Genomic DNA, 57430 nt, shown 5'->3' on the forward strand with positions numbered 1-57430 from the left:
GCCCGCGTGTGCACATGTGTGCATGCGCTCGTGTGCATGCGCGCGAGAACCGCATTGTAAGAACGGTTTGCATATATAAACACGTCCATGAGCAAAGCCCTGGTCATTGCTGAGAAGCCATCTGTTGCCCAAGACATCGTGCGCGCGCTGACGCCGATCGACGGCAAGTTCGAAAAGCACGATGAATATTTCGAGAGCGAACACTATGTGGTCAGCTCTGCGGTCGGTCATCTGGTCGAAATCAAAGCGCCCGAAGAGTTCGATGTGAAACGCGGCAAGTGGAGCTTCGCGCACCTGCCCGTCATCCCGCCGCATTTCGATCTCAACCCGATCGACAAGAGCAAGGGGCGCTTGAATGCCCTGGTCAAGCTCATCAAGCGCAAGGACGTCACCTCGCTCATCAACGCATGTGACGCTGGGCGTGAGGGGGAGTTGATTTTCCGTCTGATCGTGCAATACGCGCAGGACAGCACCGCAACCACCCGCGCCAAGGGCCTGGGCAAGGGCGTGCAGCGCCTGTGGTTGCAGAGCATGACGCCTCAAGCCATTCGCGATGGCTTTGACGCGCTGCGCAGCGATGAGCAGATGCTGCCGCTGGCCGATGCAGCACGGTGTCGCTCCGAAGCCGACTGGCTGGTGGGCATCAACGGCACGCGGGCCATGACGGCCTTCAACTCGCGCGACGGGGGCTTTTTCCTGACAACGGTGGGGCGAGTCCAAACGCCGACCCTGTCCATCGTGGTGGAACGCGAAGAGAAAATCCGCAAGCACGTGTACCGCGATTACTGGGAAATCCGCGGCACCTTTGGTGTGGCGGCGGGCGCGTATGACGGTAAGTGGTTCAACCCGAATCACAAGAAGAACGAAGCCGATCCCGAGCAGAAGGCCGATCGTGTCTGGTCTGCAGCCGAGGCGCAAGCCATCGCCGATGCCGTTCGCGGGCAGACCGGCACGGTCACCGAAGAGTCCAAGCCCAGCAGCCAGTCCAGCCCCTTGCTGTATGACCTGACCACGCTGCAGCGGGAGGCCAACTCACGCTTTGGTTTCAGTGCCAAGACCACCTTGTCGCTGGCGCAAGCCTTGTATGAAAAGCACAAGGCGCTGACCTACCCTCGGACGGACTCTCGCGCGCTGCCTGAGGATTACGTCGGCGTGGTTCAGCAGACCATGTCGATGATCGCGGACGAGGACCTGCCCGGCCCACTGCGCGAGCTCGCGCAGCATGCCCGCAAGGCGGTCAACGATGGCTACATCCGCCCCAACAAGCGCGTGTTTGACAACGCCAAGGTGTCGGATCACTTTGCCATCATCCCGACCATGCAGGCCCCTCGCAGCCTGACAGAGGCCGAAGCCAAGTTGTACGACATGGTGGTCAAGCGCTTCATCGCGGTGTTCTACCCGGCGGCGGAGTTCCAGGTCACCACCCGCATCACCAAGGTGCCAGTGCAGGGCAAGGAGCACCACTTCCAGACCAATGGCAAGGTGCTGGTCAAGCCGGGCTGGATGGCGGTGTACGGCAAGGAAGCTGCCGAAGAAGGTGATGAGTCCACCCTGGTGGCCGTGCAGGCCGGTGAAGCCGCACACAACGAGGATGTGCTGGTCAATGCCCTGAAGACCAAGCCGCCCGCCCGCTACTCGGAAGCGACACTGCTGTCTGCCATGGAAGGGGCGGGCAAGCTGATCGACGACGAAGAGTTGAAGGCGGCCATGACCGAGAAGGGTTTGGGCACGCCAGCCACCCGCGCGGCGATCATTGAAGGTTTGCTGACCGAGAAGTACATGATCCGTGAAGGACGTGAACTGATCCCGACGGCCAAGGCCTTCCAGCTGATGACGCTGCTGCGTGGTCTGGACGTGGAAGACCTGACCAAGCCCGAGTTGACCGGGAACTGGGAACACAAGCTGGCCGAAATGGAAAAGGGTCGCTTGAGCCGCGAGGCCTTCATGGCCGAGATCGCGGCCATGACCCAGCGTGTGGTTCAAAAGGCCAAAGAATACGACCGTGACACCATCCCGGGTGACTACGCCACCTTGACGACGCCTTGCCCCAACTGCGGTGGGCTGGTCAAGGAAAACTACCGTCGCTTCACTTGCACTGGCAAGCACGGTGGGGATGCGGAAGGTGCTTCGGGTTGCGGCTTCAGCATGACCAAGATCCCAGCCGGTCGCAGCTTCGAGTTGACCGAAGTGGAGCAACTGATGCGGGACCACAAGATTGGCCCCCTGGAAGGCTTCCGGTCGAAGGCGGGTTGGCCGTTCACGGCCGAGTTGCGTCTGGTGCGCGACGACGAAGCCAACAACTGGAAGATGGAGTTCGACTTTGGCGAAGATGCCAAGAAGGACGACGAGGCCGGTGAAGAGGTGGATTTCAGCGGGCAAAGCAGCCTGGGCGCATGCCCGAAGTGCGGCGGCCATGTGTACGAGCACGGCACCAACTATGTGTGCGAGCACGCGGTTGGCAAAGCCCGTTGTGACTTCAAGACGGGCAAAGTCATCTTGCAGCAGCCCGTGACCCCCGAGCAGGTGGGCAAGCTGCTGCACAGCGGCAAGACCGATCTGCTGGAGAACTTTGTGTCCAACAAGACGCGGCGCAAGTTCAAGGCTTTCCTGACCTGGGATGCCAAGACCGGCAAGGTGGGCTTCGAGTTCGAAGCACGCGCCCCGGCGGCCAAGAAGGCCGCGCGCAAGACCGCAGCCAAGAAGGCAGCATGATGACAGCAGGCGAGAGGCCTGCCTGTCTGCTTCATCTTGCGTAAGCGCTTGTAAAAACGACCAGCCTGGCTGGTCGTTTTTGTTGGGAACCTGCGCTTGTCACGGAACTGTCATATCGCATGCGTTATCGTCGCGCCTCGTTGGATGACCTCCTTGGAAGCAGTTGTGCGCATGCAGTTTTTCGTGGATCACAAGCGGGTTGGTGCCACCGTGGTGGCGCTGTTCATGAGCCTTTCGGCGGTGTCTGTGCAGGCCGAAGCCGTCATCAAAGGGGCTGGCGCGAGCTTCCCTTCGCGCATTTACGAACGCTGGACCCAGCGTTTCATGGAGCTGAATCCTGGCACCAGTGCCAGCTACATGCCGACCGGTTCGGGGGATGGCGTCAAACAGATCAAGGCGCGTTCGGTGCAAATGGGGGGCACCGACAATCCGTTGACACCTGCTCAGTTGGCCGAATACAAGCTGGTGCAGATTCCCTTGCTGGTGGGGGGATTGGTGCCGGTCATCAATGTGCCCGGCATCAAGTCCAATCGACTGGTTTTGAGCGGTGCCGTGTTGGCGCAGATGGCCATGGGCGAGATCACCCGCTGGGACGATGAACGCATCACCGCGTTGAATCCGGGCGTGTCGCTGCCGTCGATGCCCATCGTGCGTGTGGTCCGCCAGGAGTCCTCGGGTTCGACCGAGATCTGGACACGCTATCTCGGAGCGTCCTCTCCCGCGTTTGCCAAGGCAATCCCCATGAGCCAAAAGCCCAACTGGCCGGGTAACACCGTGGCGGCCAAGGGCAACGATGGCATGGTGAGTGCGTTGCAAAGCAATACCGGGGCCTTGGCCTATGTGTCGTATGACCGTGTCATCAAAGACAAGTTGGTGGCCGTGCGCTTGCTGAACACCCAGGGCACGGCTGTGGAAGCGTCGGAAGCAGGTTTCCGTGCTGCCATCGTGGCTTCGGATGTCTACCGCAAGGGAGATGACACGGCTTCGTTGCTGAACATGCCGCGTCATGATGCCTGGCCGCTCACCGCGACCAGCTACATGTTGCTGGATGCTCGACCCAAGGATGTGAAGCAGGCAGAACTGGCTGCGCGCTTCGTGTACTGGTGCTTCATGCATGGCGATGAGCTGACCAAGGGAACCGGTTTTGCCCCCCTGCCTGACCGTGTGCAGGCACGTTTGGCGGGGCGTTTGTTGCAGATCCAAGGCCCCTCGGGGGAAATGCCCAAATTCCAGTAAGGCTGCAGCAAACAGCCGCTCGGTGTAAGGTCGAGGCTCCTTCAGGAGTCTCGTACATGGCTTGGACACCGTCGCGACGTTCGACCTTGCATCCCGACAGCGGGATGGTGCATGGCGTGGCCAGCGAGATCACGCCGCCTGAGATCTATGCCCAGCGCCGACAGTGGCTCAAAGAGACCTCGTCCTTGGGGGCGGTCACGCTTTTGGGTGCCTTGGGCGCGGAAGCAGTTTGGGCGCAGGGTGTGGCCCCTCAGCCCGCCAAGCGACCGGGCCAGCTCGCGGCTTTGCCGGGTGCCCGAAGCACCGTGGCGGGGGCCAATGCGACCGACAAGTGGACGTCGTATGACGATGCCACCCACTACAACAATTTCTATGAATTCGGGACCGATAAGTCGGACCCGGCGGCCTATGCCTCATCGTTGAAGACCAGACCGTGGTCCTTGAGCATTGAGGGAGAGGTCGGCAAACCGCTCAGGCTGGGCCTGGACGAGCTGCTCAAGCTGGGCGCCATGGAAGAGCGTATTTATCGCTTGCGCTGCGTGGAAGGTTGGTCGATGGTGATCCCGTGGGTGGGATACGGACTGGCCACCCTGCTGCAGCGTGCGCAGCCGACGAGTCGGGCCAAGTACGTGGATTTCGTGAGTCTGGCAGATCCGCAGCAGATGCCAGGGGTTCGTTCCAGGGTACTGGACTGGCCGTACGTGGAGAGCCTGCGCATCGACGAGGCCATGCACCCATTGACCTTGCTGGCATTTGGCCTGTATGGCGAGGTTTTGCCCAATCAGAATGGCGCCCCCCTGCGCTTGGTGGTGCCGTGGAAGTACGGGTTCAAAAGTGCGAAATCGATTGTCAGCATTCGCCTGAGTGAAAGGCCTGCAACCCCCAGTTGGGTCAAAGCCAACCCTGGTGAGTACGGCTATTACTCGAATGTGAACCCCAAGGTGGATCATCCTCGCTGGAGTCAGGCCACGGAGCGCCGCATTGGCGAAGGCGGGCTGTTCGCGCCCCGTCGTCCCACGCAGATGTTCAATGGCTATGAGGCCCAGGTCGGGGCTTTGTATGCCGGAATGGATTTGAGGAAGTTTTTCTGATGTCGTTGTCGTCTACGCTGAATCAAGGTTTGCTCAAGCCCTGGGTCAAGCCAGTCCTGTGGGTGGTGTGCGCGGTGCCCGCCCTGGTGTTGTTGTTTGCAGCTTCGATGGATGCTTTGGGTGCGAACCCTGCCGAAGCCTTGATCAAGGAGTCGGGGGAGTGGGCCTTGCGGTGGCTGTGGCTCACCTTGCTCATCACCCCCTTGCGTGACATCGCAGGCCTGCCAACGATCTTGCGTTACCGCCGCACCTTGGGCGTGACGGCCTTTGTGTACGCGGTGTTGCACCTGCTGGCCTACGCCTGGTTGGACAAGGGGTGGGTGATGGATGACATCGTCCGGGATGTCATCAAGCGCAACTTCATTTTTGTGGGCATGCTGACGTTCGTGCTGATGCTGCCTTTGGCGCTGACGTCGTTCAACGCAGCGATTCGCGCATTGGGGGGACGACGCTGGCAGATGTTGCACAAGCTGGTGTACTTCGTTGCCTTGTCCGGGCTGTTCCACTTCTACTTGAAGAAGGCCGCGAAGAGTGATGTATCAGAGGTGATGGTGTATGCCGTCATCCTGGCGGCTCTGTTGGGTTGGCGCGTGATGCGCAAGGGCGGCATCGTGGCCATGCTGCGCGTGCGCTGACCACGGGGCCCTTGGTTTAAACAGCCAGGCCGACGGTCAGCGTGGCCACGTAGCCGTCGGTGTTGTTGCCCGTGATGCTCAGCATTTGTGTGCTGTAGCCGTCGCTGAAGACGTTGTCGGTGGCAAAGCTGATTTGATCAAAGTTGGATGCGCTGCTACTGTAGCCGCTGACGTTGTCATAGACCTGATTGCACGTCGCAATGGGGAAAGCCATTTGCGAGGTCAGCATCTTGTTGCTGGCCGATGTGGCCTTGGACAGGCTGGGGTAGACCTCAAAGTGAATGTGGGGCATCCGTCCCAGATAGCATCCGGGGAAGATAGTCTGGAACGACGCGAGCCCCGTGCTGTCGGTGACCTGAACGCCGCGCAGATAGTTCTCGTTGGTGATGCTGCTGGAGTACATCGAGTAACGGCCATCCTGCGTGCAGTGCCAGATGTAGATGGCGTAGCCCTCCAGTGCGGCGCAGCTGTTGTTCACGTTGACCAGTTGGACCTTGACTGTCAGTGGCAGGCCCGTGGCGGTGCCCGAGGCCGTGTCCACACTGGTTCGGATGTCACTGCGGACGAAGTTGCTCAACGTCAGGGCATTGAGCGTTTGATTGCTGGCCACCGAGCCGTCTGCCGGATAGGGACCGGCGGTTTCGGTCGGCAAGGTGGTGCACGAACTCCCGGAACTGCTGGTGGCCGTCAGCGTAGCGGTGCTGCTGAGGTTGGTGTTGCCACCAGCGGCCTCGCCACCGCCGCCGCAGCCCGATAGCATCAGCGTGGCGTAGCCGCCTGCGGCGGTCAGCCAACCAAGTGCCTGGCGGCGTGCCAGCATGGTTTTCAGGTCTGACTCAAGGCCTCGGGCGTGTTCGGGGCAGGGGTCGTTGTGCATGGCGTCTGTCCAGCTGTGGGGATGATGCCATGCTCGCTTTACAGTGTTGCTGGATCGTGTGCGCGTGTGTCGGGCATGCAAATCATGCCCGTGCCCTGTCAGAGCGGTTGTTCGGCGACGACGACGCGGTTGCGCCCGCTGTTCTTGGCCTCGTACAAGGCCGCATCAGCCTGTGCGATCAGATCAAACTGGGTCGTGGTGGAACGGTTGCGCGTGGCCACCCCGATGCTGATGGTCACGCACTTCCAGGGAGGCGAGTCCGTGTGCGGCATGGCCAGTGACTCGATCTCACTGCGCAAAGCTTCCGCCACCTTGTTGGCGCCTTCCACGGAGGTGTCGGGCAAGATCATGGCGAATTCCTCGCCACCATAGCGGGCCACGAGATCTGCGGGGCGTCGTACCAGGTTGCGCATGATCTCGGCCACTTTGATCAGGCAGGTGTCCCCTTGCTGATGGCCGTACAGGTCGTTGTAGCGCTTGAACTGATCGACATCGATCAGCAGCAGCGAAAGGGGGGCATGGCTGCGTTTGCTGCGACGGAACTCGGTGAGCAGGCAGTCATCCAGGTGGCGACGGTTGGCAATGCCCGTCAGGCCATCAATGATGGTCAAAGCACGCAGGGCGAGCGTCTGATCGCGCAATTGTTTTTCGCGCGCCACTTCAAGGGTGACGTCACGGATCTGAATCAGGCAGAAGCGTGCGTCGTCGTCACCATGCAGCGGGATGACTTCAATGGTCTGCCGCATGAGCAGGCCGCTTTGCGCATCCTTGGGGTGGGTGTACAGCGTCAATGGCGCTTTGTTGAGCGTGTGAGACAGCAAGGCCGGAAAGCCCGCCTTCAGTGCTTGCTCAGCGGCGGCGTGCAGCCGCTTGCCGGTGACTTCCGGGAAGACGTCCAGCAAGGTCTGGCCGATTGCAGCGTCGGCCGCGCGCCCGGAATGGGTCACCATCCAGCGGTTCCACATGACGATGCGCTGCTGCGCATCGAGCACGAAGGCGCCGATGTTCATCGCGTTGAAAACTGCGGCACACAAAGGAGTCTGTTCAGCCAAGCGCCTTCTCCAGGTAGGCGTCGAGCTGATCGCGCAGGTCTTGCAAGGCCGCCAGATCCAGCAGGAAGGCCACGTAGCCGCTGATGGCGTGCTTCTCGACAATGAAGTCGATGTGCAGCATCAGGGTGGGGGCGTCAGCGTCGCTACCCGACACGTTGAGCACGTCTTCGCAGGTGCCCACACGGTAAACAGGCAGGGAGCCTTCCAACTGGCTCTCGAACATATCGGCCAGGGTGCCAATGCAGGCGTTCAGGATGATGTTCCCGATCTCGCCCATGGCCTCTTGTTCCATCTCGGTGAGCTCTTGCAGGGGGATGTGATCCCCCACCATCAGGCTCACGAGTTCGAGGCTCTTGTGCTCCGGAAACATCAAGATGGCTTCGGTGTTGAAGCTGCCTCGGTAATTCTGGCTGACGCCGCAAATGCGGTCGTTGGCTTGTTCGCCCAATTGCCGAGCTGCCTCCGCACGTGTGGCGAAGGTGATGGTCGGGACGGTGAGGGCGACCTCTTCGTTGACCATCGTGCTCATGGCGGCCGCCGCATGGCCGACACCAATGTTGAATATCTCGACCAGGGCGTCGTGCTGCAGCTCGCTGAGTTCAATCATCAGATCACCTTCAAGGTGTCGAGCAGGGCGTGCATCTTGGGTTCGGTCATCGGCTTCTCTGCGAAACCGAGGCAGAGGTCAGAGGCCTTCTTGCGTGTGGCTTCCTGAACGTTGGCCGTGACCAGGAAAATGTTGGACAGCGGGTGCGCCGTGCGCAGCACTTCTGCGGCCGCAATGCCGCCCATGCCGGGCATGTTGACGTCCAGCAGGATCAGGAACGGCTCGAACTGATTGGCTTTGTCAATCGCCTCTTCACCCGTTCCGGCCTCTTCAATCTGCCAGTCAGGGTGCTTTTTGGCAATGTACTGGCGCGACATCATCCGCGAGATGCGGCTGTCATCAACCAGGAGAACGATCGGTGTGGTGCCCATGTCAGCAGTACGGTAGAGAGCCGACATTTTGTCACTTTCTGTTGCTGGCCGAATCGGGAAATCAGCTGATGTTGCGGCGCAATACGCTTTTGAGGGCGATGCCGGTGTGGGTTTTGCGTCGAATGATGTCATCCGGTGGACCCTCTGCAGCGACTTTCCCCCCGCCGGTACCCCCTTCGGGGCCCATGTCGATGACCCAGTCGGCCTCGGCGATCACGTCAAGATCGTGTTCGATGACCACCACGCTGTGGCCGCCGTCGACCAGTCGGTGCAGCACGCGGATGAGCTTCTCGACATCGGCGAGGTGCAGGCCCACGGTGGGTTCATCCAGCACGTACAAAGTGTGAGGGGCCTTCTGACCACGGCGGGTGATGTCGTCGCGGACCTTGCTGAGCTCGGTCACCAGTTTGATGCGTTGCGCCTCGCCGCCCGACAGGGTGGGAGAGGGTTGGCCCAGTGTGAGGTAGCCCAACCCGACGTCTTGCAGCAGTTTGAGCGGGTGCGCGATGGAGGGCATCGAGGCGAAGAATTCGACGGCCTCGTCCACCTCCATCTTGAGCACGTCACCGATGTGCTTGCCGCGCCAAGTGGCCGACAGGGTTTCGGGGTTGAAGCGCATGCCGTGGCAGGTGTCGCAATGCACCTTCACATCCGGCAGGAAGGCCATTTCGATGGTGCGGATGCCCTGGCCTTCGCAGGCGTGGCAGCGGCCTTCGCCGGTGTTGAAACTGAAGCGGCCGGCGCCCCAGCCGCGCGCACGGGCTTCCAGCGTGTCGGCAAACAGCTTGCGGATGGTGTCCCAGAAGCCGATGTAGGTGGCCGGGCACGAGCGGGGTGTTTTACCGATGGGGGTTTGGTCCACTTCCAGCACGCGGTCCACTTGCCCCCAGCCTTCCAGACCATCACAGCCGGTCCAGGTTGGCGTGGTTGTGGTGCGTTCCTTGAAGGGGATGCTGACGGCGGCTTGCACGTTGGTGAGCAACACGTCGCGGGCCAGGGTGGATTTGCCCGAGCCGGACACGCCCGTGACGGCAACCAGTCGATGCAGCGGGACCTGAACGTCCACGCTCTGCAGGTTGTGGAGCTTGGCCGCTTTCAGGGCCAGATGGGGGGCGCTCGGGTCCACCGCACGACGACCCACAGCCTGTCCGTCGGCATCCACCCGCAGCGGGTGCTGCATGGGCGCACGCAGGCAGCGGCCGGTGACCGAGTCGGCCGACGCCATGATGTCGGCCACCGAGCCTTGTGCAACGACGGTGCCGCCGCGCACGCCGGCACCAGGGCCAATGTCGATCACGTGTTCCGCTCGGCGGATGGTGTCCTCATCGTGTTCGACCACGACCAGGGTGTTGCCTTCTGATCCCAGCGTGTGCAGGGCATCGAGTAGCAACTGGTTGTCGCGGGGGTGCAGGCCGATGGTGGGCTCATCGAGCACATAGCAGACGCCTTGCAGATTGCTGCCCAGTTGAGCTGCGAGGCGGATGCGCTGGGCTTCCCCGCCCGACAGCGTGGGCGCGGCACGGTCGAGGCTGAGATAGCCCAGGCCGACTTGCTCCATGAAGGCCAGGCGGGACTTGATCTCGCTGACGATGTCGCGGGCGATGGTGGCTTCGCGGCCATCGAGCTTGAGCTTGTCGGTCCACTTGCGGGCATCCTTGACCGACAGGGCCGAGAGTTGCGCAATCGACTGCCCACGCAGTTGCACCGCACGGGCCACCGGGTTGAGGCGGGCACCGTGGCAGGCGCCACATTCGGCCTCGCTCACGTCGTCCACATCGGGTTCGGCAAACGTCTGTTCGCGTCCCTTGTTGTCATCGGCTTGCGAGTCGTCCAGCACCTTGCGCTGTTCGCGGGTCAGGGCCAGGCCTGTGCCCACACAGTCGGGACACCAGCCATGCTTGCTGTTGTAGCTGAACAGACGTGGGTCGAGTTCGGGGAAGCTGGTGCCGCAGCTGGGGCAGGCGCGTTCGGTGGAGAACACCTTCACGCGGCCCATGCGCAACGTGGACTTGCCGTTGGCCAGCGCATCGGCCAGGCCTTCCAGCCCGGTGATGAGGTGAACCACGCCCTTGCCATGCTCCAGCGCGGCGGCCAGCAACTCGCGCAAGCGGGCTTCGTTTTCGGGGGTGACGACCACGTCGCCCACCGGCAGTTCGATGGTGTGTTCGCGGTATCGGTCGATCTTGGGGCCCTTGGCCGTGCCCCAGCCGGCTGTGGGCAGGAACTCGCCATCCACACGCAGGTAGTCGAAGCCTTTGCTGGCCGCCCACTTGGCCAGTTCTGTGTACAGGCCCTTGCGGTTGACCACCAGCGGCGCCATCAGGCCGATGTGCTGGCCTCGGTAATCACGCACCCATTGGGCGGCAATGGCCTCGGGCGTTTGCGGCAGCACGGGGATGGGGTGGCCGTCTTCGTCCACGCAGCAGGTGCAGTGCTGCACGCCCAACTTCACGAACAGCAGGCGCAGGAAGTGGTGCACTTCGGTCGTGGTGCCCACGGTGGACTTGCGGCCGCCTCGGGACAGTCGCTGCTCAATGGCCACGGTGGGCGGAATGCCGTAGACCGCGTCCACTTCGGGCCGACCGGCGGGTTGCACCAGCGAGCGTGCGTAGGCATTGAGCGATTCCAGATAGCGGCGCTGGCCCTCGTTGAACAAGATGTCGAACGCCAGCGTGGACTTGCCCGAGCCTGACACGCCGGTGATGACGTTGAACTTGCCGCGCGGGATGTGCACGCTCAGGCCCTTGAGGTTGTTCTCGTGAGCGTTGACGACCTCGATGGCATCGTGACCGGGCGCTTGTGCCGCAGCTTGTCGGCGTTTGTCTCGACGGGCCTTGATGAGGGCCTGCAGTGAAGGGCCGTCGGCTTCGGTGTCTCGGCCCACGTGGTAGCTGGGCAGGCGCTCGGCCACTTGGCTGGTCGCCACAGCCTCGGGCAGTGCAGGCACCTCCAGTCCCAAGGCCTGCTCGTATTCACGCAGTGCCACGGCCGTGTGGCTGTGCCCCAGACGCAGTTGCTCTGGCGGACCGAAGGCCACCAGTTGACCACCGGCATCACCGCCCTCGGGGCCCAGTTCGATCAGCCAGTCACAGGCGCGGATCACATCCAGGTTGTGCTCGATCAGGATGATGGAGTTGCCCGCATCCAGCAGCTTGGCAAACGCCCGCATCAGCTTGGCGATGTCATCGAAGTGCAGGCCGGTCGTGGGTTCGTCGAACAGAAAGAGCGTGCCCTTGCGTGCGGTGCGTTGGCCGCTCTTGCTGGCCTGGGCGGCGGCCTCGACCAGATGGCCGGCGAGCTTGAGGCGCTGGGCTTCCCCGCCTGACAGGGTCGGCACGGGTTGGCCCAGCTTGACGTAGTCCAAGCCCACATCGGCCAGCGGCTGAAGCGCGCGCACCACGTCCACGTCTTGCGCGAACAGACGCACGGCTTCGGCCACGGTCAGTTCCAGCACGTCGGAGATGCTGAGCTTCTTGTTCAGCCGCTCGATGGTGACTTCGCGCACCTCGGCGCGGAAGCGGGTGCCGTCGCAATCCGGACAGCGCAGGTACACGTCCGAGAGGAACTGCATCTCGACGTGCTCAAACCCTGAGCCACCGCAGGTGGCGCAGCGACCCGTGCCGGCGTTGAAGCTGAATGTGCCCGCGGTGTACTTGCGTTCGCGCGCCATGGGCGTCACGGCAAACAGCGTGCGCACGGCATCGAACGCGCCGACATAGCTGGCGGGGTTGGAGCGCGCGGTTTTGCCAATGGGCGACTGGTCCACAAACTGCACATTGCTGAGCCAGTCGGCGCCCAGCAGCTCATCGTGTTCGCCGGGGGCATCGGTGGCTTGACCAAAGTGGCGCAGCAAAGCCGGGTGCAGGATGTCTTGAATCAGCGTGGACTTGCCTGAACCACTCACGCCGGTCACGCCCACCAGGCGTTGCAGCGGGAATTCGATGTTCAGGTTTTGGAGGTTGTGCTGTCGGGCACCTTGCAGGACCAGACGCGGCGTGTTGTCGGCTACGGCACGACGCAGGCCCAGACCGATGGTGCGACGCGCCCCCAGGTACGCCCCGGTCAGGGTCTCAGCTTGCTTGAGTTCGTCGGGCGAGCCATCGAACACGATGCGCCCCCCTTGGTGGCCCGGGCCGGGACCCATGTCGATGACGCGGTCGGCCGCCAGCATCACGGCGGGGTCGTGTTCCACCACCACGAGCGTGTTGCCGGCATCCACCAGGCGCTGCATGGCCACGTTGATGCGGTCCATGTCGCGCGGGTGCAGGCCGATGGAGGGTTCATCCAGCACGAACAGGGTGTTCACCAGCGAGGTGCCCAGCGCGGTGGTGAGGTTGATGCGCTGTACTTCACCGCCCGACAGGGTGCGGCTCTGGCGGTCCAGCGTGAGGTAGCCCAGGCCGACGTCCACGAGGTATTTCAGGCGTGTGCGGATTTCGTCCAGCAGCAACTGCAGGGCTTCCTGATCGTTGCTGCGCGGCAGGGTGACAAAGCTAAAAAAGCGTTGCAGCTGCGAGATGGGCAGCAGCATGATGTCGTGCAGCGTCAGGCCGGGCAGGCCCTCCAGCACGGCGCGGCTCATGCCCACACCTTTGGGCTGGAAGCGCTTGGCTGCGGCTAGCACCGCATTGGCATCGTCTTGCGAACCTAGGCGCCACAGCAGGGACTCGGTTTGCAGGCGGGCACCTTCACATTGCGGGCAAGGTGTGTAGCTGCGGTACTTGGACAAGAGCACACGGATGTGCATCTTGTAAGCCTTGCTTTCGAGATACTCGAAGAAGCGGCGGATGCCGTACCACTGTTTTTGCCATTGCCCCTTCCAGTCGGGGGCACCTTCGATGACCCAGTGCTTTTGCTCGGGCGTCAGTTGCGACCAGGGCAGATCGCGCGGGATACCGGCTTCACCGGCGTACTTGATCAACTCGGCCTGGCATTCGGCCCAGGCGGGGGTCTGAATGGGCTTGATGGCGCCGCCCCGCAAGGTCTTCTTGGCATCGGGGATGACGAGGCCCCAGTCCACGCCGATGACCCGGCCAAAGCCCCGGCAGTGCGGACACGCGCCGGCTGCCGAGTTGAACGAGAACATGCCCGGGGTGGGCGCGCTGTAGCGGCGGTGGCTATCGGGGCAATGCAAGCCCGCCGAGAAGCGCCACAGCATGGGCTCGCTGTCGTCACCGGATTCGGGCAGGACGTAGACGGTGATGTGGCCACCACCGCGTTTGAAGGCCACTTCCAGGGCCTCCATCACGCGCGGGCGATCCAGGTCCGCACCGCTCGGGTCGCCCCCCAGTCGGAATCGGTCGGCCACCACGTCCAGAACCAGGCGCTCGTCGTCACCCAATTCGGCCGCTGCGTCCTTCTTTTTGCTGGTCTTTTTGGCAGCAGGTTTCTTCTTGGGCGCGTCATCGGCATCGAGCGAGGCGGCCACTTGTGCGCTGGTCAAAGCGGCCGAGGGCAGGTCCTTCGCTTTCACCACACGTTGCGCCTGAATGCGCGAGAAACCGCTGGCGGACAGCCACTCTTCCATTTGCGCAGGGGTGGTGTTGGCCGGCAGTACCGCACCAAAGGTGATCACCACGCGCCTGCCTCCCGGTGTGGCTGCGCAGCGCTGGAGCAGGGCGTCAAAGACCGATTGCGGACTGTCTTCGCGCACCAGCAAGCCAGTGTCCTGATCGAACAGCTGGGCCGCACGGGCAAACAGCAGTTTGAGGTGATCGTTCAGTTCGGTCATCGTCCCCACGGTGGAGCGGGACGTGCGCACCGGGTTGGTCTGGTCGATTGCAATCGCCGGTGGCACCCCTTCCACGCGGTCCACGGCCGGGCGATCCATGCGGTCCAGGAACTGGCGTGCGTAGGCGCTGAAGGTTTCGACGTAGCGGCGCTGTCCTTCGGCGTACAGGGTGTCAAACACCAGCGACGATTTGCCCGAGCCACTGGGGCCGGTCACGACCGTCAACTCACCCGTGCGGATGTCGAGGTCGAGGTTCTTGAGGTTGTGCTGGCGAGCACCGCGAATGCGGATATCAGACATGGATCACCTTGAAGACGTGCGCGGACATTCTAGAGACGCCATAAAGTCACAGGAAGTTGCAGGCTTGTTAAGCGTGTTGCGTTTTTTCGCTGTATACAGACATCAGAACAAGAACGCTGAGGGGGTGCTTTTTGCGTCGCTGGCTGACGAATCTGATTCTCGGGAGAGATGCTCGCCAACAAGCCTATGTGCTGCGCACGATGATGGCTTCGGTGAGTTACCTGATCGGGTGCGTCATTGCCGAGATGGCGCTCACCAGTGGCTTGGCCGGCCCGCAGGAAGCGCGCACCTTTGAGTTTTTCTCCGTTCTGACGGCGGTGCTGTCGTACTGGCTGGTTCGGTCAGGGATGACGCGTTGGCTGGAGGATCCTGGCCTCACCATCGTGCAGATGCTCGTGGGCGAAACCATGGCGGCCATCGCGTACTGCCAGTTTCACGAGTTTCGTGGCGCGATGCTGGCGCTCGATGTGGCCGTGATTTCATTTGGCATCTTCAATCTGAGCCGCTGTCGCCAATGGATGATGAGCCTGTATGCCTTGGTCACGATGGGCGGGGTCATGCTGTGGCAAAGCCTGGATGCGCCGGAACGCTTTCCCCCCACCGTGGAGGCTGTTCACTTCTTGATTCTTTGTACGTTGCAAGTGGTGGTGGCCTTGCTGGGTGCCGAGTTTTCGGAATTGCGTGCCCGTCTGCGTAGCCGCAAGAACGCGCTGGAAGAGGCATTGACCCGCATTCAGGATCTGGCCAACCGGGACAGCCTGACGGGCTTGTACAACCGCCGCTACACGCAAGAGCTGATGGATCATCACATCAGCCTGCAAGGCCGGTCAGGCAGGGCTTTTTCGCTGGCGCTGATCGATCTGGATCATTTCAAGGCGGTCAATGACACGCACGGCCACGCCACGGGTGATCAGGTGCTGCAGATTTTTGCCAGCGAGGCACGCCGCGTGACCCGTGAGTCGGACATCCTCGCCCGCTGGGGGGGCGAAGAGTTCATCATCGTCATGCCGGACACCTTGGCTGAAGGGGCCCGCTTATTGGTGGATCGGTTGCGCAGTTCGTTGAATGAACTGAGAATCGAAACACTCGAGTCCCCCCTGCAAATCAAGTTTTCTGCAGGCATCACGGAACATCGTCCGGGGGAAAGCAGTGATGTGGCCCTGACCCGCGCCGATCGGGCGCTTTACGCGGCCAAGGTGGCGGGGCGTCACCAGACGATTGTTGATTTGGGTTAACGGCAAATGTAAATCGTTCAAGAATGATTTTGTTCTGCCGATGAGGACATCAATTTCTGAATCGGTACTCGTCATGACATCCTGGATCGCCAACCTCCCATTGCGGCACAAGCTGCTTCTCTTGTGCCTTGTGGGCCTGGTTTTGGCAGCGGTGCCCAGCATCGTGCTGGTCAAGGACTTGGTATCGAGCATGCAGGTCATCCGCCAGGAACGCGATGCCATGCCGTCGGTCCATGCCATGCTCAAAATGGTGCGTTACACCCAGGAGCACCGCGGCATGAGCGCGGCCGTACTCAACGGCAATGACACCATGAAGGGCGGGCGGGAACAGCGGCAAAACTTGATTGAGCAGTCTCTGACCGACACGCGCAGCCTGTTGCAAGCGCAATCGCACACCCGTGTGATGGCTGAGTTGGACAGCATTCAGCAGGAGTGGCGCACCCTGGCCAAGGATGTGTCGTCTGCCTCGGTGTCAGCTTCCGACAGCGTGACGCGACACAACAATCTGATCAACCGGATGTTGTTCTTGCTGGATGACGAAGCCGAAGTCAGCGGCTTGTCGCTCGATGCCGATGCTGAAAGCTATTACCTGATCCTGACGGTGATGCGTGATCTGCCTCGCGTGACGGACAAGATGGGGCAGGCCCGCGCGCGAGGTACGGCTTTGGTGCACAAGCGCAGCGTGGATGTGCTGGAAGTCAACGCCTTGCAAAACGCCTTTGGGGCCGTTCGTGTGCATGCCATTGATGCGCGGCGTAATCTGGAAAAAGCCTCGGCGCGTTCTGTGGATGCTGGCGCATCGTTCAAGGCCAGTTGGGAGGATGCCCATGCAGCCATGAGTGCTGCGGAAAAGCTGGTCAACCGGATTTCGGCCGGGCAGTTCGACACGCTGACGGCAGATGGTTATTTCAAAGAAATGACGACCTACATCGACCAGCAGTACGCATTCAGTGATGTGTTGTTGTCCCGACTGGATCACCTGTTCGAAGCACGGTCTGCTGCAGAGCGCAATGCTTTGGTGGGCGTGCTGGCGGCCATGTTGGTGGCGCTGTTGGCAGGAATCGCCTTGGTGGTGGTGATCGCTCGGGCCATCACGGGCCCAATTGGTCGTGCGCTGGAAATGGCCGAGGCCATGGCGCAGGGCGACTTGTCTCATGAGTTGGCAGTCGATCAACGTGATGAGATCGGGGTCATGGTGCATGCCATGGCCGAGTCCATCCAGCACATGCGGCAGACCTTGGCAGGCATCAAGGCGACCAGCGAGTCGGTGGCGACAGCGGCCACACAGATCGCGCAGGGCAATCTGGACTTGAGCAGTCGGACTGAGAATCAGGCGTCGTCACTGCAGCAAACGGCGTCCTCCATGGAGGAGATGTCGGCGACCGTGAACCAGAACGCGCACACGGCCGCAACGGCCAACAGCCTGGCGAATCAGGCGGCGTCGGTGGCGTCAGAGAGCGGTGAGACCTTCAGTCAGGTGGTACACAAGATGGAGGCCATCAAGCAGTCCAGCAACAAGATCGCCGAAATCAACGCGGTGATTGACGGGATTGCCTTCCAGACCAATATCCTGGCCTTGAACGCGGCGGTGGAAGCAGCGCGAGCCGGTGAGCAGGGGCGTGGCTTTGCCGTGGTGGCTTCCGAGGTGCGTGCCTTGGCGCAGCGGTCGGCCAATGCGGCGCGCGAGATCAAGTCACTCATCAGTCACAGCGTGGAGAACGTGGAAGCCGGGTATGCCTTGGCTGAAAGCACGGGCCAGTCGATCGATCGGCTGGTGGCGCAAGTGCAGCGCGTGAGCCAGATGATGTCGGAGATTGCCGCCAGCTCAGATCAGCAAAGTCAGGGCATTTCGCAGGTGAATGCCGCAGTGACACAGTTGGACGAGGTCACGCAGCAGAATGCAGCCTTGGTGGAAGAGTCGTCTGCGGCCGCCACCAGCCTGCGAGAGCAGGCGCAGCGTTTGCAAGAGGCCGTGGGTGTCTTCAAGGTGGATTGATCGACTTGATTTCGTGTCAACATGATCGACATTGATCACTGTTGAAGCGTTTTATGTTGCTCAAGCGTCTCATCTTGCCTTTGTTGATCGTGGTGGCCCTGGTGGTGGGCTGGTTCAGCTTTTTCCTGCATTGGAGCTATTCCACGGGTGAGCGTGCCGGCTGGGTGCAAAAACTCTCGCACAAGGGCTGGATCTGCAAGACCTGGGAAGGGGAGCAGGCCCTGGTGTCGCAGCCAGGGGCGGTGGCCGAGAAGTTTCTGTTTACCGTGCACGATGATGCCGTGGCGGCCGACATCAACCGGCTCATGGGCAAGCGGGTGTCCCTGCACTACGAAGAAAAGGTGGGGCTGCCCACCAGTTGCTTTGGCGACACGCGTTACTTCATCACCAAGGTGGTGCCGGTGGACGAGATCAGTCTGACGCCCGGCGTGGTGGTGCAAACGCCTGCCGCCTCCGCGCCGATGCCCGCCTCGGTCGCTTCGGCGCCCTGATGTCGACGGTCACCGTACCCAGACAAAGGCCCGCAGTTGCGGGCCTTTTTGGTGCGCGTGTGACAACCGGTCAGCGAACCAGCAGCACGGGCACCTTGCAGCTTGCCAGCACTTTGGTGGCCACAGAGCCTGTCACCAGGTTCATCAGGTTGCTGTGCCCGTGCGAACCCATGATGATCAGGTCGAACTTGCCTTTGTCGGCAAACTTGGCGATCACGTCGGGGGCATGGCCGGTCTTGCCCACATAAGCGGTGCGAAGGTCATGCTTGGCGGTGAACTTGCGGATGGGCTTGAAGATGCCTTCAGCCGTGTCTTCGTAATAGCTCTTGAGCTGTTCGGGCGGAAACATCGAGGCCGCGTGTGGCGGGATCAGAGGCACCACGGTCAGCACCGTGAACTCGTGCTGACCGCTCAGCCATTCTTCGTGCGTGGCCAACCAGGCCAGCATGCGCTTGGTGTAGGGGCTGCCATCCACAGGGAGCAAGATCTTCATGGGTGTCCTCTCAAAGGTGCCGATGCATCCATCGGGCTTCAATCCTACAGTCTAGACCCGAACGCAGCGCAGGCCGTCATAGCCATCTGATTCGTGTTTGTGACCGTGTCCTCGGGCATTGCTGACCACGCGGGTGCGACCTCGGTCGTGCGTCACCACGTAATCATGCCGACAGTGCAAGTGCCCATGGAGCCACAGGTCCACGCCCGGCATCAGGTCGTCATCGGCGTTGCAGAAGCTGGCGGTGCCGGGCTGGCGGCCATAGCGGGGGTCGGCGCTGCGCAGGCTGGGGCCAAAGTGGGTGATGACCACGGTGGCATCCCACGGTGCGTCGGGGGTGGGGGGCTGCGATAAGGTGTCTTGCAGCCACTGACGGCACTGCAGGGCTTCGACACGCACGGCTTCCGGATCAAAGGGCAGGCCGTAGCGGGTGGCCCGCATCACGTTGACGAAGTACGAGGCGGCCCGCATGGGCTTGGCCCGGTGGGCTTCGCCAAACAGGTTGAAGTCGCACCAGCGCGTGGTGCCCAGAAAGCGGATGCGCCGACCGTCGGGCGCAGGCAGGACGATGTGGTCCTGCGACAGCAGGGTCAGGCCCAGTTGGCGTGCATGGTCGCGCAGCCCGATGAGGGCCTCGTCCACATCCCGGCGATCGAACTCGTGGTTGCCGGGCACGTAGAGCACCGGCACAGGCCAGTTGGCGAACAGGGACAGCCCTTCCCAGGTGCTGTCCACATCGCCAGCGATGACCAGCAAGTCGGCGTCAGGGGCCGCTTGGGGCTCGAAGTCTTCCGTCTCCAGATGGAGATCGGACAAGATCTGGATGTTCAAGGGCGATCAGTTGGCGCCGTGACAGTTCTTGTACTTCTTGCCGCTGCCGCAATGGCAGGGGTCGTTGCGGCCGAGCTTGGGATGCTCGCGGATCACGGTTTCGACCTTGTGGCTTTCGGCCAGACCGATTTGCGCCAGGTCCACCACGTCGAACACCAGCGCCTCGATGGCTTCATCGAGGTTGTTGAGCGGGTGTTCTTCGTTCAGGGCCTTGGTCATGGCTTGCTGGGTTTCATCCTGCTCTGGCAGGTGACGCCAGATGGAGTCCAGCAGGTCGGGTACGCCCGCCAGGGCGGCTTCTTCCAGTTGGGGGAAGTTGGCCAGCGCCCATTCGAAACCGGCAGCCCAGTAGCCCAGGCCTTCCAGTGCATCCTTGCCTTCGACGGGGTTGCCGTCGTCGTCTTCGATCATGGGGACCAGCGGGTCGAACCAGCCGTCTTCCAGAATGCCGCGCAGGATTTCATCCTTGCGACGGGTGATCAGATGCACCAGGCGCTCGTGCTGTTCCACCGACCAGCCAGGCATGCCAGGCTCGGGCATGCCTTCGGTCCCGAAGATCGGGGGCAGCCAGTCTTCGGGTTGCAACAGCACGGGTTGCACGATGACGCCAGCCAGGTAGCCGTCCAGGATGACCGCGTCAACGGTTTCAAACGGGGCCGGGACGGTGCCCAGCAATTCGTCGATTTCGTTGATCTCGGCGTCGGTCAGGGGCAGCGGTTTTTTCATGGTCAGGCAAACAGGGGCATCGAAAACTGCATTGTGCCGGCAATGTTCCCCCCTGACCAGCCAAAGACGGGCTTTGCCGCTTCAGAATTCGACGTCGAGTTCATCAATGTCAATGGGTTCTGATCTGGCGGCCTTGATCCAGTCTTTCATGTCGGGCATGGCCAGGATGCGATCCACATAGCCTTGGCAGACGGCATCCAGTTTGACGTGGTAGGTGTTGAAGCGGGTGCACACCGGTGCATACATGGCGTCGGCAATGGTGCGTTGCGCACCAAACAGGAACGGGCCACCGTATGTGTCCAGGCATTCGCGCCAGATGGCACAGATGCGGTCGATGTCGGCTTGAGCGCGCGACCAGACTTTGAAGTCGGGGAAATTGCCGCGCAGGTTCATCGGCAGTGACGACCGGAGCGCCGAGAACCCTGAGTGCATTTCGCCACTGATGGCGCGGCAGTGGGCTCGGGCCGCGCGGTCTGCGGGCAGCAGGTGCGCGTCCGGGCACACCTCGTTGAGGTATTCCGCAATGGCCAGCGTGTCCCACACACGGACCCCTTCGTGGCTCAGGCAGGGCACGAGGATGGACGATGACAGCAGCAAGATTTCTGCGCGGGTGGAGGGGTCATCGGGGGGCAGCACATGCTCGGCAAAGGGCAGGCCTGCAAAGCGCACCAACAGCCAGCCACGCAAGGACCACGATGAGTAGTTCTTGCTGGTGATCGTGAGGGTGGTAGGCACCACGGTGCGGATGGCGGGCGCATCGACTTGGACCTTGGTTGTGGTGCGGGCACGAGTCGACTTGCGCGCCGGGGCTTTGGCGAGGGTGGCCATGGTGTCTCCGAGTCAGGGGGTGGGTGTCAGGCCTGTGTGTCACTGAGCAAGCTGCATGCCACGGTGCACGTTGCTTGTGGGGCATGCTGACTTGGCGCGTAACTTGCAGCATGAGACAGGCTGCTACCTCAGGAACGCTCATGCTTTACGCGACCTATCAGGCTCAACACATGGCCATGGACCCTTGGCGTCAACTGGCGCGGGGCATGGCGGACTGGCTGCATCAGGTGGTGCCCGAGGGGCCCGCGCAGTCGTCTGTCAGAGAACTGGTGGCTGGTGGCGCACTGGCACGTAGCATGGCCGCCGCCCACGACGTGTTTGCACGCATGTCGCTGACCCATGCCCGCCCTTCGTTTGGCATTCCGGAGGCCCTGTGTCAGGGGCGCGCCTATGTCATCCACGAAGAGCCTGTGTTACGCACGCCGTTTGGCACCTTGCTGCATTTCCGCAAGGAGGGTGGCCCAGAGTTGCCCAAGGTGCTGCTGGTGGCGCCCATGTCAGGCCACTTCGCCACGCTGCTGCGCGACACTGTCAAGACCTTGCTGCAAGACCATGACGTGTTCATCACCGACTGGCACAACGCGCGGGATGTGCCGTTGAAGCACGGGGTGTTTGGCCTGGATGACTACACCCGGCACCTCATCCAGTTTCTGGACAAGCTTGGGCCGGGCGCGCACTTGATGGCCATTTGTCAGCCTTGTGTGGCGGCGCTGGCGGCGACGTCCTTGATGGCGCAGGATGCTCACCCTGCTCAGCCGCGCAGTTTGACGCTGATGGCCGGCCCCATTGATTGCCGCGTCAACCCGACCGAGGTGAACAAACTGGCCACCGGCAAACCCATGAGCTGGTTCGAAGAGAACATGATCCACACGGTGCCTTGGCCGCAGCGTGGGGCCGGGCGCAAGGTGTACCCGGGCTTTGTTCAGCTGACCGCGTTCATGAGCATGAACCGCGAGCGCCACATCAAGGCCTTCGAGGACATGTACGCCCATTTGGCCGCGGGGGATCATGACAAGGCCGCGACCACGCAGGCGTTTTACGAAGAGTATTTCGCTGTGGCCGACCTGCCGGCAGAGTTCTATCTGGAAACCGTGGGCAAAGTGTTCCAGACCTATGACCTGCCCCGAGGCGTGCTGACCTGCGGAGACACGGTGGTGGACCCCAGCGCCATTCGGCGCACTGCGCTGTTCACGGTCGAAGGTGAGCGAGACGACATTTGCTCAGTGGGACAGACCGTGGCCGCACAAGACCTGTGCACCGCCGTGCGTCCCTATTGGCGCAACCACCACATCCAGACCGGGGTGGGCCACTATGGGGTGTTCAGCGGCCGCCGCTGGCAAAACGAGATCTATCCCCGTGTCAGGGACGTGATCCACCAGACGGCGGCCTGAGCCCGGCAATCAGGTCGTGGCCGCGGCTTGCAGTTGTTGCAGCGCGGTCGGATCCTCGATGGTGCTGAGGTCGCCCGTATCACGGCCTTCACACACGGCCTGGATGGCGCGCCGCAGCAGCTTGCCCGAGCGCGTCTTGGGCAGCACGCCGACAAACTGCACACGCGCCGGTCGGGCCACCGCGCCCAACTGGCTGTCCACCGTTTGCATGATTTCGGCTTCCAGTGCGGCGCAGCCCGCCGCATCGGCCACGCGGGCCGGATCTCGGGCCACCACGAAGGCGCGGGCCACTTGTCCCTTGAGTTGATCGGCCACGCCCACCACCGCCACTTCGGCCACACCGGCATGGCTGCTGATGGCCTCTTCGATTTCGCGGGTGCCCAGTCGGTGTCCGGCGACGTTGATCACGTCGTCGGTGCGGCCCAGGATGAAGTAGTAGCCATCCTTGTCGCGGATGCCCCAGTCGAAGGTGTTGTAGACCAGTTTGTTGTGGAAGGTCGACCAGTAGGTCTGTACGAAACGTTTGTCGTCGCCCCAGACGGTTTGCAGGCAGCCGGGAGGCAGAGGGCCTTCAATGGTGAGCACGCCCTTTTGGTCGGCGCCAGTGAGTTCTTCTCCCGTCTGGTCATCCAGCAGCTTGACCTGGTAGCCGGGCATGGCGATGCCGGGTGAACCCAGTCGTGTTTGGAGCGAGGGATCAACCCCGCGCGCCAGGCTGAGAATGGGCCACCCTGTCTCGGTCTGCCAGTAGTTGTCGACGATCGGCTTGCCAATGGCGTCGCCAATCCAGGCGGCGGTGGGTTCGTCCAGTGGCTCGCCTGCCAGGAAGAGGCTCTTGAGGCTGGACAGGTCGTGGCGCTTGAGGCAGTCGGGGTCCTGCTTTTTGAGGACACGCACGGCGGTGGGCGCCGAGAACATCACGTTGACCTTGTACTTTTCGACCAGCGACCACCAGATGGCCGCATCCGGTCGAATCGGCAGACCTTCGTAAATGATGGTGCTCATGCCCGTGATCAGCGGGCCATAGACGATGTAGCTGTGCCCCACGACCCAGCCGATGTCACTGGCGCAGAAGAAGGTTTCACCGGGCTTGCCGCAGTAAATCTGGTCCATGGACGATGCCAGGGCCACGGCATAACCGCCCGTGTCCCGCTGCACGCCCTTGGGCTTGCCGGTGGTGCCTGAGGTGTAGAGCGTGTAGCTGGGGTGGGTGGCGTCTACCCATTCGCAAGACACCTGGGCGTCGAGGACCGCGGCGCGTGCGCTGGCGTAGTCCACATCGCGAGGGCTTTGCATCTCCGCCGGGGCCAGGCCTCGGTCGACCAGCAGCACGTGCTGCACGGGGTGGCTGCACACGCGCAGGGCTTCGTCCAGCAGGGGCTTGTAGGGAATGACCTTGCCCCCGCGTGAACCGGCGTCGGCGCTCACGATCACGGTGGGGCGGGCATCGTCGATGCGGCTGGCCAGTGCGTGGCTGGCAAAGCCACCAAACACCACCGAGTGGATGGCACCCAAGCGAACCGTGGCCAGCATGGCGATCACGGCTTGCGCGATCATGGGCATGTAAATCAGCACCCGGTCGCCCTTTTTGACGCCGAGGTTCTGCAGGATGGCCGCCATACGCTGCACTTCAACGTGCAATTGCGCGAAGGTGATGATCTCTTCGGTGTTGGTTTCCGTGGAGACCGCGATCAGGGCGGCCTGATCGGGTCGAGCGGCCAGATGCCGGTCGACCGCGTTGTGGCAGAGGTTGGTCTGCCCGCCCACAAACCACTTCGCAAAGGGGGGCTGGTTGTAGTCACAGACCTGGTCGAATGGGCGGTGCCAGTCGATGCGAGCCGCTTGTTCGGCCCAGTAGGTGTCGCGTTCTTGGATGGAACGCTCGTAAAGCGCGCGGTAGCTCATGCTTACTCCTGAAATGCCTCAGCGGGTAGCCGAGGCCTCAGGACCGACATGCTAGGACGGGTCAACACGCATGGGTTTGGGGACAATCCCGCGGTGACGTTAACGTCAGAGCGTTCAGATGAACATCGCGCCGCGGCGCAGCACGAACACGCCGATGACGCAAAGCGCCAGAACCACCACCCAGCGAAACACCTGCTTGGCGCGTTGGCGCCAGACGGCATCCCCGGTGATCTGGTGCATGGCCATGCAGGCCAGCATGGCCACCAGCAAGCCGGTTCCGATCAGGCGAAGCAGGGCCATCTTGGTGGGCTTACCAGGCGGGCGCCAGCTCGGCCATGCCGCGCGGTGCCTTGGCCTCGTCTTCAAACGTCACGATGTCCCAGGCGTCTTGCTGATCCATCAGGGCGCGCAGCAACTGGTTGTTCATGGCGTGGCCCGATTTGTAGGCGGTGTACGCGGCCAACAAGGGGTAGCCCACCACATACAGGTCACCGATGGCGTCCAGGATCTTGTGCTTCACGAACTCGTCGTCGTAGCGCAGACCGTCGCTGTTGAGCACGCGGTAGTCGTCCACCACGATGGCGTTGTCCATGCTGGCACCCAGCCCCAGACCCCGTGAGCGCATCAATTCCACGTCTTTGGTGAACCCAAAGGTGCGGGCGCGGGCGATGTCGCGCTTGTATTGGCCCGAGCTGAAGTCGAACTCCACGCGTTGACCGGTCTGGTCCACGGCAGGATGGTCAAAGTCAATCTCGAACGCCAGTTTGTAGCCGTGGTAAGGCTCCAGCCGTGCCCACTTCAAGTTGCGGCCCTCGCCATCGCGCACTTCAATGGGCTTGAGCACACGCAGGAATTTCTTGGGCGCTTTCTGCAACTCGATGCCCGCGCTTTGCAGCAGGTACACAAACGCGGCTGAGGAGCCATCCAGAATGGGCACCTCTTCGGCCGTGATGTCGATGTACACGTTGTCCAGCCCCAGGCCGGCACACGCTGACATCAGGTGCTCAATGGTGTTGACCTTGGCTGCACCGGGGTCGCCGCCTGGCGAGATGGTGGTGGCCATCCGGCAGTCACACACCGAGGTGGTGTTGACGGGGATGTCCACAGGCTCGGGCAGGTCCACCCGGCGAAACACGATGCCAGTGTTGGGGGGGGCCGGGCGCAGCGTCAGTTCCACGCGCTGACCGCTGTGCAGGCCCACGCCCACAGCACGGGTCAGAGATTTGAGGGTGCGTTGTTGCAGCATGGGGTGAATTATCCCGGTTCTGCCATCGGCTTGCATTCAAGATCCCCTATGACGGCGATTGGCGCAAGCAGCAGGCTCAGTGTGCGTTCAGAGCGTATGGGTTCGGTCGCCGTGCTCAAAGCCGATGGCGTCAAACCACGGGCCTTTGACAAAGCCGATGACCTTGAACAACTCACCCATTTCGTGTTCGGCCAGCAGCATCTGGATGGCGCCACGGGTTTTCAGTTGATCGGCCGTGCTGGCATCGCAGGTGCGGGCCAGGGCTTCGCCCAGTCCGCAGTTGGTCAGGAAGCGGCCTTGCGAGGTGTAGCCCAGCACTTCCCAGCCACCTTCTTGTCCAGCGAGTGCAATGCCGGTGAAGTTGACGTGGGTGGTGATGTCTTTATCGCCGACCAGCACCAGCGGATCCGGGTCGCTTTGGTGCAGGTGATGGCACATCAGGGTGCCGCCGTGGCGTTGGGGCAGGTAGTACTCCGATTCCGGGAAGCCGTAGTCCAGGAAGAAAGCAGCGCCACGTGACATGCGTTGTGCCAGCGTCGCCACAAAGGCTTCGGCCTGTCCGTGGGTTTCGGTGACGGTGCCGGGCACGAATTCGCTGTCAGGGCGATCGGTTGGCGGGCGCACCCCTTCCGGTGCCGGCCGGTCGGCCCACGTGAAGGTCGTGGGCGAATCAGTGCCGTCTGTCGGGGCCAGGGCCACGCCGCGCTCTTGCCACTGCGCGCCATCCCAGGCCATCAGGTGCACTGGCATGGCGTCCAGCACCTCGTTGCCCACGATCACGCCTTGCAGGTCATCGGGCAGGCTGTCGGCCCAGATCACCTTGTGGACCAGTTCGGGGTGCGCTTTGCGCAGGCGCTCATGCTGGCGCTCTCGCAGGGTGCCGGAGAGGTCCACGATGGTGTAGCGGCTGATCTGGTCCCCCAGTTCACCCAGGATTTGTTCGGCCAAGGCGCCGGTGCCGGCTCCAAACTCCCAAATCTGATCGGTGCCAGTGGCCTCCAGGGCCTGGGCCAACTGTTTGGCCAGCACCTCGCCGAACAAGGGGGTCAACTCGGGGGCGGTCACGAAGTCGGAACCGTCCTGTGGCGCGTGGCCCAGCACCCGGCGGCCACCACTGTAGTAACCCAGTCCGGGGGCGTACAGCGCCAGTTCCATGAAGCGTTCAAAGCGCATCCATCCGCCGCGTTCACGAATTTCGTGCGCAATCAGGTCGGCCAGAGGATGAGGGGGCAGGGGGGCGGCCACTACACTGTGGCCCGTTGTCGTCGGGCGGTTCATGCCCGAGATTGTAGGAACGTGGAAGGTTTGTCGCAGAAAGTTCGGACATGACGCAAGAGTCGAACAAGGTTTTGCCCCCGGATGCCGCAGCTCGGCGGGTGCTCATCACCGGCGGGGCGCACCGACTGGGCGCTGTGCTGTGCGAGGTGTTCGCGCAAGCCGGCTGGGAGGTCTGGTGCCATTACCACCGCTCGGCCGAGTCGGCACTCGCCTTGTGCGCGAGGCTGCGTGCGCAAGGCTGGCGGGCGCAAGCGATCCAGGCCGACCTGCACGACCAGGCCGATCGCCAGCGCATGGTGGCCGACATCACGGCGCAGGCGGGTGCCCTGCATGCCTTGGTCAACAACGCGTCCAGCTTCGAGCCTGATGCAGCCGACGACTTCGATGTCGCCTCGACACGTGCGCAGCTGGAGGTCAATCTGGTGGCGCCGCTGGCGCTATCGGCTCTGGTGGCGCAAGCGGCACCAGCGGGCGAGCCCACGGGGTCGCGCTGCGTCATCCACGTGCTCGACCAGAAGGTGTTCAACCTCAATCCCGATTATTTTTCGTACACGGTGACCAAGTTGGCGCTGGAGCGCGCGGTGGCCTTGCAAGCGCAGGCCCTGGCGCCAGCGGTGCGCGTGTGCGGGGTGGCGCCGGGTTTGATGTTCCTCAGCGGCCCGCAAACGCAAGAGAATTTTGACCGTGCAGGCCAGGTCAACCTCATGCGCCGCCCAACCGACCCGGCTCAAGTGGCGCAGACCTGCCTGTTTCTCGCCCAAAATCCCTGCATCACGGGGGTGACCCTGGCGGTGGACAACGGGCAGCACCTCGTGCCGCTGCCCCGAGACGTCATGTTTGTGGTGCAAGACCTCTTGAAAGCTGGCGATGCAAGCTGACCTCATCACCCAACTGTTGCTCACGTGTCGCCGCATTTTTTTGCGCGATCACGTGATCGAGGTGCGCATTGGCGCGCACGATTTCGAGAAGGCGTGCGCCCAGCGCGTGATCTTCAACATCGAGTTGTTCGTGCCCTATCACCTGTCCACCCCCACGGCCGACCAGTTGCACGAAGTGGTGGACTACGACTTTGTGAGGCAGGTGGTGGCCCGTCGCGTCCATGCCGGTCATGTGGAGTTGCAAGAGACTCTGTGTGACGACCTCGTCAGCGAACTGATTCAGCATCCCAGCGTGCGTGCCGTGCGCCTGTCCACCTGCAAACCTGATGTCTACCCCGACTGTGCCGGGGTGGGCGTTGAAGTATTCCGAATGAAAGACCCCCAGCCATGTCTCTGACCAAAGGCACGCAGACCCTCAACCTCACCGGCCTGCGTTTTGACGCCAGCCTGGGGGTGTTGGAGCACGAAAAAACCGCACCCCAGCCCATCCTGGTGGATGCCGAACTCAATATGGGCAGTCAGCCCCTGCTGCCCAAAGACGATGACCTGATGCACGTGCTGGATTACCGCCGCGTGCGTGCCATCATCATCGAGGAGTGCACGGCTCAGCATATCAACCTGCTGGAGACCATGATCGGCAAACTGTGCAACCGGCTGATGGATCTGCCTGGCGTGCAAGGCGTGCGTGTGCGCATTGCCAAACTCGAAATCTTTGACGATTGCGAAGTGGCCATCCACATGGAAACCGGCCAATGGTGAGTTTCTGCTCCGTGGCCTCGGTGATCTGAGGCATATGCACGGGGCAATCTGCCCTGACTGAGGGGGGAAATCTGGCCCTCAACCACCAGATCGGCGAAAATGGAAGGCTATGAGTCAAGCCGCCCCCACTTTCCAAGAGTCCCATCTGAGTGCTGTGTCCCCTGACCAGGAGGTCCGCATGGTTGACGACGCCCTGCTGTTCGCCCAAGCCGCCCTGGTCATGGAGGCCGGTGGGCCTGACGCCGTGGCCGATGCGGCCGAAGAAGCGCGCGCCAAAAAGCACGCCTTCGAGATGAACAAGCTCAGCAAGCGCCTGCACCGCCAAGTGGGCGAGGCCATCACCGACTTCAACATGATCGAAGACGGCGACAAGGTCATGGTGTGCATGTCGGGCGGCAAAGACAGCTACGGCATGCTCGACATCCTGATGAACCTGCAAAAGCGGGCCCCCATCAAGTTCGAGATCGTGGCGGTCAACCTCGATCAGAAGCAGCCGGGTTTCCCTGAGCATGTGCTGCCCGAATACCTGACCAAGGTGGGCGTGCCCTTCCGCATTGAAGAGCAAGACACCTACAGCGTGGTCAAGCGCGTCGTGCCCGAGGGCAAGACCACCTGCTCGCTGTGCTCGCGCCTGCGCCGCGGCATCCTTTACCGCGTGGCCACCGAACTGGGGTGCACCAAGATTGCACTGGGCCACCACCGCGACGACATCCTGCAGACCATGTTCATGAACATGTTCTTTGGGTCGACCCTCAAGGGCATGCCGCCCAAGCTGGTGACCGACAACGGTGAACACGTGGTGATCCGACCCATGGCCTACTGCCGTGAGAAGGATCTGGCCACTTACGCCGAGCACCGTCAGTTCCCCATCATCCCGTGCAACCTGTGCGGTAGCCAGGAAGGCCTGCAGCGTCAGCAGATGCGCGAGATGATCAACGACTGGGATGAGAAATTCCCCGGCCGCGTGGACAACATGTTCACCGCGCTGTCGAACATCATTCCGTCGCACATGATGGACCGCAAGCTCTACCCCTTCACCACCATCAAGGCCACGGGCGTACCCATGAAGGGCGGCGACATCGCGTTTGACGAAGACGAAGGCTGCGGCGATCCATCTGACGGGTTGCCAGCCGAAACCTCGGTGCCCCTGAGCGCCATTCCCATTCGCAAGGCGGTGTGAGATGAAGCGCTGGCTGCTGGCTGGACTGTGGTGTCTGAGTGCGCTGTGGTTGGCCGGTTGTGCCGGCCCGCAGGCGATCACCAGCCAAGTGTCGAGTTACGGTGCCTGGCCTGCAGGGCGCGCACCGGGCACCTATGTGTTCGAGCGATTGCCCTCGCAGCAAAGCCAGCCGCAATGGCAGGACACCTTGGAGGCGGCTGCGCAACCGGCTTTGACTGCAGCCGGGTTCAAGCGGGTCGATGCACCGGAGCAAGCAGCATTCAGCGTGCAACTGGGATCTCAAACCCGTCAGGACCCGCGCCCGCAATACGATCCGTTCTGGGGGCCCTTTGGCCGATTTGGCTGGGGGGGCTTTTGGGGTACGGGCGGTGGCGGCGTGTCCATGAGCATGCAAATGGAGCCCAACTGGGTGCACATGCAGGTGGACGTGTTGATCCGCGATCGTCGCACCGGGGCCGTCCTGTACGAAACCCATGCCACGCATGACCGGCTCGGTTCCGTCAGTGCACAACTGCTGACCCCCTTGTTTGATGCGGCGCTCAAAGACTTTCCGGGCCCTGCCGTGAGTCCGCGTACCATCACCGTCCCGGTCCGTCAGGGCCAGGACTGATCCCCTCTTTTCCAAACAGGCAGTTCATGTCGCTTTCCATCGTCATCATGGCTGCGGGCAAAGGCACCCGCATGAAATCGTCGCGTCCCAAGGTGCTGCACAAGCTGGCCGGGCGCCCTATGCTCGACCATGTGATCGGGACGACAGGCACGTTGCAGGCCGATCGCCAGGTGGTGATCACGGGCCATGGTGCCGACATGGTTGAGTCCGCCATGAAATCTGCGTTTGCCGAGGCGCCGCTGGAGTTCGTGCGTCAGGAGCCCCAGTTGGGGACCGGCCACGCGGTGCAACAAGCGGTGCCCGTGCTGCCGGACGATGGCATCACCCTCATCCTCAATGGCGACACGCCGCTGATCCATGCCAGCACGGCGCAAGCGTTGGTGGATGCCTGCGGCGGTGACAAGCTGGCGCTGCTGACCATCAACCTGACAGACCCCACGGGCTATGGCCGCATCGTCCGCGATGACACGGGCGTGAAGGTGCTGGGCATCGTCGAACACAAAGACGCCACGCCCGAGCAGCGCGCCATCAACGAGGTGTACACCGGCATGATGGCGGCGCCCACGGCGCGCTTGAAGCAATGGCTGGCGCGTCTGGACAACAAGAACGCCCAAGGCGAGTACTACCTGACCGATGTGGTGGCCATGGCCCAGGCAGAAGGTCTGAGCGTGGTGGCCGCGCAGCCCCGTGACGAGGTGGAGGTGCTGGGCGTCAACAGCCCTGCGCAATTGGCAGACTTGGAGCGTCGATTCCAGCGTGTGCAGGCCGAACGCCTGATGGAGCAGGGCGTGCGTCTGGCCGATCCGGCCCGTTTTGACCTGCGTGGCACCCTGAAGTGCGGTCAGGATGTGGACATCGACGTCAACTGCGTGTTCGAAGGTCAGGTCACCTTGGGTGATGAGGTGCAGATTGGCGCCAACTGTGTCATTCGCAATGCGACCATTGCCCGTGGCGCGGTGATCCACCCCTTCACCCACATTGATGGCGACACCCAAGGAGCCAGCGTGGGCGAGGGCGCCTTGATCGGGCCCTTTGCGCGCCTGCGCCCTGGTGCCAAGCTGGGCAAAGGGGTGCACATCGGCAACTTCGTGGAGGTCAAGAACTCCACCCTGGCCGATGGTGCCAAGGCCAACCACCTGGCGTATCTGGGTGACGCCGATGTGGGCGAGCGTGTCAACTACGGCGCCGGCAGCATCACGGCCAATTACGACGGGGCGAACAAGCATCGCACCGTCATTGGCAACGATGTGCACGTGGGTTCCAACTGCGTGCTGATTGCGCCGATCAGCCTGGGCGACGGCGCCACCATCGGTGGTGGCAGCACGATCAGCAAGGATGCGCCAGCCGGGCAACTCACCGTGGCGCGAGCCAAACAAGTCTCCCTGAATGGGTGGCAGCGCCCGCAAAAGGTGAAGCGCTGAGCGGCTAATATGGCCGCATGAACCACTATGAACGCCTGAAAGTTGCACAGGACGCCCCGCCAGAGGTCGTCCGTGCTGCCTATCGGGCGTTGGCAGGCAAGCTGCACCCGGATCGCCAGGCGTCCGGGGCGCCGACGGGCCCGCAAGACGAGTGGCACGAACAAATGGCGGCGCTCAACACCGCCTATGAAACCCTGATCGACCCGCAATTGCGCCGCGAATATGACGCGACGCTCATGCCGTGGCGGGCCTCTGCCAGTGACGCTGCCGCCCCGACTGATGCGGGTGAGGCGTCGAGCGCGCACGCGGGCGCAGCCCGGGTGGATCTGGATTGGATCACGCCAGAGATGGTCGCGACCGAAGCCGCTTGGCCACCCAGCAAGCGCGTGGTCGTTTTTGTGGGCGGCGTGAGTGCACTGCTGACCATGGCCATCGTGTCGCTGATCTGGCACTTGGTGTCGTCGCACCAAATGGAGCAGGCCCTGTCAGATCACTATGCCATGCGACCACCGCCCTTGGCCTCCGGTGCGTCTCAAGGAGACGATGCGGTCATGTCAACACCGTTTCCGCCTCAGCCTGTTGAGCCGGCGCAGCGTGTACGTGTGGCAGATGGCAGCGCACCGCCCGATCGAGAGGTCTCCCCAGGGGGCGCCTCGCGTCGTCCGACGGTGGAGGAGTTGTCCCGGATGTCTGATGAGGAACTGTTGAAGGTGTTGCCTTCTCTGGATGCTCGCGCGGCACCGGCCGAAGCGCCGCCCGCCATGCGCGGCTACGGTCTGGCAGCCACCAGGCATCATCCTCTGGACGGCAAGCCCTTGCCCTTGCGTTCCGACGCCAAACTGGTAGACCCGCTGGCGCCCGATGCCAAGCCTTGAGGCCCGTCAGGCGATCGGGATCTGAGTGCCGAACTTGGCGCGCTTCACAGAGAAGAAGGCGCGCACATTGCGCACCTGGGCGTCTTGCGTGAACAAGCGGTGGGCCAGAGCCTGATAGGCCGGCATGTCCCGCACTTGCACCACCAGCACAAAGTCCGGACCGGGGGACACCCGCCAGCATTGCTGAACTTCGGCATCGGCCACGGCGCGGGCCTCGAAGGCGTCCAGCACCTCTTGTGTCTGAACATCCAGGCTGATCTCAACCAGGGCCGTCAGCCCCCATCCCATGGTTTGCGCCAACCGGTGGGGCGACAGGATGCACACCTGTCGTTCGATGAAGCCTTCGTCGCGCAATCGTTTGATGCGCCGGTGACACGTAGCAGGTGAGATGTGGACCTGATCGGCCAGCGCCTGGTGAGACCATGTTGCGTCTTGCTGCAGCAGGGTCAGCAGTTTCAAGTCGATGGCGTCCAGTTCGGTAGCGTTTTGGATGGTCATGAAAGAATTATTCCTTATTTCATTGAATTTGAAATGAATTGTTTGGTTTGTATGATTGGTGAATAAATCATTCATTTTTGCAATAAATATGAGCGGTTCATTCTTGATGGCTGTTCTAGGATGCTCACCTACCGCTTGATATCTGTGGAGACAGCAGCATGTGTGGCATCGTCGGCGCCGTTGGTTCGCGCAACATCGTTCCCGTTTTGGTCGAAGGCCTGAAGCGCCTGGAATACCGGGGGTACGACTCCTGCGGCGTGGCCGTGCTGCAAGACGGGCAACTGCGTCGCACCCGCAGCACCGAGCGTGTGGCGGAGTTGGATGCCCAGGCGACGACTGAAGGCGTGCAAAGCACGCTGGGCATTGCCCACACACGCTGGGCCACACACGGTGCGCCGGCCGTGCACAACGCGCACCCTCATTTTTCTCATGGCCCGGGTGCCGATGCGGCGCAGACCAAGCCCGGACGCGTGGCCCTGGTGCACAACGGCATCATCGAGAACCACGAAGAACTGCGCCGGGAACTGCAAGCCAAGGGTTATGTGTTTCTGAGCCAGACGGACACCGAGGTCATAGCGCATCTGGTTGATCACTTGTACGACGGCGATCTGTTTGCGGCGGTCAAGGCGGCTACCCAGCGTCTGACGGGGGCCTATGCGATTGCCGTGTTCCATCGAGATGAGCCGCAACGTGTGATCGGCGCCCGCCAAGGCTCGCCCTTGATCATGGGTGTGGGTGGTGCGGACAGCACCGAACGCTTTTTGGCGTCCGACGCCATGGCCTTGGCCGGCGTGACCGACCAGATCGTGTACCTGGAAGAAGGTGACGTGGTGGACCTGCAGCCGGGACGCCACTGGATTGAGCACCGCAGTGCGGATGGCCAACACGTGCGTGTGGAGCCCGAGCAGCGCCCGGTGCGCACGGTGACCGCGCACAGTGGTGCCGTGGAGTTGGGGCCGTATCGCCACTACATGCAAAAAGAAATCTTCGAGCAACCGCGTGCGATCGCGGACACGCTCGAGGGGGTCGAGGCCATCACGCCCACGCTGTTCGGGGAAGGCGCCGAAGCGGTCTTTCAGCAGATTGACCGTGTGCTGATCCTGGCCTGCGGCACCAGCTACTACTCAGGCTCGGCTGCGAAGTACTGGCTGGAATCCATTGCCAAGATCCCCACGCAGGTTGAAATTGCCAGCGAGTACCGCTATCGCGACAGCGTGCCGGACCCTCGCACGCTCGTGGTCACCATCAGTCAGTCGGGTGAAACCGCCGACACCCTGGCCGCACTCAAGCATGCCCGCAGCTTGGGCATGGAGCAGACGCTGACCATCTGCAACGTGTCGACATCGGCCATGGTGCGCGAGTGCAGGTTGTCCTACGTGACCCGTGCTGGCGCTGAAATTGGCGTGGCGTCGACCAAAGCGTTCACCACCCAGTTGGCGGGGCTGTTTCTGCTGACCCTGACCCTGGCCAAATTGCGGGGGCATTTGAGTGCCGAGCAAGAGGCTCAGCATTTGAGCGCCATGCGCCACTTGCCCGTGGCCTTGCAAGCTGTGCTGGCGCTGGAGCCTCAGGTTGTGGCCTGGGCAGAAGCTTTTGCCCGCAAGGAAAACGCCTTGTTCCTGGGACGTGGTCTGCACTACCCGATTGCGCTGGAAGGTGCGCTCAAGCTCAAAGAGATCAGCTATATCCACGCCGAGGCGTATCCCGCAGGCGAGCTCAAGCACGGTCCGCTGGCACTGGTCACGGCCGAGATGCCCGTGGTGACCGTGGCGCCCAACGACGTCCTGCTGGAAAAGCTCAAGAGCAACATGCAGGAAGTGCGCGCACGCGGCGGCGAGTTGTATGTGTGCGCCGATGCGGACACGCAGATCCAGGCCGAGCCAGGCATCCACGTCATCCGCATGCCCGAGCACTATGGTGCCCTGTCAGCCATCCTGCACGTGGTGCCACTGCAATTGCTGGCGTATCACACAGCCTGTGCCAAGGGCACGGACGTTGACAAGCCACGCAATTTGGCCAAGTCGGTCACGGTGGAGTGAGCGGGCGTGGATCATCAACCTGACAACCCGCTGCATGGGGCCACGCTCCAGCACATGGTCGAATGTTTGGCCGACCACTATGGCTGGGCTGAGTTGGGGCACTTGATCCCGATTCGCTGCTTCACGCATGACCCCAGCGTGTCATCAAGCTTGAAGTTCCTGCGGCGCACGCCGTGGGCGCGGGCCAAGGTTGAAGCGCTGTACGTGGAGACGTGGTTGCGCGCACGTGGCCGCTGACGCGCGGTCAGCGCGGTTTCTGGCCGATGGCAATGCCCATCTGTTCCAGCACCCGGGTCGCGTTGTCTTGGCACGCCACATCCTCCGGCTTGGTGTCGATCAGGTGCAGCAGGTTGTGCAGATTGGCTTTGTTTTGAGCCAGGCGAACCTCCATCGATTCGATGTCGGCGATTTTCTTGCGGAGCGCTGCGATCAATTCGTCATGGTGCCAATTGCGTAAATCGTCGGGCAGGATCTGCTTGATTTCGTCCAGACTGAAACCGGTCTGTTGGGCATTGGTGATGATGGCCAGCACGGCCACGGCTTCCAGCGGGTACGCGCGATAGCCGTTTTCTTGACGACTGACTGCATTCAGCAGGCCTTTGGACTCGTAGAACCGGATGGTCGATGTCGTCAGGCCGCTTCGTTTGGCGAGTTCTCCGATTCGCATTGGCGTCTCCATGTTGAGCCGAGGCGCGCGGGGCGCGGGCGTGGCCTCGCCACACTTTAACCTTCAAGTTAGGTTGAGAGTCAACTTGCATGCCGACCGTGCCACCGGGCATTTGACATGCAAGGGACGGCGGTCGGTAGACTGGTGTGGGTCTTGGAAAGGTGAGTGATGACTGGTTCCTCTCGGCGCATTTTGATTGCAGGTGCCACCGGGCACGTCGGCAAACAAATCCTGGCGCAGCTGTTGGCGGATGCATCGGTTTCGCATGTGTATGCCCTGGGGCGCCGGGCGCCATCGATCGAGCACCACAAGCTGACGCCGATCCTGACGGATTTCTCCAAGGTGGCGTCGGTGCCGGCTGTGGACGAGGTGTACTTGGCCTTGGGGACCACCATGCGTCTGGCCGGAAGTGATGCCGCCTTTCGTGCGGTTGATTTTGATGCGGTGTACGTCTCTGCGCAGGCCGCATTGGCTGCTGGTGCCAAAAGGGCGGGCTTGGTCAGCGCCGTGGATGCGGCGACCACCTCCCGCTTCTTTTACAACCGGGTCAAAGGTGAGATCGAAACCGCTCTGCGCGCCTTGCCTTTCGATGCTTTGGTGATTGCGCGGCCCTCGATGTTGTTAGGGACGCGCGGGGACGAGGGGCGTGCTGAAAGCTGGGTCGAGCGACTCTCAGCCAAGCTGCTACCGGGTGTGGCACGCTGGGTGCCGAGCGCCTATCGCCCGATTGGGCCAGAGGCTGTTGCGCGTGCCTTGACGCATTGGGTGCCTCGCGCCCACGGGGTCAGGTGGCTTGCTTCGGGTGAGATGCTCGACATGAAGGCTGGGGGTTGAGGCAGGGTGGCAGTGGGCTTGACATTGAAGTTGACTTGAAACTTATGCTGAGGTCTCCATGATCCAGGAGACCTTTTGATGAGCCCCTTTTCCCCTTTGTCGTTGCCGAATGGCAGCACGCTTCCCAATCGTCTGGCCAAGGCTGCGATGGAAGAAAACATGGCTGATGGCGACCATGCTCCGTCTGATGCCCTGATCCAGTTGTACCGAGCGTGGGCCGCAGGTGGTGCAGGGCTGCTGATCACGGGCAACGTCATGGTGGACCACCGTGCCATGACCAACTCCGGCGGCGTTGTGCTGGATTCTGAACAGTTCGCGCCGCGCTTTCGAGCCTGGGCTCAGGCAGCGTGCGCACAGGGGGCGCAGGTGTGGATGCAGATCAACCACCCTGGGCGACAGATGCCTGCGGCACTGCAGCAAGTGACGCTCGCGCCCTCTGAAGTGGCCATGGACCTGGGGGGCTTTTCGAAGCAATTTGCCCCGCCGAAGGCGATGACGGAGCAAGACATTCAGGATGTCAAAGCACGCTTCATTGGTGCTGCACGACTGGCTGAAAAATTTGGCTTCACGGGCGTGCAAATTCATGCGGCGCATGGCTATTTGCTCAGCCAGTTCCTGTCGCCATTGAGCAATCACCGCACCGATCTGTGGGGAGGCAGCCTGGCCAACCGAGCACGTCTGCTGTTGGAGATTGTGCAGGGGGTGCGTGCCTCGGTCGCCCCGACGTTCGCTGTGTCCGTCAAGCTCAATTCGGCAGATTTCCAACGGGGTGGGTTCAGCGCTGACGATGCCAAGGCGGTGGTGGCCATGCTCAATCCCTTGGGCATCGATCTGATCGAGCTTTCGGGCGGTAGCTACGAGGCGCCAGCCATGCATGGGCAGGCCCGTGACGGTCGCACGTTGGCGCGTGAGGCGTACTTCTTGGAGTTTGCGAAAGACATCGCCGCTGTGTCACAGATGCCTGTCATGGTCACGGGAGGGATTCGTCGCCTTCCGGTTGTGATGCAAGTGCTCGGCAGTGGCGTGGATGTGGTGGGCATGGCCACGGCGCTGGCGATTCAACCGGATTTGCCCAATGCATGGAAGGCCGGGCAAGACGATGCGCCTGCCTTGCGCCCCATCACCTTGAAAAACAAGGTGCTGGCATCGGTGGCTTACATGGCGATGGTGAAGCACCAGTTCCGCCGCCTGAGTCGCAGGATTCCGACCAATCCGGATGTGGCGCCATGGAAAGCACTGCTGGCAGAGCAATTGGACAAGGGCTGGCGCAATTGGCGCTATCGCCGAGCCATGCGTGCACGGACCGCCTGACTTCGGGTAGCATGTGGGACATGTCTTTCCGTTTTTCCCTCATTTCTGCTGCGCGAGCCCCACGAGCTGCACGAGCCCGTGGCTTGCTGCTGTGCGCCTGGATTGAGAGAACGTTGACCTAGACTCGATTCACCAACTGTTTTCTTCCCCGAAAGGCCACAGCTTCCGCTGTGGCCTTTTTTGTTTTTGCTGCGTCACTTTTGAAAGGACCCTGTCATGCAGCCTCAGCCACAACCCGCGCACATGTTTGATCGACTCATGCCCATCGTGCAACGCCCCCACGAGGTGTTTGTGCGTGGCGAGGCGGCGTGGTTGTGGGATGCGGCGGGGCGGCGCTATCTGGATTGGTTGCAAGGCTGGGCGGTGAATGCCTTGGGGCATTGTCCGAAGGAGATTCAGCAAGCGCTGGCGACACAGTCGGGCTTGTTGTTGACGCCGAGTCCGGCATTGCACAACCAGCCGTCGCTGCTGCTTGCAGATCGCTTGTGCCAACTCAGTGGCATGCATCAGGTGTACTTTGGTAGCACGGGTGCCGAGGCCAACGAATGCGCCATCAAGCTGGCGCGCAAGTGGGGGCGACTGCAACGGCATTGTGCGTTTGAAATCATCTCCTTTGACAACGCGTTTCACGGTCGCAATCTCGGCACCATGGCCGCCAGCGGTAAAGCCGGTTGGGATCAGCTGTTTCCGCCCAACCTTCCGGGCTTTGTCAAGGCGGGTCTGAATGACCTGGCATCAGTGCGTGCGCTGATTCATGACCGGACGGTGGCCATCATGCTGGAGCCTGTGCAAGGCGAGGCAGGTGTCCGTCCGGCGACGCCCGCGTTTTTGCAGGCGCTGCGTCAGCTGTGCGATGAGCATGGCCTGTTGTTGATCCTGGATGAGGTGCAAACCGGTTGCGGTCGATTGGGCAGCATGTTTGCGTTTCAGCGCTATGGCGTGACGCCCGACATCGTGACCCTGGGGAAGGGCCTTGGCGGCGGGGTGCCCATTTCTGCAGTGCTGACCCAGCAGCATTGCAGCGTGTTTGAAGCCGGGGATCAGGGCGGTACCTACGCTGGCAATCCATTGATGTGTGCCGCCAGCCTGTCCGTGTTGCAGACGGTCAGCCAGCCTGCATTCCTGTCGCACGTGGATGAGATGGGCCGGTTGCTTGCATCCGGTCTGATGCATCTGTCAGCCCGCCATGGACTGGGCCAAGTGCGCGGAGATGGCTTGCTCTGGGCTTTGGAGTTGGGCGCTGACACAGCGCCAGAAGTGGTGCGGCAATGCCGTCAACAAGGATTGCTGGTGAATGCCGCGCGCCCGCATTGTTTGCGCCTGATGCCCAGACTGAACAGCACGCCCGAAGAAGTGCAGGAAGGCTTGGCGATATTGGGGCGAGTCATGGCGGCGCTGTGATGCGGGAAAATGGCGGGCATGAGCACGCCAGACCTTCCCGATCCTGATCCCATGCCACAACCGCCCGAGGCGCCAGACCTCAATGCCTGCTGCGGCAGCGGTTGTGATCCTTGCATCTTTGACGCGCATGACATGGCCATGGACGAGTACCGGCGCGCCCTGCAGGCCTGGCAGGCGCGTCACCCGGAAGCCAATCCCGAACCCAACAGTCTGCCTAAGGCAGGCTGACGCAATCACTCCAACCTGTACGCCCGCAAGCTGCTCCAGCGTGTCAGCCAGCGGTAGCTGAGCGTGAAGCCAGGCCAGTTGGTGCTGTTGTGGCCATTGGCATCGACATACCAGCTCTTGCAGCCGTTCCACACCGTGTGCTGCAGGCGTTGTTGCACGTCCGCGTTGTAGTGTTGATGCACGGCCGTGTCGGGCTCCAGTGTGGTGCGTTGCTGGGCGTCCATCGCTTTCAAGCAGCGCATCACATGGGCAATCTGGCTCTCGATCATGTAAACAATCGAGTTATGACCCAGGTTGGTGTTGGGCCCGTACAGCATGAACAGGTTCGGGAAGCCCGGCATGGTGAGGCCCAGATAGGCCTGCGCGCCATTGCGCCAGGCTTCGTTCAAATCCAGCCCTTGTCGACCCTTGATCTGCATGGGGGCCAGGAACTTGGTGGCTTCAAAGCCGGTGCCGTAGACCAGCACGTCAGCGGGGTGCACGACGCCATCACGTGTCATGACCCCGTCCGAGGTGATCCGCTGGATGCCCTGGGTGTGCAGATGAACATGAGGCTGCGCCATGGTGGCCAGATATTCGCTGGACAGCAGAATGCGCTTGCAGCCAATCGGATAGTCCGGCGTGAGTTGCTTGCGCAGCGCAGGGTCAGAAACCTGTGCTTTCAGCAAGCGCTGAAAAGGCACGCCTACCGCCAGCTTCATCAAACCCTTGAAGCGCGTGAAGGCCAAAGCCCGGTACTCGTATTGCGTGTAAATCCAGGTGCGGTGCAGGCGCATGGCGCCCGGAACATGGGCAAACAACCAGCGCTCCAACGACGTGTAGGGACGATCGGGGCGCTTCATCATGTATGCCGGTGAGCGCTGATACACGTCCAGGTTTGCAACCTGCTTGGCAATGGCTGGCACAAACTGAATGGCTGAGGCGCCCGTGCCAATCACCGCCACGCGCTTGCCTGTCAGTGACACGGTGTGATCCCACTGGGCAGAGTGGAAACTTGGGCCTGCAAAGCTTTGCAGACCTTCGATGGCAGGCATCGCCGGCTGACTCAGCTGCCCCGTTCCGGTGATGAGGAACTGCGCGCTCAATTCACGCCCGTTCTTCAATTGCACGCGCCACAACTGGTGGGCATCATCAAAGGCAGCTCCCGCGACTTCGCTGTCGAACTGAATGTGCTGGCGCAGCTTGTATTTATCGGCGCAATGACGCAGGTAGTCAAAGATCTCGCGCTGGCTGGCGAACACGCGGGTCCAGTTTGGATTGGGTTCAAACGAGAACGAGTACAGGTGCGAGGGCACATCGCAAGCCGCCCCCGGATAGGCGTTGTCCCGCCAGACGCCGCCCACGTCCGAAGCTCGCTCCAGAATGACAAAGTCCTGAATGCCTGCCTTGCGCAAGGCAATCGCCATGCCCATGCCCGCGAAGCCGGTGCCGATGATGATGAAACGCAGTGGAGAGGGTGACGACATGGAATGAGGTGGCCGGCACACGGATCCCGGCCCAAAGTTGGACGCAAGATGGTGCGGGGGAGCCTCGTTGACGTGAATGACCGTTTGGGTCGTCTGTTTTATGAATTGGGCCAAACGTGGCCCAATTCAGCGTAAACACTCAGGTCTTGGCGGGCGATTCCAGCAAGACGCTGACGGTACGGTTACGCCCTTGGTTCTTGGCCTGATACAAGGCTGCATCGGCTTGTGCAATCAATCCCTTGGCACTGATCGGGCCAGAGTGCTGCATGATGGTAGTGGCCCCAATGCTGATGGTCACCGTACCCGTTGGACTGCTGGCGTGCTGGATGTCCAGCGCAATGATCTCTTGACGGAGGCGCTCAGCCAATGCGATCACCTCATCGGCTGAGGGCAGGCTGGTCACCACGGCAAACTCTTCACCGCCGATGCGTGCCACAAACTCGCCTGCGCGACGCACGTTACGCTGCAAGGCGTTTGCTACCTTTTGCAGGCAGGCATCGCCCGCCGGGTGCCCCAGCTTGTCGTTGTAACTCTTGAAGTTGTCGACATCAATGATGAGCAGCGAGATGGGGGTGGCGTTGCGTCCCGCGCGTGCCAATTCCGACTCAAGCGTTTCGTCAAAGTAGCGGCGGTTGAACAGCCGCGTCAGTTGGTCAGTCGTCGAGAGTTGAGCCAGTTCCTTGTTTACCCGCTCCAACTCGCGTGTCTGGATGTGCTGCAACTTCAGGCTGGCATGCAGACGTCGGTTGAGCGACAGGATGTAAGCCGTGATCACGCCACCCAGCACGATGGCGGCACCGCCGAACCAGAACGCCTGTTGTGCCCAATCCGGCAGATCGGCTTCCTGGTCGATGAAAAAACCGTCGAGCTTGAAATTGGGCGACAGCAAGCCGGTTTCGGCAAACACCGTTCCGATGTCATGCCAACGGGTTTTGCTCATGTAGCCAATGTCCACCACGTCGGACTGAAGCAGGTTGTAGATGGATTGCGCTTCCTGACTCAAGGACGAGCGGTCCATTTTGGGGTGGTATTGACGGATGATCAGGTCAATGACTTCTGACTGGTGTGTGCGAGCGTAGCGCCAGCCCTGGATCAGTGCCTCGCGCATGGCTTTCACGACTTCAGGCTGGGTTTTGGCAAACTGCGCCCGCGTGAACAGCGTGTCGCCGTAGAAGTCGATCTGCAGGTCTCGTGGATTGAAGATCTTGTAGGCAATCCCGTGTCGTGCCGCCTCAAACGGTTCGGTGGAGATGTATGCCGTGGTGGCACTGATCTGATCCGGTCCCTCCTGAGCCAGGCTCTCTACCGTGCCGGTGTGGGGCACAAAGCGGATCTTGCGCAGGTCAACACCGGCCTTTTCCATGTAGGCCGTCAATTCTGCGGAGTGGGTTTCGCCCATCACCGTCTTGCCTTCCAGATCCTTCACCGACCGGAGGTTGGCGTCGTGACGCGCCAAGATCACGAACGGTGAGTGCTGAAAAATGGCTGCAACCGCCACCACTGGGCGTCCGCGATTGAAGTCCAGCAGCAGCGATGAATTGCCAACGCCGAATTCCGCCATACCGGACGTCACCGATTGCACAGGATCGAGATTCGGTCCTCCCTCGATCAGTTCAACATCCAGACCTGCACGGCGGAAGTACCCTTGATCCAGGGCTGCGTAAAAGCCGGCAAATTGAAATTGGTGGTACCACTTCAGTTGCACCCGAACCTTGTGCAGGGTACCCTCGACGGGGGAGGTCGTGGCCGCCGTCGCCAAGCCAGACACCAAGCTCGCCAAGAGCAGGGTGGCAACGGAAAGGGCGCGACGTAGGGACAGCATCCGGGGTGATTGAGAGGGCGATCGCCGCAGTTTATCTTGCCGGTGCGACGCGATGGTGACCGTCGGTCGTTGGAAATGACCGCAATTCCCGTGGCTTTGCCGACCTTATGGCCGAAGCCCCCTCCAAAGTGGGATATCGATCTGCGGGGGCGTCCGTTCCCCCCACTGGTTGAATAGGCCCGAGCGGATTAGACTGGAACGAGTCTATCAACCGGTGTTGCACGACAGATGTGCATGCGTCACTTCATTCAACGGCTGGCAGTCATTGGAATGGCATTGCTGCTGCAATGCTGGATGACGGCATTCGTGTGGGCGCAGGGGGCACCGAAAGTGATTCGCGTCGTGGGCGACGAGAATTACCCTCCATATCTGTTCCTGAATGCCGACGGCAAGGAAGAAGGCTTCCTGGTGGATGTCTGGCGACTCTGGGAAACCAAGACTGGCGTCAAAGTCGAACTCAAGGCCCTCAAATGGGCATTGGCGCAGCAGACCCTGCTGGAAGGACGTGCGGATGTCATCGACAACATCTTTGAAACGCCGGGCCGGGCGCCTTACTACGACTTCTCCAAACCCTATGCCGATTTGCCGGTCGCCATTTATCGGGATGTTTCGATCAGTGGCATTCGCAGCCTCGATGCCTTGCGAGGATTCAAGGTTGGTGTCATGTCTGGAGACGCCTGCATTGAAACCTTGCAGCGTGGCGGGGTGACCTCCCTGACGTACTACGACAGCTACACCAAATTGATCCAGGGTGCGATGGCGCAAGATGTCAAAGTCTTCTGCCTGGATGAATACCCTGCAGATTTTTATCTGTATCAACAGGGGGCGAATCGGCAGTTCGTCAAGGCGTTTGAGCTGGGTGTGGGACAGTTCCACCGTGCCGTACGCAAAGGCAATCTGGAAACGCTGCGTTTGGTCGAGGATGGCATGGCAGCCATCACGGATGATGAAATGGCCGCGCTGCGCGAGAAATGGCTGAGCACCCCCACGGACTACCGCGGGTACGCGCGTCATGCCGTGTGGGTGGTGGCGGCGTTGTCGATGGGCGCCGCGATGTTGGCGCTGTGGGTCATCACCTTGCGACGCACGGTGGCACGCAGAACTGCGGAGATCGCGCAGACCAAGGCCGCCCTGCAAATCAGCGAGGAGCGCTTGCGCGCGGTCGGGGATAACCTGCCGGATGGCTTTGTGTACCGCTATGGTGGCTTGCCCGGCCAGCAGCGCTTTCATTACGTCAGTGCGGGTGTGACTCGTTTGCTGGAGTTGAGTCCGGAGCAGGTCGTGAGCGACGCGGCGCACATCTTTCAAACCATTGACCCGACCGCGATTGATGCTTACATCGCTGCAGAGAAACGCAGTGCTCGCGATATGAGTGATTTTTCGGCGGTGTTGCCTTTGCGTTTGGCCTCAGGTCAACGAAAGTGGGTGCAGGTGCAGTCGCACCCCCACCGAGATGCCTCAGGGGCGGTTTTTTGGGATGGAGTGGCCTTGGATGCCACCGAGCGTGTGGAGGCGCTGGACAAACTGGCCGAGAGCGAGGCGCGGTTCCGGCGCGTTTTTGAAGACACCTATCAACCCATTTTGTTGCTCGAGGCTGGTCGTTATGTCGCGGCCAACCGTGCGGCACTGAATGCCTTGGGGGCAACGCGGACCGACGAGCTCATCGGTAAAAGCCCAACGGATATTTCGCCCGACTATCAACCCGACGGCATGTTGTCCTCGGAGAAGGCCAGCATCATGCTGAACGTTGCGTTCGAGCAAGGGTGCAATGAATTCGAATGGGAGCACACGCGCGTGGACGGCCGTGCTGTTCTGGTGCAGGTGTTGATCACGCCCATTCGCATGGCAGGCCGGGATGTTCTGCATGTGGTCTGGCGTGACATCACGCAGGACAAGCAGGTGCAGCGCGAGTTGGACGAGTACCGCAGTCGCCTGGAGTCGTTGGTCGACGAGCGCACAGCGGCACTGCAAAGTGCCACGCAGGAGCAGCAGGCGGTTTTTGACGCGGCGACCGTGGGTGTCATCCTGACCAAGAATCGCGTCATTCAGCGCTGCAACCGAACGATGGAAACCCTTTTCGGGTACGGGGTCGGCGAATTGCTGGGCAGAGGCACGGATGTCTTCTACCCTGACTCGGCCACGTACGCTTCAGTCAATCAGGCCATTGTGGACAGTCTGGCCTCGGTGGGACATTTCCGCGAAGAGCGTGAGTTGGTGCGTAAAGATGGCACCCGGTTCTGGTGCCGAAAAATGGTGCAGGCCATTGATCGTGATGATCTGAGCAAGGGATTTGCCGGCACCTTCGAGGACATCACGCTGGAGCGGCAGGCCCTGGATGAGATGGTCAAGGCGCGCAAGCTGGCCGAGGAGGCCGCGCAGATCAAGTCGGATTTCCTGGCCACGATGTCCCATGAAATCCGTACCCCCATGAACTCCGTGATCGGCATGACCTACCTGGCATTGCGTGCGGATCCATCGCCCAAGATCCGGGACTACATCCAGAAAATCCAGTCGTCCAGTCAGTTGCTGCTGGGAGTCATCAATGACATCCTGGACATCAGCAAATTGGAGGCCCAGCGCATGACGCTGGAACAGTCCGACTTCAATCTGGAAAAAGTGCTGGCGGATGTGATGACGCTGTTTTCCGAGAAGGCGAGCAGCAAGGGACTGGAGTTGGTCATCGATGTCGATGCCGATGTTCCGGTGGATCTGGTGGGTGACGCCCTGCGCCTGGGGCAGATTCTGATCAATCTGACCAGCAACGCCGTCAAGTTCACCGAACATGGCAGTGTGCAGGTGCACGTCACGTGTGAGGCACAAGAGGGGCCGCACGCCAAGTTGCGATTTGAGGTGAAGGACACCGGCATTGGGATCACCGAGGCGCAGCGGGACAGGCTCTTCCAGACCTTCCAGCAAGCCGACACTTCGATCACTCGCAAATACGGCGGCACGGGTTTGGGTTTGTCCATTTCACGTCGACTCACAGAATTGATGGGGGGAGACATTGGGGTCGACAGTCAGCCTGGGCAAGGCTCATGCTTCTGGTTCACAGTGAATGTCGGGGTGAGTTCAGAAAAGGTGAGCCCCGACAGACGCTCCTTGCGGCATGACTTCCGGTCCTTGAGCGTGCTGGTCGTGGACGACAGCGAGCCCGCGCGCCGCACTTTGTGCGAGATGCTGCGCAGCATGGGCATCGAGCCGCACGAAGCATCGGATGGAGCGCAGGCCGTCGAAGAAGTGATTCGAGCCGATGCCACGGGCCACCCGTATGCCCTCATCTTGCTGGACTGGAAAATGCCCGAGATGGATGGCTTGGAAGTGGCCCATGCGCTCCAGCGCAAGAGCTTGAGCGTGGATCCCATCGTGCTGATGATCACCGCCTACGATCGGGTGGATGTGATGCCTGCCGCAACGCAAGTGGGGATCAGCAATGTGCTGGTCAAGCCCGTGACGCCCTCTGCACTGCTGGATGCCGTGATGGGGCACATCGGTGCAGCCAAGCCTTCGTTGCCGCCCAGTGCTGTGGCCGTTCAGGGCTTGAGCCGCATTGACGAGTTGGTGGGGGCCAGGGTTCTTCTGGTTGAGGACAATGAGTTGAATCAGGAGGTGGCCACCGAGTTCCTCAAGGACATGGGATTGGTGGTGGACTGGGCTGAAAACGGCGAAGTGGCGCTGGCCAAGGTTCAGCACCAGCCCTATGAGGCGGTGCTGATGGACATGCAGATGCCCGTCATGGATGGGTTGACGGCATCGCAGGAAATTCGCAAGCTGCCTGAGTTGGCGGCGTTGCCCATTCTGGCCATGACTGCGAACGCCATGGCCAGCGATCGCGTGCGGTGTTTGCAGGCGGGTATGAACGACTACATTGCCAAGCCGATCGATCCGGTGGATCTGCAGACCAAGTTGCGCAAGTGGATCAAGCCGGTGGCTTCGGGGGGCGCTTCTGTGGCGGCGGTGTCCACCCCAGGCGATCAGGATGGGACGGTGGTTGCCTCACTGCGCGGCATCCCGGGGCTGGATCCCGATTTGGGTTTGAAGCAGTCACTGGGCAAGCCAGCTTTGTATGTGAACTTGCTGGGTAAATTCTGTGCCGGGCAGAAGACGGTCTGCGAACAAATTGCGCAGGCACTGGACCGTGGCGAGTTGGAGCCCGCCGAGAGGCTGGCGCATACGCTCAAGGGCGTGTCTGCACAAGTCGGTGCCAACCTCATTCGTGAGCAGGCCTCTCGACTGGAACGGGCCATTCATCAATCCGAGCCCGATGCGGTGGTGCAACTGCACCTGCAAGACACAGCGGCCAGCCTCGCCAACTTGGTTGAGGCCCTTGAGGCCAGGTTGCCCTGACCTTGCTAAGCTACGTCCCTTTCGGTAGCCGATGGCAGGATTGAGATGAGCGATGCCGTGCCCCAAGTTGCTTGGGACTTGCCTCACCCACATGTTGAACGTGTGGTGGTGACCAGCGAACACATTGACGTCATGAATCACACCAACAACGTGGTGTATCTGCGTTGGCTGGAATTGATCGCCTGGCAGCATTCCATGTCATTGGGGATCGGTCCTGAGGCCTTCACCCAGTCAGGGCAAGGCATGGTGGTGCGCTCACATCATCTGGACTATCTGCAGGCAACGCATTTGGGCGATGAAGTGCTGCTGGCCACATGGGTGGTGCACGTGGACAAGCTTTTCCTGACCCGGAAGTACCAGTTTGTGCGCGCGGCCAATGGGCAAACGGTCTTCAGAGGGGAGTCACACTTTGTCAGTGTGGACATCGAGTCCGGTAAGCCCAAGCGCATGCCTCAGCATTTTCTGGACGCGTACAGTGGCGCCAAAGTGTCTGCTTAAAAGGGCTGTTGCGTGATGAAAATGCCAGTGGGCCAGCGTTGGATGGTGGGGGCGCTCTGCAGCGTGACGATGCATGCGGCACTCGCGGCCACGTTCAACTCCTATGACGGGCCGGCGTTTTCAGCAACGGTCACGCGCGGCGAGGTCACGCTGCCCATGCTGCAGGTTGACCGCCTGCAGAAAGGGGATCACCTCGTCATCACGCCGTCTGCCGAGTTGTCCACCCGCCAGGACTGGTTGATGGTCTTGGCCAGCATCTCACGCTCTGGCACCGAGATCACAGTCAAGCCTTATCCCATTCAGGATGGGCAGCGCTTCGAACTGGATATTCCGGCCGATGACGCGGTGCCGGCCATCGTGATTGCGCCGGCGCTGCGCACCTTGTTTGGCATCACCACCAGCATTGGCCAGTCGGCCGATCTGATCGAGCAGGCCATCCGCAGCGATCCCCAGCGGTTTGTGGAGTTGCAAAAGATTGATCAGATCAATCAGGCGGCCCGTGCGTTGGCAGATGTCTTGTCCGCCGTGCCGGCCAGCAAAGGCGTGGAAGGACTGAACGAGGCAGCGCGTTCAGCGGCCACGCGTTATGGCTTGCCGGTGGTGAGCGTTGATTGCGTGAAGAACAATGGCGTCGACATCCAGTGTCTGGCCACAGAAATTGTGCGTCGCGCCAATGTGGAAGCCATGTCGGCGGACAAGTTGGGCTCGCTCAATGGCAAGCCTGATGAGGGCAAGTTGCCGGGCCAACTGGACGAGGGCATCAAGACCTTCACGGCCGCCGCCGATTACTTCACGTCCCGGTATCGGGATCTCTATGACTTCACGCCGACGTTTGCCAGATCGGGTCAGGGCGCAGAGGGCGTCAAGCTCTATGCGATCGACCGCTATCGCAATGGGGGCATCAAGACGGCTTATGTGTACGTGCCGGCCTGGTTCCAGGGACGCACGCCGGCATTGACCGTCGAGAGCAAGCAGCCTGTTTGCCTGACGGCAGGTCGCCTTCCTTTGACCGCCACGGGGCGCCTGCCCCTGTCCAACTACTGGTACGACTGGCGCCTGGACCTGCTGGATGGCAGCAAGTCGAAGACCGTGCAATCCGTGCCCATTGTGGACATGCATCCCGAGTTCGGCGAGGTCAATGTCCGAGTGGATGCTGCACAGTTTCCCCTGGTCGGGAATGTGGTGACCGGCCGGCTGTCAGGCATGTTGGGCTTTCAGCGGTTGACCCTGCCGGATGCCGCGTTTGCTTTGCCTGTGATGAAAGATCTGGATGATGCGTTGCAAGGCGAAGCCAGCCTGATCTCGGGTGAGATGGGGCATCTGCGTGTGGCGTCGTCGTCAGCGTACTGCGTCCAGCAACTCAAGCTGCAGGTCAATGGTCAAACGATTGCCACCAGCACGGCTTCAGCGCCCAACCGCCTGGATGTAGACCTGAGCCATGTGCCAGCTCAGAAAGCCGCATTGACCGTCAGTCAGGCTGGTGTGCCGGATCAGGTGTTCCCTCTGGACATCATGGCGCCTCGTACCCGCATCAAGTCACTGGTGCATCAAGATGGCGATGATGATGTGACGGTGGAAGGTGAGCGTCTGGACCGCATTGCGCTGGTGCGTTTGGGCTCGGTGACGTGCGCACCCAAAGGTGTGCCCACTGCGGGGGCGACCGCAGCCATCAATGGCAAGTTGGTCCTGGGGTGCGATGCGGCCAGCAGCAATGCAGCCTTGCCAGATCGCGCCGTCGTGACCCATGCAAGCGGCAAACCCGCTGCCTTGACGGTGGTCTTGACCAAGGGCGATGCCCGACCCCGTTTCGCCTTGGCAGCCACCCCGACGGCCTTGCTCGTGCAGCCGTCAGACAAGGCCCTTCAATGGGGCGTGGCGCGTACAGCAGGGGTGTCCACTGATGACTCGGGCATTGCCGTGCTCTTGCAGGCGCAAGAGGGCTACACCGTGCGCAATGGGGCGTATGCCTTGCAGTTACGCATCAGTGAAGACGTGGCCAATGACAATGCAGTCTTCACGGTCCCGCTCATGGTCAATAAAGCGCGAGGTGAGTTGCGGACGCGGGTGCCATTCGTGTATCCCAGCACATCGTTGCCAACGGTGGTCAACCATCTGCAATACCGTGTGGTGCACACCTCGTCCGGTTTGGCAGGGGACTGGAAAGACGCGCCGCATGCCATCCTGATGCTGCCCAACTTCACGGCCACCAACTGTGGGCCAGAGATAGGGCAGTGGCAGTTGCGAGGCGACCACCTGGATCTGATTGAAGGCGTGGGGCAACTGCCAGTCGGCGAGTCCAGCGCGACACGTTGGCAGGCTGTTCCTTTGAGCCGCTGCGGTGAGGGGGCGTGCCTGGTGCTGTCTGGCCAGGCCGCACCTCAGCAGATTGCTGTCAAGGTGGCGTGGATTGATCAACCCTTCACCGTGACCTTGCCGCCTGTTGCAGCCTGCAATGCAGTGCGCTGACTGTCAGCGCTTGGTGAGCAGTAAACAGGCCTCACCAAAAGTGAGCTTGGCGGTCGCCTTGCTGGCTGCTGCGGTTGGGGGCTGCTCACACAGGTACTGCACGGCAGCCGCCGCTTCGGGGGAGCCGGGTACCTTGGCGCCTTGGTCGCGCTGTTCCCCCATGCTCAGCAGGCTGAATGTGGTGGCCATTTCCAGGTACGCAACGGCTTTGTCTGTCTGTCCTGCGCGCAGCGCCTTCAGCGCATCCACCTGATTGGGCAGGTACTTTTCAGAGTATTCCACCTGTCCTTTTTGAAGCGGTTGAAACAGGTAAAAGAAAGCGCCGGCCACACCCACTGTGGCTGAAATCAGGGCAATGACGAGGCCGCCGCCTGCGAGCGTGAGCGTGTTGTACTTGGACATTGGGGGGTGCATTCTTTGATCAAAAGCAGAACTGGCCGACTTGGGCGGGCTTGCTGCTGGGTTTTACCCTGGATTATGAAGAGCCTAACGTATCATTGCGAAGTTATGTTTCAGGCTGGCGTCTTGCCGTGCCTGGTAACAGCCAACGCCCCCTTATGCGATTGCCTGCTCACCATTTCTGGCGCAACGTGATGTTGCTGGTGGCGCTGCTCTCGGCTGTGATGCCGACAGCGGCGCGGCTCTCGTTCGCCTCTGGTCAGGGTGCTTGGCAGTTGGTGTGTGCTGTCAATGGATCGCGTTGGGTTCAACTCGATACCGCTGACACGCAAGACGCCCATCCTCAGTCCGATGACCATGGTGTCATGCTGGACTGCCCCTTGTGTGTGCTGGGTGCGCGTGCGCTGTACCTGCCACCACAAGAGGTGAAGATCACCGCTGCGGAATGGTTCGTCCGCTACTTGGTCACCCCGGCTCCAGCTGAGTCCAAGGGCTTGACCTATGGGGGGTACTACCTCTTGGCCCCACCGCTTCGGGCGCCCCCCGCCCCGGCTCAGTTCGCCTGATTCAGGCTTTCTTCTCAGGCTGACGGCCTCTGCCGGTTGCTGATAGGCGCGTGTGTGCTTGTCTGGTGCCGCTTGCATCGAGGCCTCCTCGTCAGCCCCTCTTGATTGCCTCCCTTGAGGCCTCGTGTGTCGTTTGACGCCAGGTTGGCGCGCGACTGCGCGGGATCACTTTATCTAGCGGAATCAATTGTGATGAGCCGTATGCAAATTTCTTCTCTGTCTCGTGTGTCGCCCTCTCAATGGGCTTTGGTGCCGTTGTCGGCCGTCGCTGCGGTCGCGCTGGTTGCCTGTGGTGGCGGTGGCAGCAGCGACACCCGAACCGGTGTGACCGGTACGGTGGCGGTGGGCGCTCAGGTTGTCGGCGCCTCGGTCACGGCCAAATGTGTGTCCGGTGGCACGACCGCTGCGGTGACCACCGATGCCAACGGTGATTTCTCGTTGAACCTGGTGAATGTCACGGCACCCTGTCTGATTGAAGCCAGCGGTGGCACCGTCAACGGTGTGCCGAATACCCAGAAGCTCCATGGTTACCTGGACAGCGCGGGGCGCGCCAACGTCAACCCGTTGACCGAACTGGCCTTGGCCAAAGCAGCCGGGCAAGATCCTGCTGAAGTGTTTTCGGGTGGTTTGTCGCGTACGGTTGCTGGCACCATCGCTGATGGCTTGTCGGGTGCCAAGACGTGGGTGAATGCGCAGGTCACGGCATTGGGGATCACCCCTCCGACGGCCGACATCATCAAGGGGGCCTTTGTGGTGGGCGATGACACCGACAAGGTGCTGGATCACCTGGGGGAAGCCACCTCGTCTTCTGAAGGCAAATCGCTGTCGGATCTGGTGACCGCAGCTGCCAACAACTCTGATGTGAGTGCAGCCTTGGGCTCCAAGACGGTGACCCTGAACTTTGCGGCCTATAACGGCAGCTCCCCGATTGATTGCAGCAGTGCCGCATTCACGGTGGGTACCAATGCCGCGAAGACCGTTCGCGTTCAGGACTTCCGCTTCTACGTTTCCAATGTCACCTTGGTGCGTGCAGATGGCACCGAAGTGAAGTTGCAACCGGCTGTCGGCACCAACGACGCACACAACTACACCGATGCAACCGGCACAAACAGCGTGAGCTTGATCGACCTGCGTCAGGCCAGCACTGGCTTGTGTGCATCCTCATCGGTTAACAACCCTGGCATCACCGCGACCGTGGCTGCCGGCGTGTACACCGGTGTCAAGTTGACCGTTGGGGTGCCGTTCGCGCTGAACCATCTGTATGCGGCCGACCCTGCCACACCCAGCGCGCTGCAAACTGCAGTCAATGCCGGCATGTCGTGGAACTGGCGTGGCGGGCGCAAGTTCACCAAAATCGAACTGCTCAATGAAACAGATACCAAGACGACACTCTTGCATCTGGGATCTACAGGTTGCGTCTATCAAGATAATTCTGCTGCAGTGTCTGCGACGAATCCTGTCGTGAGTTGCGCATCGCCAAACCGCTTGCCGCTGTCGTTCAGCAACTTCAACGCCAGCAAGCAGGTCGTGGCCGTGGACGTGGGGGCCTTGTTTGCTGGTGTGGACGTGGCTGCAGGCAACACCTGCATGTCGGGTCCGACGGACACCCAATGCACGTCGATTTTCGGTGATCAGTTGAAGCTGACTTTCGATGCAACAGGCGCCACGACCACAGGTTTGGGCGAGGTCATCGCTGGTCAAACACAGACCGTGTTCAAGGCCATCACCAAGCAGGTCGCAAACTGATGAGACACACGGCGCCACGGCGCCGTGACACGCTGGCCGAACGTGTCACGGGCCTGATCACAGATCGCTCTATCGGGACAGCTTTGGCAGTCACGGTGGCGATGCTGGCTTTGTCGGCATGTGGGGAACGGTCGACTTCTGCCTCAGGGGGCGCCAGTGGCGTGTCCGCGGCAGCGTCGTGGTCTTGGCAATTGCCTGACTATTTCCCCGCACCCGTGGTGCCGCGCGACAACCCCATGAGCGCCGAGAAAGTGGCGTTGGGGCGGTTCCTGTTTTACGACAAGCGCCTGTCTGGCAATGGCACGCAGGCATGTGCCTCATGCCACCAGCAGGCCAAGGGCTTCACCGACGGCAAGGCCTTGGCCATTGGTGCGCGTGGTGATGTCCACCCCAGAAGTGCCATGGCCCTGGTCAATGTGGCCTGGAATGCCACGTACACCTGGGCCAATCCCTCACTGATTTCGCTGGAGCGCCAGGTTCTGAATCCCATCTTTGGTGAAACGCCGCCCGAGCTGGGTGTCAACGATGACTCGGTGAAGTTGGTGTTGGAGCGCTTGCGATCAGCGCAAGACGTGAACTACACAGCCCTGTTTCAGGCCGCTTTCCCTGAACCCCCGCCCAAGTCAGAGTCAGCCGATGGCAATCCAGTCACCTGGAATCGGATCATGAAGGCGATCACGACATTTGAGCGAACCTTGATCTCGGTGAACAGTCGCTATGACCAATATCGCCAGGGCAAGATCACCTTGTCACCGTCCGAGCAACATGGTCTGGACGTGTTCAAAGAGGCGCAGTGTGTCAAATGCCATCAAGAGCCCAACTTCACCAATCAGTTCCGTTCGATCGCCACGGATGAGGTGACGCCCCGTTACTACGACAAAGGCCTTTACAACGTTGGCGGCAAGGGCGTATATCCCCAAGAGAGCCAGGGCGTGATCGAGTTGACCGGCAGTCCGGAGGACATGGGCAAGTACAAGACGCCGACCTTGCGCAACATTGAGGTGACTGGTCCGTATTCGCACGATGGTTCGATCAAGACGCTGGAAGAGGCCGTCGAGATCTTCACCAGCGGGGGACGCAACGTGACATCGGGCCCCCATGCCGGTGACGGCAGGTTGAGCCCTCACAAGAGCAATTTCATCAAGGATCGTCAGTTGAGCCAGCAAGACAAGGCTGATCTGGTGGCGTTCCTCAAAACGCTGACCGATGAGTCATTTCTGACCAATCCGAAACTCTCGGATCCTTTTGTCAAGAAGCCATGAAGATCTACCTGACCCCAATCGCCAGCGCCGCCATTTTGATGTGCAGCACGGGCCTGACCTCTGTGCATGCACAGCAGGCGCAAGACAAGCTCGCACCGGTGATGGTGACCGCTCCGGAAGAGGCGGTCAGCAGCCAGAGTACCCTGGGTTCCTCCAAAGTGAGCAAGGCGGCCTTGAAGCAGCGCCGCATGTTGTCGACCGACACGGCGAGCCTGCTCAGCGAGGTGCCCGGTGTCAGCAGCCAAGGTGCGGGCGGCGTATCCAGTCTGCCCGTGGTTCGTGGCCTGGCCGATGAGCGCTTGCGCATCCAGGTCGACGGCATGGACCTGATGGCTGCATGCCCTAACCACATGAACCCCGCACTGTCATATGCAGCACCCGCGCAAGTGGGGGAGGTGCGTGTCTTTGCTGGTGTCACGCCGGTGAGCGTGGGAGGCGACAACATTGGTGGCACCGTTCAGGTGGAGTCGGCAGCGCCACTGTTTGCCCAACCCGGTGAAGGCGTCTTGGTCAAGGGTGAGGTGGGCGCGTTTTACCGCAGCAATGGGCGCGCACGCGGGGGGGATCTGTCCGCCACGGTGGCGACAGAGGGCTGGTCCCTTCGGTACAGCGGTTCATCAGCACGCTCGGAGAATGTCACCGCTGGCGGCGCTTTCAAGCCCGTGAGCCGAGGCAGTGAAAGTGGCCCTTACCTCGCGAGCAATGAGGTGGGCTCCAGTGCGTTTGAGTCGCACAACCAGAAGGTGGAGCTGGCACATCGGCGCGGTGAGCATCTGTGGCAGTTGGCGGTCAGTCAGCAAGACATCCCTTATGAGGGCTTCCCCAACCAGCGGATGGACATGACGGCCAACCAGAGCACCCATTACAACCTGCGCTACAGCGGTGAATTCGCTTGGGGGGCCGCGCGAGCACAAGTCTGGCAGCAAACCACCGAGCACGAGATGGACATGGGGCCCGATCGTCATTTCTACGGGACGGGCATGCCGATGAACACCTGGGCACGCGCCCGTGGTGCTTCGCTGCAGTCGGACGTGTTCCTGTCCGAGCGAGACACCCTTCGATTGGGCGCCGAGTATGCCCACTATCTGCTGTACGACTGGTGGCCGCCAGTCGGGGTGGGTTCCATGAGTCCGAATGACTTCTGGAACATCAACGGTGGCCGCCGTCAGAAGGTTGATCTGTTTGCGGAGGTGGAGTCCCAGTGGACCCCGCGTTGGATGACGGTGGCTGGATTGCGCAGCAGCCGGGTGAGCAGCGACACGGGTCCGGTACAGGGCTACAACGGCAATCCCACTTATGCCAGCGATGCCGCCAAGTTCAACGCGCAGGATCGCTCTCGCACGGATCAGAACTGGGATGTCACCGTGATGGCGCGCTACATCGCTGACGCCAGCAAGACTTATGAATGGGGCTTGTCCCAGAAGACACGATCGCCAAGTCTCTATCAGCTGTATCCCTGGTCGGTGAATGCGATGGCCATCGGCATGAACAACTTTGCTGGCGACGGCAATGGCTATGTGGGCAACTTGGCACTGAAGCCTGAAGTGGCGCACACAGCCAGCGTGTCGGGTGACTGGCATGACGTTGAAGAGTCTCCGTCTTGGGGCGTCAAGGCCACCGCCTACGTGACCGAGGTCAGGAACTACATCGATGCGGATCGTTGTGTGGCCCCTGTCTGCAGTTACGCCGCCAACGCGTCCAGCGCTGACTACGTGATGCTGCAGTACGCCAATCACGATGCGCGGCTGTACGGCATGGATGTGTCCGCCCATGACCGTTTCTTGGAGAGCACGAACTGGGGTGCCTTCACTGCACGAACGATCATCAACTGGGTCCATGGCACCAATCTGGATACCGGTGACGGGCTGTACTCCGTGATGCCATTGCATGGCAAGTTGGTTCTGGAGCATCAGCTCAATCGCTGGACCAGTGCCATTGAAATTGAAGGGGCCGCGTCCAAGAAGCACGTATCCGATACACGCAATGAATTGCGCACGCGGGGCTACGGCTTGTTGAATTTGCGCACCAGCTATGCCCTGGGATCGGTCCGCATCGACGCAGGTGTGGACAACGTGTTTGACCGTCTCTATGACCAACCCATCGGCGGTGCCTATGTGGGACAAGGTCGAACCATGATGCTCGGTACAGTGCCTTGGGGTGTGCCTGTGCCAGGCAAGGGTCGCTCGGTCAACGTGGGCGTTCGCTACAGCTATTGATCGGACGTGGAGACGATTGTGAACATTCAGACCTCTTTCGCTTCGCGACTCCAGGCAGCCGCGCTTTGTGTGTCCCTGACCACCGCCTTGGTGGGGTGCGGTGGTGGTGGGCCAGGCCATGGCGACCCGGTGTCGCTGGGCAAGGCGCAATCGGTGGCGTTTGCCGCTGCGCCCGCGCTGGTTGTGGGTGGGACCGCGACCGTGACCGCGACGGCCACGTCGGGATTGGCCGTGGTGTACGGCAGCACGACACCCGCCATTTGCACCGTGGATGCCAGCAGTGGACTGGTGTCTGCTGTGTCGACGGGGACCTGTGTCATCACGGCCGACCAAGCGGGTGATGCCAACTGGAGTGCAGCTGCACGAGCGAGTCAAACTTTGTCGGTCACAGGAAATGTGGCGCAGAGCATCACGTTCGGCGCTGCGCCGAGCCTTGCTGTGTATGACACGGGCACGGTGGCGGCTTCCAGCTCATCCGGGCTGGCCGTGACGTATTCGTCGTTGACCGCTTCGACGTGCAGTGTGGCACCGTCTACCGGGGTGGTGTCGGCACTGTCCGCGGGTGTCTGCACGATCGCGGCCAATCAGGGCGGCAATGCCACTTACCTGCCAGCCTCTCAGGTGACGCAAGCGCTGACGATTGCTGCCGCGGTGGGGGCGGGCGCGCCCGGCGTGCCACAAGGTGTTTCGGTCAAGGCGGGTATCACGCTGGGCTCTGTGATCGTTCAGGCGCAGGGTGTGGCTGCCAACGGTGCGGCGGTCACCAGTTACACCGTGACGTCGAGCCCGGCGGGGATCACGGCCACCGCGGGCAGTTTGCCGATGACGGTGACGTGTCCCACAGGCTCATGCGCCGGCTATGCCTTTGCACTGACTGCCACCAACACGCACGGCAGCAGCGCGGCGTCTGCA

At 61.6% G+C, this 57430-nt stretch carries 46 protein-coding genes and 1 pseudogene (1 of these 47 only partly in view); 29 read left to right on the top strand and 18 right to left on the bottom strand.

What is annotated here, in order from left to right; genetic code table 11:
• The first annotated feature begins 87 nt into the window (after positions 1–87).
• The 4 genes from ACOYNB_RS02485 to ACOYNB_RS02500 all read left to right on the top strand — a co-directional run bounded on the left by ACOYNB_RS02485 (position 88) and on the right by ACOYNB_RS02500 (position 5674).
• On the top strand, positions 88–2712 hold the full coding sequence (locus ACOYNB_RS02485) for a DNA topoisomerase III (RefSeq protein WP_422837539.1): 2625 nt from the start codon (positions 88–90) through the stop codon (positions 2710–2712).
• A 171-nt stretch (positions 2713–2883) separates the two neighbouring features.
• Complete coding sequence (pstS, locus tag ACOYNB_RS02490) at positions 2884–3948, top strand: phosphate ABC transporter substrate-binding protein PstS (RefSeq protein ID WP_422837540.1); 1065 nt, start codon at positions 2884–2886, stop codon at positions 3946–3948.
• A gap of 56 nt (positions 3949–4004) precedes the next feature.
• The gene (msrP, locus tag ACOYNB_RS02495; protein WP_422837541.1) at positions 4005–5039 is read left to right on the top strand and encodes a protein-methionine-sulfoxide reductase catalytic subunit MsrP; all 1035 of its coding nucleotides are present in this window, start codon (positions 4005–4007) and stop codon (positions 5037–5039) included.
• The gene (locus ACOYNB_RS02500) at positions 5039–5674 is read left to right on the top strand and encodes a sulfite oxidase heme-binding subunit YedZ (protein WP_422837542.1); all 636 of its coding nucleotides are present in this window, start codon (positions 5039–5041) and stop codon (positions 5672–5674) included. The genes msrP and ACOYNB_RS02500 overlap by 1 nt, the downstream gene beginning before the upstream one ends.
• Before the next feature lie 16 nt (positions 5675–5690).
• Here the strand turns inward: ACOYNB_RS02500 and ACOYNB_RS02505 are convergent, their stop codons facing one another.
• The 5 genes from ACOYNB_RS02505 to ACOYNB_RS02525 form a co-directional block, all read right to left on the bottom strand.
• Positions 5691–6551, bottom strand: a complete 861-nt coding sequence (locus ACOYNB_RS02505; protein ID WP_422837543.1) for an intradiol ring-cleavage dioxygenase — start codon at positions 6549–6551, stop codon at positions 5691–5693.
• 98 nt (positions 6552–6649) lie between these two features.
• Positions 6650–7603, bottom strand: coding sequence for a sensor domain-containing diguanylate cyclase (locus ACOYNB_RS02510; protein WP_422837544.1), 954 nt, complete (start codon positions 7601–7603; stop codon positions 6650–6652).
• Positions 7596–8210 carry a chemotaxis protein CheC gene (locus ACOYNB_RS02515; RefSeq protein WP_422837545.1) on the bottom strand — a complete coding sequence of 205 codons (615 nt, stop codon included), beginning with the start codon at positions 8208–8210 and terminating at the stop codon, positions 7596–7598. The genes ACOYNB_RS02510 and ACOYNB_RS02515 overlap by 8 nt, the downstream gene beginning before the upstream one ends.
• Entirely contained in the window at positions 8210–8608 is a 399-nt protein-coding gene (locus tag ACOYNB_RS02520) for a response regulator (protein WP_422837546.1), read from the bottom strand. Before ACOYNB_RS02520 ends, ACOYNB_RS02515 begins: the two co-directional genes overlap by 1 nt.
• A 34-nt stretch (positions 8609–8642) precedes the next feature.
• Positions 8643–14612, bottom strand: a complete 5970-nt coding sequence (locus tag ACOYNB_RS02525; protein WP_422837547.1) for an excinuclease ABC subunit UvrA — start codon at positions 14610–14612, stop codon at positions 8643–8645.
• Between the two features lie 188 nt (positions 14613–14800).
• Here ACOYNB_RS02525 and ACOYNB_RS02530 point away from each other — a divergent pair, with 188 nt between their 5' ends.
• From ACOYNB_RS02530 to ACOYNB_RS02540, 3 genes are all read left to right on the top strand, one after another.
• Positions 14801–15847 carry a diguanylate cyclase domain-containing protein gene (locus ACOYNB_RS02530; RefSeq protein ID WP_422837548.1) on the top strand — a complete coding sequence of 349 codons (1047 nt, stop codon included), beginning with the start codon at positions 14801–14803 and terminating at the stop codon, positions 15845–15847.
• Between the two features lie 73 nt (positions 15848–15920).
• Positions 15921–17843, top strand: a complete 1923-nt coding sequence (locus tag ACOYNB_RS02535; RefSeq protein ID WP_422837549.1) for a methyl-accepting chemotaxis protein — start codon at positions 15921–15923, stop codon at positions 17841–17843.
• A 41-nt stretch (positions 17844–17884) separates the two neighbouring features.
• Positions 17885–18334, top strand: coding sequence for a hypothetical protein (locus tag ACOYNB_RS02540; protein WP_422837550.1), 450 nt, complete (start codon positions 17885–17887; stop codon positions 18332–18334).
• Positions 18335–18404: 70 nt separating this feature from the next.
• Here ACOYNB_RS02540 and ACOYNB_RS02545 read toward each other — a convergent pair whose 3' ends face one another.
• From ACOYNB_RS02545 to ACOYNB_RS02560, 4 genes are all read right to left on the bottom strand, one after another.
• The gene (locus ACOYNB_RS02545) at positions 18405–18827 is read right to left on the bottom strand and encodes a universal stress protein (protein ID WP_374257485.1); all 423 of its coding nucleotides are present in this window, start codon (positions 18825–18827) and stop codon (positions 18405–18407) included.
• A gap of 51 nt (positions 18828–18878) precedes the next feature.
• On the bottom strand, positions 18879–19658 hold the full coding sequence (locus tag ACOYNB_RS02550; RefSeq protein WP_422837551.1) for a metallophosphoesterase: 780 nt from the start codon (positions 19656–19658) through the stop codon (positions 18879–18881).
• Positions 19659–19664: 6 nt separating this feature from the next.
• The gene (locus tag ACOYNB_RS02555) at positions 19665–20384 is read right to left on the bottom strand and encodes a UPF0149 family protein (RefSeq protein WP_422837552.1); all 720 of its coding nucleotides are present in this window, start codon (positions 20382–20384) and stop codon (positions 19665–19667) included.
• A gap of 81 nt (positions 20385–20465) precedes the next feature.
• The gene (locus tag ACOYNB_RS02560; RefSeq protein ID WP_422837680.1) at positions 20466–21122 is read right to left on the bottom strand and encodes a glutathione S-transferase family protein; all 657 of its coding nucleotides are present in this window, start codon (positions 21120–21122) and stop codon (positions 20466–20468) included.
• Positions 21123–21352: 230 nt separating this feature from the next.
• On the opposite strand from ACOYNB_RS02560, the gene ACOYNB_RS02565 reads away from it, so the two are divergent.
• Positions 21353–22603: a polyhydroxyalkanoate depolymerase gene (locus ACOYNB_RS02565; RefSeq protein ID WP_422837554.1), complete on the top strand. Its 1251-nt coding sequence runs from the start codon at positions 21353–21355 to the stop codon at positions 22601–22603.
• Between the two features lie 9 nt (positions 22604–22612).
• On the opposite strand, the gene ACOYNB_RS02570 is transcribed toward ACOYNB_RS02565, so the two are convergent.
• The 4 genes from ACOYNB_RS02570 to ACOYNB_RS02585 form a co-directional block, all read right to left on the bottom strand.
• Complete coding sequence (locus ACOYNB_RS02570) at positions 22613–24508, bottom strand: propionate--CoA ligase (RefSeq protein ID WP_422837555.1); 1896 nt, start codon at positions 24506–24508, stop codon at positions 22613–22615.
• 114 nt (positions 24509–24622) lie between these two features.
• Complete coding sequence (locus ACOYNB_RS02575) at positions 24623–24808, bottom strand: hypothetical protein (protein WP_422837556.1); 186 nt, start codon at positions 24806–24808, stop codon at positions 24623–24625.
• 10 nt (positions 24809–24818) lie between these two features.
• Complete coding sequence (gene lpxC / locus ACOYNB_RS02580; protein WP_422837557.1) at positions 24819–25754, bottom strand: UDP-3-O-acyl-N-acetylglucosamine deacetylase; 936 nt, start codon at positions 25752–25754, stop codon at positions 24819–24821.
• An 87-nt stretch (positions 25755–25841) separates the two neighbouring features.
• On the bottom strand, positions 25842–27032 hold the full coding sequence (locus ACOYNB_RS02585) for a class I SAM-dependent methyltransferase (RefSeq protein ID WP_422837558.1): 1191 nt from the start codon (positions 27030–27032) through the stop codon (positions 25842–25844).
• A gap of 47 nt (positions 27033–27079) precedes the next feature.
• Between ACOYNB_RS02585 and ACOYNB_RS02590 the strand changes: the two genes are divergently transcribed.
• The 7 genes from ACOYNB_RS02590 to ACOYNB_RS02620 all read left to right on the top strand — a co-directional run bounded on the left by ACOYNB_RS02590 (position 27080) and on the right by ACOYNB_RS02620 (position 32755).
• On the top strand, positions 27080–27910 hold the full coding sequence (locus ACOYNB_RS02590; RefSeq protein ID WP_422837559.1) for an SDR family oxidoreductase: 831 nt from the start codon (positions 27080–27082) through the stop codon (positions 27908–27910).
• Positions 27900–28307 carry a dihydroneopterin aldolase gene (locus ACOYNB_RS02595; protein WP_422837560.1) on the top strand — a complete coding sequence of 136 codons (408 nt, stop codon included), beginning with the start codon at positions 27900–27902 and terminating at the stop codon, positions 28305–28307. The genes ACOYNB_RS02590 and ACOYNB_RS02595 overlap by 11 nt, the downstream gene beginning before the upstream one ends.
• The gene (locus ACOYNB_RS02600) at positions 28298–28669 is read left to right on the top strand and encodes a dihydroneopterin aldolase (RefSeq protein ID WP_420816309.1); all 372 of its coding nucleotides are present in this window, start codon (positions 28298–28300) and stop codon (positions 28667–28669) included. Before ACOYNB_RS02595 ends, ACOYNB_RS02600 begins: the two co-directional genes overlap by 10 nt.
• 220 nt (positions 28670–28889) lie before the next feature.
• On the top strand, positions 28890–29849 hold the full coding sequence (gene ttcA / locus ACOYNB_RS02605) for a tRNA 2-thiocytidine(32) synthetase TtcA (protein WP_422837681.1): 960 nt from the start codon (positions 28890–28892) through the stop codon (positions 29847–29849).
• A gap of 1 nt (position 29850) precedes the next feature.
• Positions 29851–30459 (top strand): DUF4136 domain-containing protein, encoded by a 609-nt coding sequence (locus tag ACOYNB_RS02610; RefSeq protein ID WP_422837561.1) that lies wholly within the window; start codon positions 29851–29853, stop codon positions 30457–30459.
• 26 nt (positions 30460–30485) lie between these two features.
• Positions 30486–31880, top strand: coding sequence for a bifunctional UDP-N-acetylglucosamine diphosphorylase/glucosamine-1-phosphate N-acetyltransferase GlmU (gene glmU, locus ACOYNB_RS02615; protein WP_422837562.1), 1395 nt, complete (start codon positions 30486–30488; stop codon positions 31878–31880).
• 17 nt (positions 31881–31897) lie between these two features.
• Positions 31898–32755 carry a J domain-containing protein gene (locus ACOYNB_RS02620; RefSeq protein WP_422837563.1) on the top strand — a complete coding sequence of 286 codons (858 nt, stop codon included), beginning with the start codon at positions 31898–31900 and terminating at the stop codon, positions 32753–32755.
• Positions 32756–32761: 6 nt separating this feature from the next.
• Here the strand turns inward: ACOYNB_RS02620 and ACOYNB_RS02625 are convergent, their stop codons facing one another.
• Entirely contained in the window at positions 32762–33253 is a 492-nt protein-coding gene (locus ACOYNB_RS02625; RefSeq protein WP_422837564.1) for an Lrp/AsnC family transcriptional regulator, read from the bottom strand.
• A gap of 158 nt (positions 33254–33411) precedes the next feature.
• Between ACOYNB_RS02625 and glmS the strand changes: the two genes are divergently transcribed.
• Together glmS and ACOYNB_RS02635 are read left to right on the top strand one after the other, a co-directional pair.
• Positions 33412–35292 (top strand): glutamine--fructose-6-phosphate transaminase (isomerizing), encoded by a 1881-nt coding sequence (glmS, locus tag ACOYNB_RS02630; protein ID WP_422837565.1) that lies wholly within the window; start codon positions 33412–33414, stop codon positions 35290–35292.
• Between the two features lie 6 nt (positions 35293–35298).
• Complete coding sequence (locus ACOYNB_RS02635; RefSeq protein WP_420816315.1) at positions 35299–35529, top strand: VF530 family DNA-binding protein; 231 nt, start codon at positions 35299–35301, stop codon at positions 35527–35529.
• A gap of 7 nt (positions 35530–35536) precedes the next feature.
• On the opposite strand, the gene ACOYNB_RS02640 is transcribed toward ACOYNB_RS02635, so the two are convergent.
• Positions 35537–35959 carry a MerR family transcriptional regulator gene (locus tag ACOYNB_RS02640; RefSeq protein WP_422837566.1) on the bottom strand — a complete coding sequence of 141 codons (423 nt, stop codon included), beginning with the start codon at positions 35957–35959 and terminating at the stop codon, positions 35537–35539.
• 168 nt (positions 35960–36127) lie between these two features.
• Between ACOYNB_RS02640 and ACOYNB_RS02645 the strand changes: the two genes are divergently transcribed.
• From ACOYNB_RS02645 to ACOYNB_RS02660, 4 genes are all read left to right on the top strand, one after another.
• Complete coding sequence (locus ACOYNB_RS02645) at positions 36128–36793, top strand: NAD(P)H-binding protein (RefSeq protein WP_422837567.1); 666 nt, start codon at positions 36128–36130, stop codon at positions 36791–36793.
• Between the two features lie 78 nt (positions 36794–36871).
• Positions 36872–38104 (top strand): NADH:flavin oxidoreductase/NADH oxidase family protein, encoded by a 1233-nt coding sequence (locus ACOYNB_RS02650; RefSeq protein ID WP_422837568.1) that lies wholly within the window; start codon positions 36872–36874, stop codon positions 38102–38104.
• Positions 38105–38320: 216 nt separating this feature from the next.
• Complete coding sequence (locus ACOYNB_RS02655) at positions 38321–39505, top strand: acetylornithine transaminase (protein ID WP_422837569.1); 1185 nt, start codon at positions 38321–38323, stop codon at positions 39503–39505.
• An 18-nt stretch (positions 39506–39523) separates the two neighbouring features.
• On the top strand, positions 39524–39733 hold the full coding sequence (locus tag ACOYNB_RS02660) for an oxidoreductase-like domain-containing protein (protein ID WP_422837570.1): 210 nt from the start codon (positions 39524–39526) through the stop codon (positions 39731–39733).
• Between the two features lie 11 nt (positions 39734–39744).
• Here the strand turns inward: ACOYNB_RS02660 and ACOYNB_RS02665 are convergent.
• A pseudogene (locus ACOYNB_RS02665) lies at positions 39745–41199 on the bottom strand (flavin-containing monooxygenase); the annotation flags it as partial.
• 139 nt (positions 41200–41338) lie between these two features.
• Positions 41339–43021: a diguanylate cyclase gene (locus ACOYNB_RS02670; RefSeq protein WP_422837571.1), complete on the bottom strand. Its 1683-nt coding sequence runs from the start codon at positions 43019–43021 to the stop codon at positions 41339–41341.
• A gap of 234 nt (positions 43022–43255) precedes the next feature.
• On the opposite strand from ACOYNB_RS02670, the gene ACOYNB_RS02675 reads away from it, so the two are divergent.
• Genes ACOYNB_RS02675 through ACOYNB_RS02685 form a run of 3 tightly spaced genes read left to right on the top strand, consistent with a single transcriptional unit; the run spans position 43256 to position 50329 of the window.
• Positions 43256–47365: a response regulator gene (locus ACOYNB_RS02675; RefSeq protein ID WP_422837572.1), complete on the top strand. Its 4110-nt coding sequence runs from the start codon at positions 43256–43258 to the stop codon at positions 47363–47365.
• 45 nt (positions 47366–47410) lie between these two features.
• Positions 47411–47863: an acyl-CoA thioesterase gene (locus tag ACOYNB_RS02680; RefSeq protein WP_422837573.1), complete on the top strand. Its 453-nt coding sequence runs from the start codon at positions 47411–47413 to the stop codon at positions 47861–47863.
• Positions 47864–47878: 15 nt separating this feature from the next.
• Positions 47879–50329 (top strand): hypothetical protein, encoded by a 2451-nt coding sequence (locus tag ACOYNB_RS02685; protein WP_422837574.1) that lies wholly within the window; start codon positions 47879–47881, stop codon positions 50327–50329.
• Positions 50330–50332: 3 nt separating this feature from the next.
• Here ACOYNB_RS02685 and ACOYNB_RS02690 read toward each other — a convergent pair whose 3' ends face one another.
• On the bottom strand, positions 50333–50731 hold the full coding sequence (locus ACOYNB_RS02690; protein ID WP_422837575.1) for a hypothetical protein: 399 nt from the start codon (positions 50729–50731) through the stop codon (positions 50333–50335).
• 155 nt (positions 50732–50886) lie between these two features.
• On the opposite strand from ACOYNB_RS02690, the gene ACOYNB_RS02695 reads away from it, so the two are divergent.
• The 5 genes from ACOYNB_RS02695 to ACOYNB_RS02715 all read left to right on the top strand — a co-directional run.
• Positions 50887–51294 carry a DUF2946 domain-containing protein gene (locus ACOYNB_RS02695; protein WP_422837576.1) on the top strand — a complete coding sequence of 136 codons (408 nt, stop codon included), beginning with the start codon at positions 50887–50889 and terminating at the stop codon, positions 51292–51294.
• Between the two features lie 201 nt (positions 51295–51495).
• Positions 51496–53040, top strand: coding sequence for an MbnP family copper-binding protein (locus ACOYNB_RS02700; RefSeq protein ID WP_422837577.1), 1545 nt, complete (start codon positions 51496–51498; stop codon positions 53038–53040).
• Entirely contained in the window at positions 53040–54302 is a 1263-nt protein-coding gene (locus ACOYNB_RS02705) for an MbnH family di-heme enzyme (RefSeq protein WP_422837579.1), read from the top strand. The genes ACOYNB_RS02700 and ACOYNB_RS02705 overlap by 1 nt, the downstream gene beginning before the upstream one ends.
• The gene (locus ACOYNB_RS02710; RefSeq protein WP_422837580.1) at positions 54299–56518 is read left to right on the top strand and encodes a TonB-dependent receptor; all 2220 of its coding nucleotides are present in this window, start codon (positions 54299–54301) and stop codon (positions 56516–56518) included. Before ACOYNB_RS02705 ends, ACOYNB_RS02710 begins: the two co-directional genes overlap by 4 nt.
• A 69-nt stretch (positions 56519–56587) precedes the next feature.
• Positions 56588–57430: the 5' portion of a hypothetical protein gene (locus ACOYNB_RS02715; RefSeq protein WP_422837581.1), read on the top strand. Its footprint extends 603 nt past the window's final position; the window shows 843 of its 1446 coding nt (coding positions 1–843); it begins with the start codon at positions 56588–56590; its stop codon lies beyond the right edge, outside the window.

The organism is Aquabacterium sp. (genome assembly GCF_049317225.1).
GTDB lineage: Bacteria > Pseudomonadota > Gammaproteobacteria > Burkholderiales > Burkholderiaceae_C > Aquabacterium.

What these genes read in the sequence shown, in the direction of transcription:
- msrP (WP_422837541.1), top strand. Translation starts at nt 4,005, where the DNA reads ATGGCTTGGACACCGTCGCGACGTTCGACCTTGCATCCCGACAGCGGG.
- ACOYNB_RS02705 (WP_422837579.1), top strand. Translation starts at nt 53,040, where the DNA reads ATGAGACACACGGCGCCACGGCGCCGTGACACGCTGGCCGAACGTGTC.
- ACOYNB_RS02485 (WP_422837539.1), top strand. Translation starts at nt 88, where the DNA reads ATGAGCAAAGCCCTGGTCATTGCTGAGAAGCCATCTGTTGCCCAAGAC.
- ACOYNB_RS02625 (WP_422837564.1), bottom strand. Translation starts at nt 33,253, where the DNA reads ATGACCATCCAAAACGCTACCGAACTGGACGCCATCGACTTGAAACTG.
- ACOYNB_RS02610 (WP_422837561.1), top strand. Translation starts at nt 29,851, where the DNA reads ATGAAGCGCTGGCTGCTGGCTGGACTGTGGTGTCTGAGTGCGCTGTGG.
- ACOYNB_RS02500 (WP_422837542.1), top strand. Translation starts at nt 5,039, where the DNA reads ATGTCGTTGTCGTCTACGCTGAATCAAGGTTTGCTCAAGCCCTGGGTC.
- ACOYNB_RS02650 (WP_422837568.1), top strand. Translation starts at nt 36,872, where the DNA reads ATGAGCCCCTTTTCCCCTTTGTCGTTGCCGAATGGCAGCACGCTTCCC.
- ACOYNB_RS02585 (WP_422837558.1), bottom strand. Translation starts at nt 27,032, where the DNA reads ATGAACCGCCCGACGACAACGGGCCACAGTGTAGTGGCCGCCCCCCTG.
- ACOYNB_RS02600 (WP_420816309.1), top strand. Translation starts at nt 28,298, where the DNA reads ATGTCTCTGACCAAAGGCACGCAGACCCTCAACCTCACCGGCCTGCGT.
- ACOYNB_RS02565 (WP_422837554.1), top strand. Translation starts at nt 21,353, where the DNA reads ATGCTTTACGCGACCTATCAGGCTCAACACATGGCCATGGACCCTTGG.
- ACOYNB_RS02545 (WP_374257485.1), bottom strand. Translation starts at nt 18,827, where the DNA reads ATGAAGATCTTGCTCCCTGTGGATGGCAGCCCCTACACCAAGCGCATG.
- ACOYNB_RS02670 (WP_422837571.1), bottom strand. Translation starts at nt 43,021, where the DNA reads ATGCTGTCCCTACGTCGCGCCCTTTCCGTTGCCACCCTGCTCTTGGCG.
- ACOYNB_RS02555 (WP_422837552.1), bottom strand. Translation starts at nt 20,384, where the DNA reads ATGAAAAAACCGCTGCCCCTGACCGACGCCGAGATCAACGAAATCGAC.
- ACOYNB_RS02620 (WP_422837563.1), top strand. Translation starts at nt 31,898, where the DNA reads ATGAACCACTATGAACGCCTGAAAGTTGCACAGGACGCCCCGCCAGAG.
- ACOYNB_RS02680 (WP_422837573.1), top strand. Translation starts at nt 47,411, where the DNA reads ATGAGCGATGCCGTGCCCCAAGTTGCTTGGGACTTGCCTCACCCACAT.
- ACOYNB_RS02690 (WP_422837575.1), bottom strand. Translation starts at nt 50,731, where the DNA reads ATGTCCAAGTACAACACGCTCACGCTCGCAGGCGGCGGCCTCGTCATT.
- ACOYNB_RS02575 (WP_422837556.1), bottom strand. Translation starts at nt 24,808, where the DNA reads ATGGCCCTGCTTCGCCTGATCGGAACCGGCTTGCTGGTGGCCATGCTG.
- glmS (WP_422837565.1), top strand. Translation starts at nt 33,412, where the DNA reads ATGTGTGGCATCGTCGGCGCCGTTGGTTCGCGCAACATCGTTCCCGTT.
- ACOYNB_RS02655 (WP_422837569.1), top strand. Translation starts at nt 38,321, where the DNA reads ATGCAGCCTCAGCCACAACCCGCGCACATGTTTGATCGACTCATGCCC.
- ACOYNB_RS02685 (WP_422837574.1), top strand. Translation starts at nt 47,879, where the DNA reads ATGAAAATGCCAGTGGGCCAGCGTTGGATGGTGGGGGCGCTCTGCAGC.
- glmU (WP_422837562.1), top strand. Translation starts at nt 30,486, where the DNA reads ATGTCGCTTTCCATCGTCATCATGGCTGCGGGCAAAGGCACCCGCATG.
- ACOYNB_RS02535 (WP_422837549.1), top strand. Translation starts at nt 15,921, where the DNA reads ATGACATCCTGGATCGCCAACCTCCCATTGCGGCACAAGCTGCTTCTC.
- lpxC (WP_422837557.1), bottom strand. Translation starts at nt 25,754, where the DNA reads ATGCTGCAACAACGCACCCTCAAATCTCTGACCCGTGCTGTGGGCGTG.
- ACOYNB_RS02675 (WP_422837572.1), top strand. Translation starts at nt 43,256, where the DNA reads ATGCGTCACTTCATTCAACGGCTGGCAGTCATTGGAATGGCATTGCTG.
- ACOYNB_RS02590 (WP_422837559.1), top strand. Translation starts at nt 27,080, where the DNA reads ATGACGCAAGAGTCGAACAAGGTTTTGCCCCCGGATGCCGCAGCTCGG.
- ACOYNB_RS02505 (WP_422837543.1), bottom strand. Translation starts at nt 6,551, where the DNA reads ATGCACAACGACCCCTGCCCCGAACACGCCCGAGGCCTTGAGTCAGAC.
- ACOYNB_RS02525 (WP_422837547.1), bottom strand. Translation starts at nt 14,612, where the DNA reads ATGTCTGATATCCGCATTCGCGGTGCTCGCCAGCACAACCTCAAGAAC.
- ACOYNB_RS02570 (WP_422837555.1), bottom strand. Translation starts at nt 24,508, where the DNA reads ATGAGCTACCGCGCGCTTTACGAGCGTTCCATCCAAGAACGCGACACC.
- ACOYNB_RS02695 (WP_422837576.1), top strand. Translation starts at nt 50,887, where the DNA reads ATGCGATTGCCTGCTCACCATTTCTGGCGCAACGTGATGTTGCTGGTG.
- ttcA (WP_422837681.1), top strand. Translation starts at nt 28,890, where the DNA reads ATGGAGGCCGGTGGGCCTGACGCCGTGGCCGATGCGGCCGAAGAAGCG.
- ACOYNB_RS02595 (WP_422837560.1), top strand. Translation starts at nt 27,900, where the DNA reads ATGCAAGCTGACCTCATCACCCAACTGTTGCTCACGTGTCGCCGCATT.
- ACOYNB_RS02520 (WP_422837546.1), bottom strand. Translation starts at nt 8,608, where the DNA reads ATGTCGGCTCTCTACCGTACTGCTGACATGGGCACCACACCGATCGTT.
- ACOYNB_RS02515 (WP_422837545.1), bottom strand. Translation starts at nt 8,210, where the DNA reads ATGATTGAACTCAGCGAGCTGCAGCACGACGCCCTGGTCGAGATATTC.
- ACOYNB_RS02660 (WP_422837570.1), top strand. Translation starts at nt 39,524, where the DNA reads ATGAGCACGCCAGACCTTCCCGATCCTGATCCCATGCCACAACCGCCC.
- ACOYNB_RS02645 (WP_422837567.1), top strand. Translation starts at nt 36,128, where the DNA reads ATGACTGGTTCCTCTCGGCGCATTTTGATTGCAGGTGCCACCGGGCAC.
- pstS (WP_422837540.1), top strand. Translation starts at nt 2,884, where the DNA reads ATGCAGTTTTTCGTGGATCACAAGCGGGTTGGTGCCACCGTGGTGGCG.
- ACOYNB_RS02710 (WP_422837580.1), top strand. Translation starts at nt 54,299, where the DNA reads ATGAAGATCTACCTGACCCCAATCGCCAGCGCCGCCATTTTGATGTGC.
- ACOYNB_RS02640 (WP_422837566.1), bottom strand. Translation starts at nt 35,959, where the DNA reads ATGCGAATCGGAGAACTCGCCAAACGAAGCGGCCTGACGACATCGACC.
- ACOYNB_RS02700 (WP_422837577.1), top strand. Translation starts at nt 51,496, where the DNA reads ATGCAAATTTCTTCTCTGTCTCGTGTGTCGCCCTCTCAATGGGCTTTG.